The 56908-nt window shown below is 63.6% G+C and carries 53 protein-coding genes (1 of these 53 only partly in view); 28 read left to right on the top strand and 25 right to left on the bottom strand.

The features are described from left to right. Window positions 1-323, bottom strand: the 5' portion of a protein-coding gene (gene pilV, locus AC13FW_RS15755) for a type IV pilus modification protein PilV (RefSeq protein WP_296251989.1). The gene continues 181 nt to the left of window position 1, outside the view; the window shows 323 of its 504 coding nt (coding positions 1-323); its start codon is at window positions 321-323; its stop codon lies beyond the left edge, outside the window. Continuing rightward, window positions 268-762 (bottom strand): GspH/FimT family pseudopilin, encoded by a 495-nt coding sequence (locus AC13FW_RS15750; RefSeq protein ID WP_482989698.1) that lies wholly within the window; start codon window positions 760-762, stop codon window positions 268-270. The genes pilV and AC13FW_RS15750 overlap by 56 nt, the downstream gene beginning before the upstream one ends. A gap of 145 nt (window positions 763-907) precedes the next feature. Here AC13FW_RS15750 and AC13FW_RS15745 point away from each other — a divergent pair, with 145 nt between their 5' ends. After that, on the top strand, window positions 908-1972 hold the full coding sequence (locus tag AC13FW_RS15745; protein ID WP_482989697.1) for a sensor histidine kinase: 1065 nt from the start codon (window positions 908-910) through the stop codon (window positions 1970-1972). Window positions 1973-1975: 3 nt separating this feature from the next. Here AC13FW_RS15745 and ppnN read toward each other — a convergent pair whose 3' ends face one another. The 5 genes from ppnN to grxD form a co-directional block, all read right to left on the bottom strand. Then, window positions 1976-3364 (bottom strand): nucleotide 5'-monophosphate nucleosidase PpnN, encoded by a 1389-nt coding sequence (ppnN, locus tag AC13FW_RS15740; protein WP_282267774.1) that lies wholly within the window; start codon window positions 3362-3364, stop codon window positions 1976-1978. Between the two features lie 111 nt (window positions 3365-3475). Beyond that, a complete protein-coding gene (locus AC13FW_RS15735; RefSeq protein WP_482989696.1) occupies window positions 3476-6661 on the bottom strand; it encodes a TonB-dependent receptor in 3186 nt (1061 codons plus the stop codon). 219 nt (window positions 6662-6880) lie between these two features. Then, a complete protein-coding gene (locus AC13FW_RS15730) occupies window positions 6881-7474 on the bottom strand; it encodes a YhgN family NAAT transporter (RefSeq protein ID WP_482989695.1) in 594 nt (197 codons plus the stop codon). Further along, window positions 7471-8214: an SDR family NAD(P)-dependent oxidoreductase gene (locus AC13FW_RS15725; RefSeq protein WP_482989694.1), complete on the bottom strand. Its 744-nt coding sequence runs from the start codon at window positions 8212-8214 to the stop codon at window positions 7471-7473. Before AC13FW_RS15725 ends, AC13FW_RS15730 begins: the two co-directional genes overlap by 4 nt. After that, complete coding sequence (grxD, locus tag AC13FW_RS15720) at window positions 8211-8531, bottom strand: Grx4 family monothiol glutaredoxin (RefSeq protein WP_282267786.1); 321 nt, start codon at window positions 8529-8531, stop codon at window positions 8211-8213. Before grxD ends, AC13FW_RS15725 begins: the two co-directional genes overlap by 4 nt. A 117-nt stretch (window positions 8532-8648) precedes the next feature. On the opposite strand from grxD, the gene AC13FW_RS15715 reads away from it, so the two are divergent. Beyond that, on the top strand, window positions 8649-9227 hold the full coding sequence (locus tag AC13FW_RS15715) for a superoxide dismutase (RefSeq protein WP_481534023.1): 579 nt from the start codon (window positions 8649-8651) through the stop codon (window positions 9225-9227). 243 nt (window positions 9228-9470) lie between these two features. Here the strand turns inward: AC13FW_RS15715 and AC13FW_RS15710 are convergent, their stop codons facing one another. Genes AC13FW_RS15710 through purE form a run of 3 tightly spaced genes read right to left on the bottom strand, consistent with a single transcriptional unit; the run spans window position 9471 to window position 11513 of the window. Next, window positions 9471-9806 (bottom strand): carboxymuconolactone decarboxylase family protein, encoded by a 336-nt coding sequence (locus AC13FW_RS15710; protein WP_282267792.1) that lies wholly within the window; start codon window positions 9804-9806, stop codon window positions 9471-9473. A gap of 46 nt (window positions 9807-9852) precedes the next feature. Then, window positions 9853-11013 carry a 5-(carboxyamino)imidazole ribonucleotide synthase gene (locus tag AC13FW_RS15705; RefSeq protein WP_482989693.1) on the bottom strand — a complete coding sequence of 387 codons (1161 nt, stop codon included), beginning with the start codon at window positions 11011-11013 and terminating at the stop codon, window positions 9853-9855. Then, the gene (gene purE / locus AC13FW_RS15700; RefSeq protein ID WP_282267797.1) at window positions 11010-11513 is read right to left on the bottom strand and encodes a 5-(carboxyamino)imidazole ribonucleotide mutase; all 504 of its coding nucleotides are present in this window, start codon (window positions 11511-11513) and stop codon (window positions 11010-11012) included. Before purE ends, AC13FW_RS15705 begins: the two co-directional genes overlap by 4 nt. 59 nt (window positions 11514-11572) lie before the next feature. Between purE and AC13FW_RS15695 the strand changes: the two genes are divergently transcribed. From AC13FW_RS15695 to AC13FW_RS15680, 4 genes are all read left to right on the top strand, one after another. Beyond that, window positions 11573-11842: a Trm112 family protein gene (locus tag AC13FW_RS15695; protein ID WP_296253935.1), complete on the top strand. Its 270-nt coding sequence runs from the start codon at window positions 11573-11575 to the stop codon at window positions 11840-11842. After that, window positions 11842-12699 (top strand): carboxylating nicotinate-nucleotide diphosphorylase, encoded by an 858-nt coding sequence (gene nadC, locus AC13FW_RS15690; protein ID WP_482989692.1) that lies wholly within the window; start codon window positions 11842-11844, stop codon window positions 12697-12699. The genes AC13FW_RS15695 and nadC overlap by 1 nt, the downstream gene beginning before the upstream one ends. A gap of 118 nt (window positions 12700-12817) precedes the next feature. Then, window positions 12818-13735, top strand: a complete 918-nt coding sequence (locus AC13FW_RS15685; RefSeq protein WP_482989716.1) for a DUF2272 domain-containing protein — start codon at window positions 12818-12820, stop codon at window positions 13733-13735. Window positions 13736-13809: 74 nt separating this feature from the next. After that, window positions 13810-14160: a DUF3301 domain-containing protein gene (locus AC13FW_RS15680; protein ID WP_282267803.1), complete on the top strand. Its 351-nt coding sequence runs from the start codon at window positions 13810-13812 to the stop codon at window positions 14158-14160. Between the two features lie 253 nt (window positions 14161-14413). Here AC13FW_RS15680 and AC13FW_RS15675 read toward each other — a convergent pair whose 3' ends face one another. The 6 genes from AC13FW_RS15675 to AC13FW_RS15650 all read right to left on the bottom strand — a co-directional run bounded on the left by AC13FW_RS15675 (window position 14414) and on the right by AC13FW_RS15650 (window position 19429). Then, window positions 14414-14848, bottom strand: a complete 435-nt coding sequence (locus AC13FW_RS15675; RefSeq protein WP_296253896.1) for a ClpXP protease specificity-enhancing factor — start codon at window positions 14846-14848, stop codon at window positions 14414-14416. Window positions 14849-14928: 80 nt separating this feature from the next. Next, window positions 14929-15564 carry a glutathione S-transferase N-terminal domain-containing protein gene (locus tag AC13FW_RS15670; RefSeq protein WP_282272170.1) on the bottom strand — a complete coding sequence of 212 codons (636 nt, stop codon included), beginning with the start codon at window positions 15562-15564 and terminating at the stop codon, window positions 14929-14931. A gap of 144 nt (window positions 15565-15708) precedes the next feature. Beyond that, entirely contained in the window at window positions 15709-16452 is a 744-nt protein-coding gene (locus AC13FW_RS15665; RefSeq protein WP_282272172.1) for a cytochrome c1, read from the bottom strand. After that, the gene (locus AC13FW_RS15660) at window positions 16445-17707 is read right to left on the bottom strand and encodes a cytochrome b (protein WP_481510762.1); all 1263 of its coding nucleotides are present in this window, start codon (window positions 17705-17707) and stop codon (window positions 16445-16447) included. Before AC13FW_RS15660 ends, AC13FW_RS15665 begins: the two co-directional genes overlap by 8 nt. Window positions 17708-17709: 2 nt before the next feature. Next, on the bottom strand, window positions 17710-18330 hold the full coding sequence (petA, locus tag AC13FW_RS15655; protein ID WP_057629370.1) for a ubiquinol-cytochrome c reductase iron-sulfur subunit: 621 nt from the start codon (window positions 18328-18330) through the stop codon (window positions 17710-17712). A gap of 178 nt (window positions 18331-18508) precedes the next feature. After that, complete coding sequence (locus AC13FW_RS15650; RefSeq protein ID WP_482989691.1) at window positions 18509-19429, bottom strand: lytic transglycosylase domain-containing protein; 921 nt, start codon at window positions 19427-19429, stop codon at window positions 18509-18511. Window positions 19430-19574: 145 nt separating this feature from the next. Between AC13FW_RS15650 and miaB the strand changes: the two genes are divergently transcribed. The 8 genes from miaB (at window position 19575) to AC13FW_RS15610 (ending at window position 28500) form a co-directional block, all read left to right on the top strand. After that, window positions 19575-21026: a tRNA (N6-isopentenyl adenosine(37)-C2)-methylthiotransferase MiaB gene (gene miaB / locus AC13FW_RS15645; protein WP_481510760.1), complete on the top strand. Its 1452-nt coding sequence runs from the start codon at window positions 19575-19577 to the stop codon at window positions 21024-21026. Between the two features lie 616 nt (window positions 21027-21642). Beyond that, window positions 21643-22629 (top strand): PhoH family protein, encoded by a 987-nt coding sequence (locus AC13FW_RS15640; RefSeq protein WP_482989715.1) that lies wholly within the window; start codon window positions 21643-21645, stop codon window positions 22627-22629. Next, the gene (gene ybeY / locus AC13FW_RS15635) at window positions 22626-23111 is read left to right on the top strand and encodes an rRNA maturation RNase YbeY (RefSeq protein ID WP_282272180.1); all 486 of its coding nucleotides are present in this window, start codon (window positions 22626-22628) and stop codon (window positions 23109-23111) included. The genes AC13FW_RS15640 and ybeY overlap by 4 nt, the downstream gene beginning before the upstream one ends. Before the next feature lie 232 nt (window positions 23112-23343). After that, window positions 23344-23964, top strand: coding sequence for a hypothetical protein (locus AC13FW_RS15630; RefSeq protein WP_296253167.1), 621 nt, complete (start codon window positions 23344-23346; stop codon window positions 23962-23964). 71 nt (window positions 23965-24035) lie between these two features. Then, a complete protein-coding gene (locus tag AC13FW_RS15625; RefSeq protein ID WP_282272562.1) occupies window positions 24036-24914 on the top strand; it encodes an HlyC/CorC family transporter in 879 nt (292 codons plus the stop codon). 5 nt (window positions 24915-24919) lie between these two features. Continuing rightward, window positions 24920-26149, top strand: a complete 1230-nt coding sequence (locus AC13FW_RS15620; RefSeq protein WP_482989714.1) for a lipoprotein N-acyltransferase Lnb domain-containing protein — start codon at window positions 24920-24922, stop codon at window positions 26147-26149. A 14-nt stretch (window positions 26150-26163) separates the two neighbouring features. Continuing rightward, window positions 26164-27177, top strand: coding sequence for a magnesium and cobalt transport protein CorA (locus AC13FW_RS15615; protein WP_282272560.1), 1014 nt, complete (start codon window positions 26164-26166; stop codon window positions 27175-27177). Window positions 27178-27207: 30 nt separating this feature from the next. Beyond that, window positions 27208-28500, top strand: a complete 1293-nt coding sequence (locus AC13FW_RS15610; RefSeq protein WP_482989690.1) for a M24 family metallopeptidase — start codon at window positions 27208-27210, stop codon at window positions 28498-28500. A 312-nt stretch (window positions 28501-28812) separates the two neighbouring features. Here the strand turns inward: AC13FW_RS15610 and AC13FW_RS15605 are convergent, their stop codons facing one another. The 7 genes from AC13FW_RS15605 to AC13FW_RS15575 all read right to left on the bottom strand — a co-directional run bounded on the left by AC13FW_RS15605 (window position 28813) and on the right by AC13FW_RS15575 (window position 37367). Then, entirely contained in the window at window positions 28813-30180 is a 1368-nt protein-coding gene (locus tag AC13FW_RS15605; RefSeq protein ID WP_482989689.1) for an NAD-dependent succinate-semialdehyde dehydrogenase, read from the bottom strand. 278 nt (window positions 30181-30458) lie between these two features. After that, the gene (locus AC13FW_RS15600) at window positions 30459-31304 is read right to left on the bottom strand and encodes an ABC transporter permease subunit (RefSeq protein WP_296253173.1); all 846 of its coding nucleotides are present in this window, start codon (window positions 31302-31304) and stop codon (window positions 30459-30461) included. Then, a complete protein-coding gene (locus AC13FW_RS15595; RefSeq protein ID WP_482989688.1) occupies window positions 31301-32227 on the bottom strand; it encodes an ABC transporter permease subunit in 927 nt (308 codons plus the stop codon). Before AC13FW_RS15595 ends, AC13FW_RS15600 begins: the two co-directional genes overlap by 4 nt. Further along, window positions 32224-33354, bottom strand: a complete 1131-nt coding sequence (locus AC13FW_RS15590) for an ABC transporter ATP-binding protein (RefSeq protein WP_481509004.1) — start codon at window positions 33352-33354, stop codon at window positions 32224-32226. The genes AC13FW_RS15595 and AC13FW_RS15590 overlap by 4 nt, the downstream gene beginning before the upstream one ends. A gap of 514 nt (window positions 33355-33868) precedes the next feature. Then, window positions 33869-34993 carry a polyamine ABC transporter substrate-binding protein gene (locus tag AC13FW_RS15585; protein ID WP_296253197.1) on the bottom strand — a complete coding sequence of 375 codons (1125 nt, stop codon included), beginning with the start codon at window positions 34991-34993 and terminating at the stop codon, window positions 33869-33871. A gap of 218 nt (window positions 34994-35211) precedes the next feature. Next, window positions 35212-36606, bottom strand: coding sequence for a glutamine synthetase family protein (locus tag AC13FW_RS15580; RefSeq protein ID WP_482985902.1), 1395 nt, complete (start codon window positions 36604-36606; stop codon window positions 35212-35214). Next, window positions 36603-37367, bottom strand: coding sequence for a gamma-glutamyl-gamma-aminobutyrate hydrolase family protein (locus AC13FW_RS15575; protein ID WP_482989687.1), 765 nt, complete (start codon window positions 37365-37367; stop codon window positions 36603-36605). Before AC13FW_RS15575 ends, AC13FW_RS15580 begins: the two co-directional genes overlap by 4 nt. Before the next feature lie 168 nt (window positions 37368-37535). Here AC13FW_RS15575 and AC13FW_RS15570 point away from each other — a divergent pair, with 168 nt between their 5' ends. The 3 genes from AC13FW_RS15570 to AC13FW_RS15560 all read left to right on the top strand — a co-directional run bounded on the left by AC13FW_RS15570 (window position 37536) and on the right by AC13FW_RS15560 (window position 40871). Then, window positions 37536-38828: an NAD(P)/FAD-dependent oxidoreductase gene (locus AC13FW_RS15570; protein WP_482989686.1), complete on the top strand. Its 1293-nt coding sequence runs from the start codon at window positions 37536-37538 to the stop codon at window positions 38826-38828. Between the two features lie 131 nt (window positions 38829-38959). Next, entirely contained in the window at window positions 38960-40288 is a 1329-nt protein-coding gene (locus AC13FW_RS15565; protein ID WP_482989685.1) for a GGDEF domain-containing response regulator, read from the top strand. A gap of 121 nt (window positions 40289-40409) precedes the next feature. Next, entirely contained in the window at window positions 40410-40871 is a 462-nt protein-coding gene (locus AC13FW_RS15560; RefSeq protein ID WP_282270400.1) for a bacteriohemerythrin, read from the top strand. 138 nt (window positions 40872-41009) lie between these two features. Here AC13FW_RS15560 and AC13FW_RS15555 read toward each other — a convergent pair whose 3' ends face one another. Then, the gene (locus AC13FW_RS15555; protein ID WP_482989684.1) at window positions 41010-42308 is read right to left on the bottom strand and encodes an MFS transporter; all 1299 of its coding nucleotides are present in this window, start codon (window positions 42306-42308) and stop codon (window positions 41010-41012) included. Between the two features lie 172 nt (window positions 42309-42480). On the opposite strand from AC13FW_RS15555, the gene AC13FW_RS15550 reads away from it, so the two are divergent. The 3 genes from AC13FW_RS15550 to AC13FW_RS15540 all read left to right on the top strand — a co-directional run bounded on the left by AC13FW_RS15550 (window position 42481) and on the right by AC13FW_RS15540 (window position 46065). After that, window positions 42481-43116 (top strand): hypothetical protein, encoded by a 636-nt coding sequence (locus AC13FW_RS15550; protein WP_482989683.1) that lies wholly within the window; start codon window positions 42481-42483, stop codon window positions 43114-43116. A 132-nt stretch (window positions 43117-43248) separates the two neighbouring features. Then, entirely contained in the window at window positions 43249-45216 is a 1968-nt protein-coding gene (locus AC13FW_RS15545) for an oleate hydratase (RefSeq protein ID WP_482989682.1), read from the top strand. Between the two features lie 414 nt (window positions 45217-45630). After that, window positions 45631-46065 carry a PepSY domain-containing protein gene (locus AC13FW_RS15540; protein ID WP_482989681.1) on the top strand — a complete coding sequence of 145 codons (435 nt, stop codon included), beginning with the start codon at window positions 45631-45633 and terminating at the stop codon, window positions 46063-46065. A gap of 309 nt (window positions 46066-46374) precedes the next feature. Here AC13FW_RS15540 and AC13FW_RS15535 read toward each other — a convergent pair whose 3' ends face one another. Beyond that, complete coding sequence (locus AC13FW_RS15535) at window positions 46375-47877, bottom strand: aldehyde dehydrogenase (protein WP_482989680.1); 1503 nt, start codon at window positions 47875-47877, stop codon at window positions 46375-46377. Between the two features lie 155 nt (window positions 47878-48032). Between AC13FW_RS15535 and AC13FW_RS15530 the strand changes: the two genes are divergently transcribed. From AC13FW_RS15530 to AC13FW_RS15495, 8 genes are all read left to right on the top strand, one after another. Further along, window positions 48033-48911 carry a ParB N-terminal domain-containing protein gene (locus AC13FW_RS15530; protein WP_481508993.1) on the top strand — a complete coding sequence of 293 codons (879 nt, stop codon included), beginning with the start codon at window positions 48033-48035 and terminating at the stop codon, window positions 48909-48911. A 51-nt stretch (window positions 48912-48962) separates the two neighbouring features. Continuing rightward, window positions 48963-49607 carry a DUF5671 domain-containing protein gene (locus tag AC13FW_RS15525; RefSeq protein WP_282270385.1) on the top strand — a complete coding sequence of 215 codons (645 nt, stop codon included), beginning with the start codon at window positions 48963-48965 and terminating at the stop codon, window positions 49605-49607. Then, window positions 49604-50026, top strand: a complete 423-nt coding sequence (locus tag AC13FW_RS15520) for a hypothetical protein (protein ID WP_482989679.1) — start codon at window positions 49604-49606, stop codon at window positions 50024-50026. The genes AC13FW_RS15525 and AC13FW_RS15520 overlap by 4 nt, the downstream gene beginning before the upstream one ends. 3 nt (window positions 50027-50029) lie before the next feature. Continuing rightward, entirely contained in the window at window positions 50030-51316 is a 1287-nt protein-coding gene (locus tag AC13FW_RS15515; protein ID WP_482989678.1) for a DUF445 domain-containing protein, read from the top strand. A 724-nt stretch (window positions 51317-52040) separates the two neighbouring features. Beyond that, on the top strand, window positions 52041-54275 hold the full coding sequence (locus tag AC13FW_RS15510; protein ID WP_482989677.1) for a TonB-dependent siderophore receptor: 2235 nt from the start codon (window positions 52041-52043) through the stop codon (window positions 54273-54275). 108 nt (window positions 54276-54383) lie between these two features. Then, window positions 54384-54710 carry a DUF3649 domain-containing protein gene (locus AC13FW_RS15505; RefSeq protein WP_482989676.1) on the top strand — a complete coding sequence of 109 codons (327 nt, stop codon included), beginning with the start codon at window positions 54384-54386 and terminating at the stop codon, window positions 54708-54710. After that, the gene (locus AC13FW_RS15500) at window positions 54707-56329 is read left to right on the top strand and encodes a PepSY-associated TM helix domain-containing protein (protein ID WP_482989675.1); all 1623 of its coding nucleotides are present in this window, start codon (window positions 54707-54709) and stop codon (window positions 56327-56329) included. Before AC13FW_RS15505 ends, AC13FW_RS15500 begins: the two co-directional genes overlap by 4 nt. Continuing rightward, window positions 56326-56658, top strand: coding sequence for a DUF3325 domain-containing protein (locus tag AC13FW_RS15495; protein WP_482989674.1), 333 nt, complete (start codon window positions 56326-56328; stop codon window positions 56656-56658). The genes AC13FW_RS15500 and AC13FW_RS15495 overlap by 4 nt, the downstream gene beginning before the upstream one ends. Window positions 56659-56908: the final 250 nt, after the last annotated feature.

Raw genomic sequence — 56908 nt, 5'->3', positions numbered from 1 at the left:
CCACCATCACCTGCGACATAGATATTGGTGTTGTAACTGCCAATATTCGCCCGATCCGCGCGAATGATGTCCATCATCGAATACGCCTGCAGCGCTGCCTGGGTACGTGCAGCCGAGCTACCACTGTTCTTCAGGGTGATGGCCTGCAAAGCAGCAATACCAAGCACACCGATTGCCAGGATCAATACCGCAACCATCACCTCGATCATGCTGATGCCGCGCTGCTGCGCCAAGCCGAACCTGCGCTTTCTGCCATAGCGAGTCATATCAGATATCTCCCGGAGCCGAACAGCCAGAACCAGCGGCACGGCGCGCAGATGCAATGCGCACTACCGCCGCTGAAATGTCCACGGCGTTGTCACCACCCAAGTCGGCAGCACACAGCGAAATGGTGCCACTGGTCGCGGCGCCCACCTGTACGAAACCACTGGACGAAAAGCCGATGCGCGCAGAACCTGCCAGGTTGGCGCTGGGCACCAGGCGCAACCCGGGATGCACCGTGATCGAACGTAGCACCGTGGGCACCCCACTCTTCGTCGACAGTACGATCCAGCGTGAGCCCACGCTACCGGAGCAGGTGCTGCCATCGTTGCTGGCACACAGTGCTGTGGTAGAACGACGTGCCAATGCCTCGGAACGTGCAAGCTGCAAGGCTGCAATCATTTCGTTGCTGCTGGAAACAACCCGGTTGTGCCTGATCATGTTGCTGAAAGCCGGCACTGCGATCGCACCCACGATCGCTATCACCGCGACAGTCACCATCATCTCAACCAGGGTGAAGCCCCTGGCGCGCGCGCGCCCCGCCCTGCAACCCCTTGCTGGCCGAAACCTGACCATGCGCAAGCTCCCCATATTGTCTAAGCTGACACGCTAAGCCAGCCTCCCACACCATAGCCAGCCCCTGCCGATGGACGGTAATTCATTCATGACCAATGGCGGCGCCCACCCCAAGCCAGCCACCGGGCAAGCGATCACCCCGCTTGACGCCCTGTGGAAGGCCCCCGCCATCATCTGGACCATCATTGCCGGCGAGGGCCTGGCGATCATCCTGGCACTGGCACCGGAGATCAGCGGCAGTCGCTGGGTGTTGTTCGGGGTGCTTTCCTTGATGGTGCAGTGGGTGTCCCTGTCCGCGCTGGGCGCCCTTTACCTGTTGCGCACCCCGCTGTCCCGCCTGCCACCCACCTGGGTAGCCAACATCACCTTGCTACTGCTGGTGGTATGCAATCTGCTGGTCTGCACCGCCTGCTGGTGGCTGCTCAGGGCGCTGTGGCCGATGTCGGCGGGCAACTGGCTGTCCGCGCTACTCCGTTTCACCGGCATCATCCTCACCTTCGGGCTGCTCGGCGTGGCCGCCTTCCAGAACCATTGGCGTGCCCGCCAGCTCGCTGTACGCACCAAGCAAGCCGAACTTGAAGCCCTGCAGGCACGGATCCGCCCACACTTCCTGTTCAATACGCTCAACACCGGCGCGGCATTGGTGCACCAGCGCCCGGAAGTCGTCGAACACCTTCTACTGGATCTGGCCGACCTGTTCCGCGCCGCGTTGGCCGGCCCACAGGAGATTGCCCTTGCAGACGAGATCGCCCTGACCCAACGCTACGTCGAGATTGAAAAACTGCGCTTTGGCGAGCGCATGCGTATCTACTGGGATACGCCAGCCCCCCTGCCCACCATCAAGGTGCCAACGCTGTCCCTGCAACCATTGGTTGAGAACGCGATCCGCTATGGCATTGAACCCTACGCCGAAGGCGGCGACGTCAACGTCACCGTCCGCCAGGAAGTGAACCAGGTAAGGGTAACGATTGAGAACGCACTGCCGCCAACGGGCTACGCACCGATGCGCGGCGGTCACAAGGTCGGCCTGGAATCATCCAAAGCCCGCATCCAAGCCCTCACTGCAGGCCTTGGCGATGTGGCAACACATTCGACGAATGGCCGCCACATCACCACAATCACCTTACCCGGCTGATACTCAGGCAACCACCTGATAACACGGTCGGTACTCACCGGAGATCTTCATCCGGCGCTGCTCTACAAACGCGCGCAACAGCTCGTCCAGCGCCTGCATCATCTCGGTATCGCCGTGGATCTTGAACGGGCCGAATTCCTCAATCCGGGCCATGCTCTCTTCCTTGACGTTGCCGGCGACGATGCCGGAGAACGCGCGGCGCAGGTCGGCGGCAAGGTCAGGGGCCGGACGCCCCTTGTGCAGGTCCAGCCCGGCCATGGCTTCGTGCGTAGGCACGAACGGCTGCTGGTAAGGCAGTGGGATCTCCACCTGCCAGTTGTAGAAGAACGAATCGCGCTGCGCCAGGCGGAACTCGCGCACACGCTTGATGCCCTGCGACATCTTGCGGGCCACGCCAACCGGGTCGCCGACGATGATCTCGTAGCGCTCGGCAGCCTTGTCACCCAGGGTCAGGCGGATGAAGCGGTCGATCTGCTGGAAGTAAGGCGCGGCAATGGCCGGGCCGCTGAGAATCAGCGGGAACGGCAGATCCTTGTTCTCCTCGCTCAACAGGATGCCGAGCAGGTACAGGATCTCTTCGGCGGTACCGACGCCGCCCGGGAACACGATGATGCCATGGCCAAGACGGACAAACGCCTCCAGGCGTTTCTCGATGTCCGGCATGATCACCAGATGGTTGACGATCGGGTTCGGCGACTCGGCAGCGATGATGCCCGGCTCGGTGATGCCGATGTAACGGGTATTGGTCTTGCGCTGCTTGGCATGGGCAATGGTGGCGCCCTTCATCGGCCCCTTCATCGCACCCGGGCCGCAGCCCGTGCAGATATCCAGGCCACGCAGGCCCAGCTCATAGCCGACCTGCTTGGTGTAGAGATATTCGTCACGCGAGATCGAGTGACCGCCCCAGCACACGACCAGGTTCGGGTCGCTGGGCTGCAGGATGCGCGCATTGCGCAACACGCCGAACACCGCATTGGTGATGCCGTCGGAGGTCTCCAGGTCGGAGGCGTACTCCGGCCCCAGCTCGATGGCCATGTAGGCAAGATCGCGTACCACCGAGAACAGCAGCTCGGCGATACCGCGGATGATTTCGCCATCCACGAAGGCCACCGCCGGCGCATTGCTCAGGTCGATGCGGACACCACGGTCCTGCTGGGTCACCTGTACATCGAAGTCCGGATACAGGTCGCGCGCAGCGCGCGGATCGTCCGAGGCGCTGCCACTGGTCAGCACCGCCAATGCACAGCGACGCAGCAGTTCATGCATGCCACCGCCAGAAGCATCGCGCAACCGCGCAACTTCAGCCCGTGACAGCACGTCCAACCCACCACGCGGATAAATCCGTGCGTCCTGCACCGGCAGCGCCCTCGCTGCCCCTTCGTTCTTGGTCATTTCCACTTCAACTCCATTCATTGGCGATCGACTTTAGCGCTACCCCCAATAAAAAGAAAACGGCCGGGTTGCCCCGGCCGTTCACCTGTTACTTCATTTCAGCCTGACCGATCAGAATTCGTAACGCAGGGTCAGCAGGGCCGACCAGCGCGAAACGACACGATGCGGGTAACCGGTGTTGGAGTCATACGTGGCCAGCTTCTCCGGGTACTGGTTGCCGAGCCTGTACTCGTAGGTACCATCCGTCTTGATACCGGCCAAGCCAGCCAGATAACGGGTGTCATAGCCCTGCGACTGCTGCTCCGTCACGCCCCAATCCTTGTTGAGCATGTTCAGGACATTGAAGATGTCCAAGCGAATGATCGACTTGTGTTCCTTGAAGAAGCCCGGCAACTCCTGCTGCAGACTCACGTCGAACTGGTTCACCCACGGGTAGCGGGCGCCATTGCGCTTGGCGATCTGGCCACGGTGCGAAGACAGGTACGGGTTGGCGTCGATGAACGCATGGAACGCTGCAATCTGCTCGGCGGTTGCATTGCCGTAGCTCACGTTCGGATCGTTGACCAACGGGATGTACGCCGGATCCTGGAAGATGCGGTCGCCGTTCGGATCTCCATCGATGATCCAGGTATACGGCAGGCCGTCACGACCGTTGTAGAACGCGGTGAAGCTGGTCTTGTAGTCACCGAAGAACGCGTGCTCCCAACCGAACGATGCCTTGATCGAGTTGCGCACTTCACGGCTGGCGGTCGAAGCGATTTCTTCGTTCGGATTCAGACGCGATACGAACTGGTAGCCCGACCACGCCTGCGACGAGTTGTCCGAACCTACTTCGGTCGCCTTCGTGTAGGTATAGCTCAGGTTGCCGTACCAGCCATTGGCCAGCGGCTTGTTCAACGAGAACGTCACCGCCGTCGAAGAACCCTTGTCGGTGTTGCCCAGCTTGGTGGAGTTGTATTCGAAAGCGGTATTGCGGCCGCAGTTCTTGTTGGAGCTGCTGGTCGAACCAAGCTTGCAGTAGTAGTAGTCACGGCCGTCAGCCAGCTGACCCTGCACTTCACCGATGTTGATCGCCTGGTAGAACACGCCATCCTTGTTCTTGATGTGCTGTGCTTCCACCGAGCCGATCAGGCCCATCCACGGCAGTTCCGCGTCATAACCCAGGCTTACCTTCCAAACGGTCGGCAGCTTGAAGTCAGGATCGATGGTATCGACCTGCTTGGCCACGCCATCGGCGGTCATGTTCGGCGGGAACGGCTGGTTGTTGGAGTCCGGGCTGAACGGGTACTGGCTCGGATCGTACGAGGTGAACGAAGCAGCGGTCACGCCGTTGTTCTGGTACGGGTTGGCCAGCCACACGAACGGCGGCACGCTCTGGAACAGGCCGATGCCACCGCGCAACTGCGAGTAGCGCTCGGTATCAAAGGTGTAGTTGAACGCAGCGCGCGGCAGGACGACCTTGTTGCTGGCGCCCAGGCGGTAGTCATTGCGATAACCGAATGCTTCTTCAAAGCCAGGCGTGGTCGGCGGAGCCTTGTTGGCCTTCGGGATATTGACGCGCACGCCGTAGGTCAGCGACAGGTTGTCATTGACCACCCAGGTGTCCTGGACGAACGGGCTGACCTGCGTATAGACCATCGCGGCAGCGGTGTCGTTGACGCCGTACTGGCCAATCGGCTGACGGACGTTGTACGAGTCGTACTGACCAGCTTCGAAGTCGGCAATGCTGGCGAAGGTGTACACACCGTGCAGGTCGCGACCATACAGGTTGAACACGTCGTTGCGCATGTAGTCCACACCGAACTTCAGCGTGTGGTCGTTCAAGTACCAGTTGGCAAACACCGTCGCGGTGAGCTTCTCGGTGTTGATCTGGTTCTCGTGACGGTTGCGATCCTCACCCAGACGGATACCGTTGCCCAGGGTGGTGTTGTTGGCCGTGGTGATGTTGATCGTCGGCAGATTCAGCGGGTTGCCGTTGATCTGATCGAAGGTCTGGTAGCTGACCTTGGCCTCGGTGGAGAAATTCGGGCTCCAGTCGCTGAACAGCTGCAACGAGGTGTTCTTGGTCAGGTTGTCCTTGTTGTACCAGCGGCTGCTCAGGATCACCGAGTTGCTGTTGGCATCGTAAGGCTGCGGCAGGAACTCTTCGGTACGCTGGTGGGTCAAGCTCAGACGGTGACTGTCATTGATGTTCCAGTCGATCTTTGCCAGGTAGCGCTTGCTGTCCAGGTTGACGCCAAAAGCACCATAGGTACCAGCGTCGAAGCCGTACTTGTTCTTGGCGATGTCGATGACCTGGTTGATCTCGTCCATCGAGACCACACCGTTCTCGTAGCCGTCCGCATTGGACGAACCACCGAAGTTGGTCACTTCCTGCTCTTCGTACGAGGCGAAGAAGAACAGCTTGTCCTTGACTATCGGGCCGCCCAGGGTCACGCCCTTGGTGGCATCCTTGTCAAAGCCGCCGTAATTCTGGCCATTGCGCGAACCGACCATGTCGTCGGCATTCTTGTACGCGTAGTACACCGAGCCGTGGAACTCATTGGTACCGGACTTGGTCACTGCATTGACGGTTGCGCCAACGGTGTCGGAACCGACGTCATAGTCGGACACCTTCAGGTCGTAGGCTGCAATGGTGTCGACCGAAATCGGCGAACCTGCATACGGCATGCCGTTGGCGTTCAGGCCGAACGGGTCGCCCTGGGACAGGCCATCGACCGAGATGTTGTTGTAACGGTTGTTGACGCCTGCAACCGAGATGGCGCCGGTGCCCTGGTCGGTTACCGTGATACGCGGATCAAGGCGCGCCACGTCATCCAGCGAACGGTTGCCCTTCGGGGTCAGGTCCAGCTGGCGGCCGCTGATCGAGGTGCCCACACCCTTGTTGTCCGGGTTGAAGGTATCCATCAGACGCGAAGCGGTGACTGCAACGCCAGCCATCGTGGTGACGTCGCCGCCGAGCTGGGCGTTGATCGCGCCGACCTGGTTCAGGTTGAGGTAAACACCCTCTTCGGTCTTGGTGCCTTCGCCCGGCTTGGTGATGGTGATCGTGTACGGGCCACCAACGCGCAGGCCGCGCGCGGAGTAACGACCCGAATCATCGGTGACTGCGCGGCTGACCGTGCCCGACTCGGTGTGGGTTATCGTGACTTCAGCACCAGCAACCGGCTGGCCGCCGACGTTGGTGACCTGACCGCCGACGCCGGCAGAGGTGCTCTGTGCGAAAGCCGGTGCAGCCGCAAGAGCGACGACAAGACCAAGTGCAAGCTTGGACATCTTGATACGCGGGTGATTCATAGGTGGGTAGCCTCGAAACGAGTTGGCGATTGAGAAAAAACGCGATCCATCAGCCCCGGGATCAACCGAGCGCCTGATCGTCTTGAATCTTGGGGGTCCCTTCCGAGGCGGTTTCAGCCGCAACGGTTAAGATAAGGTTAACACGGTAATGACAATTTATGACTGCAAGAAGACAGCGGTATTGCGCTGCAGCAGTTCCCCCTACGGCGGATCAAGCAGTTAGCGGATTGACGCCAGATAGGTCCCCAGACCATCCAGCAGCATCTGTACCGAAATTGCGACCAACAACATGCCCATCAGGCGCTCCAGCGCGGTCAGCGCGCGGGCACCCAGCAGCTTGTACAGCAGGGTTGCGGACATCAGGATCGCCGCCGTCCCACCCCAGGCCAGCAGCAAGGCCAGGCTCCAATCACCCAGGCGCGCCGGCTCGTTGCTCCCCATCAGCATCACCGCCGCCATGCCAGAGGGCCCGGCGACCAGCGGAATCGCCATTGGCACGATGAATGGCTCACCGTCCGGTACCGCCCCCATCAGACCCTCCGGGCGCGGAAAGATCATGCGGATGCCGATCAGGAACAGCACGATGCCGCCAGCGATGGCCACCGACTCCTGGCGCAGGTGCATCAGCTCCAGCGCGAATTTGCCGCCCCACAGAAAGGCCATCAGGACTGCCAGCGCGATCAGCAGCTCACGCACCAGCACCACCCGCTGACGCCGGGGCGTCAACGGCTTGAGCAGACTGAGGAATACCGGGATGTTGCCCAGCGGGTCCAGGATCAGAAACAGCAGCAAGGCCGCTGAAAGGATCGTCACGGGGCCAGGTCCAACACCTTTCCACGCCACTGCGCGCCGCTGGCCGCAAGCAGCTGCACGCTGGCGGCGGCATAGTTGGCGGGATCAACCGGCGCCGCGCCTTCTTCATGGGTGAACGCACGCGCCCGCAGCCCGGTGCGCATCGGCCCCGGCTGCATGCCACAGACCCGGACCGGGCCGTTGCGCAGCTCATGGTGCAGGCTCTCGATCAGCCCGCGCAGCCCGTACTGGGCTACCCCGTAACCGCCCCAATAGGCCTGCCCCACCCGTCGCGGATCATCCAGCGCGAACACCACCGCCGCGTCCTCGCGCTGCCGCAGCAAGGGCAGGCAGGCCTGGGTCAACCAGGCACGGGCAGTCAGGTTGACGTGGATCGCCCGTGCGAAGGCTGCCGGATCGCCGGAGGCAAACGGGGTCAGCCCGGCGAAATCGGCCGCGCAATGAAGAACGCCGTCCAGCCTACCGAGCTCGGACTCCAGCCGTTCGGCCAGGGCCGCGTAGTCATCGGGACTGGCCCCCTCCAGATCCAGCGGGTACAGCATCGGCTCCTGGCCGAGTTGTGCGGCGCTGTCGTAGACACGATTGAGCTTGGCGACCTTGCGACCCAGCATCACCACCGTCGCACCAGCCTCCGCGCAGGCCCGGGTCGCCGCTGCGCCCAGACCGCCCGCAGCACCTGCTATCAGAATTACCCGACCAGCCAGGTCGGCGCCCACGTCACCCCGGGGCTGGGCGCTCACGCTTGCCCGGCCTCGGCAACGATGCGCTTGAGCTCGCCGGACTCCAGCAGCTCCAGAATGATGTCGCAGCCGCCAATCAACTCGCCGTGCATGAAGAACTGCGGGAAGGTCGCCAGGTTCGAGTAGCGCGGCAGATTGGCTCGCACCTCCGGGAACTCAAGCAGGTTGACCGTGCGCAGATTGATTGCCCCGGCTGCCGTCAACGCCTGTACCGCGCGGCTGGAAAAGCCGCACATCGGGTACTGCGGCGTACCCTTCATGAACAGGACAAGGGGATGTTGCTCCACCTCAGCCTGGATTTGTTCCATCACCGGCATTCGAATTCTCCCTACTGCGAAAGAACGGCCCGTCCTGGTCGGATAGACTTTCCCGTGGTTGACCATTGTAAGCCGAGCCGGCCAACTCCCGGCGCCCTGCCCCGAAAAGAATCTCCGATGCCCGTCCAACTTCCTGAACTGCCCTACGCCCGTACCGCGCTGCAGCCGCACATCTCCGCCGAGACCCTGGACCTGCACCACGGCGGGCACCATCGCGGCTACGTGGATACGGTCAATGCGCGCATCGCCGGCACCGAGCTGGACGCGCTGCCGTTGGAGGAGATCGTACGCAACAGCCAGGGCAGCCTGTTCCAGGCGGCGGCGCAGGCATGGAACCACGACTTCTTCTGGCAATGCCTGCACCCGCGTGCAGGCGGCGACCCGCAGGGAGTGCTGGCCGAGCACATCAACCGTCAATTCGGCGATGCGCAGAAACTACGGGAAGAGTTCAACCGGGCCGCCCTGGGCGTGTTTGGCTCGGGCTGGACCTGGCTGGTGCAGCACCCGGACGGCAAGCTGGCCGTTGTCAGCACCCGCAACGCCAACACCCCATTGACCGGCGACAGCACGCCCCTGCTGGTCTGCGATGTCTGGGAGCACGCGTATTACAGCGATTACCAGAATGACCGTGCGCGCTTTCTGCAGGCGTTCTGGAAGCTGGTGAACTGGGATTTCGTTGAGGCGCAGCTGCGCTGAGGGCCAGCGACGGCAGGCATGCAGGGCTTTGGCTTTGCTCCTACGCCGTCATTCCCGCGCAGGCGGGAATCGCTCCTGCTCGTGCTCGTGCTCCTGCTCCTGCTCCTGCTTCAGCCTCGGAACCACTTGTGCACTTGAGCAACGCGCGCGGCTACGGCAGAAGCACAGAAGCCAGAGCGATTCCCGCCTGCGCGGGAATGACGATCTGAAAGTTCTCTGAGTGAGCCAGAAGCAAAACCCGCCTCACTCGTGCGCAGCCACCGCGTCCAGCACCCGTGCCGAATACACCAGTGCCGCGCCGGCATTGAGCGCGACCGCCACACCCAGCGCCTCGGCAATTTCCTCTCGGCTGGCGCCCTGCTTCAGGGCAGCGTCGACATGGGTGGTGATGCAACCATCGCAGCGGGTGGTCACCGCCACCGCCAACGCGATCAATTCGCGGGTCTTGCCGTCCAGGTGGTTGGTCTGCGCGCCTGCGCCGCTCAGGGTGATATAGCCCTTGAGCGTATCCGGCGAGAGCTTGCCGAGTTCGCCGATACGGCCCTTCAGCTCACGGCGGTAGTCATTCCAGTCGAGCATGGCAGGGTTCTCCAGTTGGGACTGGAGAACCTTACGCCGGCAAAGATTAGTTCGCCGTCATGCCGCCGCGACGCAGGACTTCAACCACCGGGGCGACCTGCTCCTGCCGTCCCAAGGCCTCACCCACACGCAGCAAGGCATCCGCCAGCGCCGCCGGCGCGTCATCACGCAGGTTGGCGTGACCGACCTTGCGGCCTTCGCGGGCCTGCTTGCCGTAGTCGTGCCAATGACCGGCAGCTTCGCCGAGCACGGCCTTGGCGTCGGGCATCTGCCCCAGCCAGTTCAGCATGCAGGCGTGGCCGAGCATGCGGGTATCGCCCAGGGGCAGGCCAAGCACGGCGCGGATATGGTTCTCGAACTGCGAGGTTTCCGCACCATCACTGGTCCAGTGACCCGAATTGTGCACGCGCGGCGCCATTTCGTTCGCCAGCAACGCATCACCTCGGCAGAACAGCTCCAGCGCGAATACGCCAACGTAGTCCAAGCGCTCGGCAACACGGCGCGCATAGGCAATCGCGGTCGCCTGCTGCTCGGCGGACAGCGCAGCCGGCGCCAGACTGGCCGACAGTACCCCATCCACATGCCAGTTGGCGGTCAGTGGCCAGGCGCGGAACTCGCCGTCGCGGCCGCGCACGGCCACCACGCTGACTTCCCGCTCGAATGCCACAAAGCCCTCGAGGATCAGCCCGGTCTTGTCGACCTGCGCACCCAACGTCTGCCAGGCCGCATCGATGTCCGCCGCGTCACGAATACGGAACTGGCCCTTGCCGTCGTAGCCCAACCGCCGCGTCTTGAGAATGCACGGCATGCCGAACTCGGCAGCCTTGGCGGCCAGTTCGTCGCGGCTGCGGATATCGGCAAAAGCCGGCAGCGCGATGCCCAGTTCCTGGAACAAGGTCTTTTCGCTGAGCCGATCCTGCGCCACCGCCAGGGCGGCCGGATTCGGGAACACCGGCTTGCGTTCGGCCAGCCAATGCGCACTGGCAGCAGGCACATTTTCGAAATCGAAGGTGATCACGTCGACCTTGGCCGCGAACTCAGCCAATGCCTCGGTGTCATCGAAGTTGCCCACCTGCAGCGGCGCCACCTGCCCCGCGCACGCATCGGCGGCCGGATCGAACACCACGAAACGCAGGCCCAGCGGAGCTCCCGCCAGCGCCATCATGCGAGCCAGCTGCCCGCCACCGAGAATACCAACCGTGATCATTGGCGCGGATCGTCCGCAGCCATCACATCTTCGGTCTGGCGCGCGCGGAAGGCGTCCAGCGCGGCACCGATCTGCGGCTGCTCGGCAGCCAGCATCGCCGCGGCGAACAGGGCCGCATTGGATGCCCCTGCATTTCCGATGGCAAAGGTCGCCACCGGGATACCCGCCGGCATCTGCACGATCGACAGCAACGAATCCATGCCATTGAGTGCCTTGGACTGCACCGGCACGCCCAGCACCGGCACGGCGGTCTTGGCGGCCAACATGCCCGGCAGGTGCGCCGCACCACCAGCGCCACCGATGATCGCGCGCAGGCCACGCGGGCCCGCCTGCTCGGCATAGCTGAACAGCACATCCGGGGTCCGGTGCGCTGAAACTACCTTCACTTCATACGGAACGCCCAAAGCATCAAGCTTCTGGGCGGCGTGCTGCATGGTTTCCCAGTCTGAGCGGGAACCCATCACGATGCCGACTAGCGGCGCGGGGTGGTTGGGGGTCATTGGCCGTCACCTGCTGCAAAGACGTATTCTAGCCGTCTTCCCCGCAAGACCACGAACTGATGGACCGCAAACTGCTCGACCTGCTTGTCTCCCCCGACACCCGCCAGCCGCTGTTCCTGCTGGAAAGCGCCGGCCTGGAAGCCCTCAACCGCGCCATCGGCAGCGGCAGCGTGACCCGCGCCGACGGCAGTCCGCAGACCCAGCCGCTGCGCGAGGCCCTGATCAGCGGCGACCGCAAGCAGGTCTTCCGCGTCGATGACGGCATCCCGGTGCTGCTGGCCGATGAAGCCATCGCCACCGCCCAGATCACCGACTTCCCGGCCAAATAATGCTGCCGCACCCGCCGCTGGCCCCGCCACAGGAACAGATTGACGCCGATGTCGCCCGCGCCCTGGCCGAGGACATCGGCAGCGGCGACGTCACCGCCGCGCTGTTGCCCGATACCGCCGACGTCGCCTACCTGCTGTGCAAGCAGGACGCGGTGATCGCCGGCCGCCCCTGGTTCGACGCCACCCATCGTGCGCTGGACCCGCAGGTCCGGATCGACTGGCGGGTGCTGGAGGGCGACCATGTCAGCGCCGGCACGGTGCTGGCCACCCTGAGCGGCCGCAGCCGCAGCCTGGTCAGCGCCGAGCGCACCTCGCTCAACTTCTTGCAGACCCTGTCTGGCACCGCCACCATCACCGCCCGCTACGTCGCGGCGGTGGCAGGCACCAAGGCACGCATCCTCGACACCCGTAAAACCCTGCCCGGCCTGCGGCTGGCGCAGAAGTACGCGGTGCGCTGCGGCGGCGGCGACAACCACCGCATCGGCCTGTTCGATACGGTGATGCTGAAAGAGAACCACATCCGCGCGGCCGGCTCGTTGACTGCCGCCGTGCACGCCGCACGCGCGCAACAACCCAAACTGCCCCTGGTAGTGGAAGTGGAAGACCTGCAGCAGCTGCAGGAGGCACTAACCGCCGGTTGCGAGCGCATCCTGATCGACGACTTCAGCGCGGCGATGCGCCGCGATGCCGTGCGCATCACCGCCGGCCGGATTCCGCTTGAAGTCTCCGGCAGCGTCGACATGAGCACGTTGCGCGCCATCGCCGAAGACGGCGTGGACTGCATTTCCATCGGCGGCCTGACCAAACATGTGCAAGCCATCGATCTGTCGCTGAAACTGGGCCCGCCACCGCGCTGACTCACGGCATGCACACGGCCCCGGCTGCGACACTCCCCCAATATCCCCCGCGGAGCCCGCTGTGGCATACCGACTCCTGTTGTGCGGCCTGACCCTGCTGTTACCCACCCTGCCGGCGATGGCAGCCGAAGCCTGTGACGTGCCGCCGCGCTATGGCCTGAGCGAAACCGCCAAGGCCGTGGTTGCAGCGGCCTGCGGTGAACACCGCCTCTGGTATCGCCCCTTCATCGACCGCGACGGCCGCATCGCCAGCCTCGGCGTTACCGAGGCCGAGAACGAGCATCTGGCTGACAACGGCCTGATCGCCTGGCAGCGCGTCGTCGGCTATTGGCGCGATAGCGGCACGCTTGGCCCGATGGGCGCCATTGCCGGCGCCAGCAGCTGCGCACAGCCGGCCGGCAACCGCTATACCGATACCGATTGCCGCGCATTCCTGATCGACAACCCGTGGTCGGCCGCCTTCATCTCCTGGGTGATGACGCGCGCCGCCGTGCCCGGCTTTACCCGATCACCACGCCATATCGACTACATCCGGGCCGCCTACCAGGGCGGCAGCAACGGCATGCCGTATCGCCTGGCCGACCCGGCCAGCGAGAAGCCGGCTCCTGGCGACATGCTGTGCTTCCTGCGCGATCGCAGCAGCACCTTGAACTACGCCGGATTAATCCAGGCGCTGGGCAGCGGCCGTGCCGGCAACTGGAAATCGCACTGCGAAATCGTGGTCAGCGCCAACATGGGCGGCGACCGCACGCTCTATCTGGTCGGCGGCAACGTCGCCAACTCAGTAGTGATGCGCAAGCTCATGCTTGATCGCACTGGCCTGCTCGAGTTGCCAAAAGCCAACGCTGCGCAGGTACCGAGCTCGCCGATTGAACAACGCTGCTCACCCGGCCAGGAGGAAGAGTGCAACCTCAATCGACAGGATTGGGCCGCACTCTTGAAGTTGACCGCGACCAACCCGGCGCCGGCATTCAATTCGACCGCGCCGTTGCCACCGCCACCGGACGAGCCGATTCCAACGCCGGTCACCCACTGAGGCTTGCTGGCGCGCCGCCATCAACCGCAAACAGAGGGCTGCGCATGGATGAGCAGATCGCCTAAAGTGCTCGCATGCCTACCCTTCTTATCCTGATGATTGTCGGCGCGATTGGTTTTGCGTTCTGGGACCGCTCCCGCGCCGCTGCCGACCGCGCCACCGAACTGGGCCGCAACGCCTGCCGTGCTGCCGACGTGCAGTGGCTGGACCAGAGCGTGCACAGCACCGGCCTGCGCCTGTGCCGCCTGCCCAACGGCTGGCTGGGCTTCGAACGCAGCTTCCGTTTCGACTACTCCTATGACGGCCAGGATCGCCACACCGGCCGCATGGTGTTGCGCGGCCGCGAACTGGTCTCCTTCAGCGGCCCGGCCGCCGCACAGATCGGCCGCCTGCGCAAAAGCACCGAAGAAGCCGAAGACATCTGATCCAACCGGTAGTGCCGAGCCATGCTCGGCAGGGGCGTCACCAACACTTCTGGCTGGCTGCATACCCCCTTGTAGGAGCGGCGTCAGCCGCGAAGCCGCAAATCCAGCAGATTGCAGGCAGCCGGAAATTTTCAGGAATATCGGCTTCGCGGCTGACGCCGCTCCTACAGAACCTCCTTGCAGCCCCAGCCGAACATGGCTCGATACCACACAAAGGCCCAAACAAAACCGCCGCCTTGCGGCGGCGGTGGAATTATTTGACTACCCGCAGGAACGGGCGCTTCGCGCCAGGCTGCGGACGCTCCGGCGGATCGGTCGGCGGCGTATCGTCGTCATCCGGCGTGGTCTCGGTGCCCGGAATGTCATCCGGCAAGGCCATGCCCTGGCCGGTCTCGCGCGCATAGACGGCCAGGATCGCCGAGATCGGCACGTATACCGGGAAACTGGTTCCGGAGAAACGCGCGGTGAAGCTCACCGCGTCATTGTCGATATGCAGGCCAACAACGGCGCGCTCGGCGATATTGAGCACTACCCGCTCTTCCTTGATCGCGCTGCTCGGCACCTGCACGCCGGGAACCCCGGCATCGACCATCACGTGCGGCGTCATGCCGTTGTCGTTGATCCACTCGACCAGCGCCCGCAACAGATATGGGCGATGGCTGCTCATCCGGAAAGTTTCTTCAGTCATTGCACAAGTGTACGCGGCATTGAAGCGCGATCACCGCCTGTCGGCGGTGATCGATAAGTTCGGATACAGCCGGCGGCTGCTCAGCCCGGCAGTTCGCGCAGCTTCTTTTCCTGATCGGTCAGGCTGCGGACGAAGGCCGGATGGCGGAAGAAGCGGTTGCCGTAGTCCTCGATCGCCTTGCCGTCCTTGGGCAGCGCCACGCCCAGGGACTCCAGCCGCCAGATGATCGGCGCCATCGCGCAGTCAGCCAGGCTCATTTCCGGATTGAGGAAGAACTTGGACGCCTTGAACAGCGGCACCGATTGCGCAACCAGTTCCTTCAAGCGCTTGCGCCCCGCTTCCGCCTGGGTCTTGTTGCCCATCTGAATGGCCTGCACCTGCGGCACCCAGTCATGTTCGATGCGCAGCATCGCCAGGCGCAGCCGCGCCCGCGACAAGGGGTCGACCGGCATCAATGGCGGGTGCGGATAGCGCTCGTCCAGGTACTCACTCACCACCGAAGCCGCGTACAGCACCAGCTCGCGCTCAACCAGGGTCGGCACGGAGTGATACGGATTCAGATCGATCAGATCTTCCGGTGGGTTCTGCGCATCGACCGGCACCAGATCGTAAGTCACGCCCTTGGCCGCCAACACCAACCGCACCCGATGACACAGGGCATCGTCATTTGCAGAGAACAAGGTCAGGGTATTACGCATACGCACACTCGCCGCCATCAAAGGCTCTCCATCGGTTGGATTCCGCCAACCTTACGGCCCCGCCAGCACATTGCTGACGGTGACCACGGTTACCCGAGTGTGCCAAGCCACAGGCGCAGTTGCCAAGGCCCCCTGCGCACTGCCCCCCGGCCTGCACCCAGCTCAATGCACGTCTTTCCAGTACTCGGTCTTGACCAGATAGGCCAGGAAGGTCAGCAGGGCCAGGAACAGCACCACCCAGACGCCCAGGCTCTGCCGCTTGAGCGCGGCCGGCTCGCCGGCATATTCCAGGAAGTTGGTGATGTCGCGGACCGTCTGGTCATAGCCACGCGGATCGACCTTGCCCGGCGAAGCAAGCTTGAAGCCCACCACCGGCGGGTCGATGCCCTCCTGCTCGGCCTTGCCGTGAATGGCATGCTGCATGCCCTGCAGCTCCCACAGCGGGTTCGGCATCGACGCATTCGGGAACACGCTGTTGTTCCAGCCCAGCGGCCGCGACTCGTCCACATAGAACGATTTCAGGTAGCTGTAGATCCAGTCACTGCCGCGCACCCGCGAAATCAGGCTCAGGTCCGGCGGCATCTTGCCGAACCATTTGGTCGCCTCGTCATGCGGCATCGCCACCTGGATCTGCTCGCCATAGGCGGCACCGGTGAAGTTGAGGTTGTCCATCACCTGTTGTTCGGTCAGGCCGAGATCCTCACCCATGCGCGAATAACGCAGGTACTTCAGTGAGTGGCAACCCGAGCAGTAGCTCATGTAAGCCTGCGCGCCGCGCTGCAACGAGGCCTGGTCCCCCAGATCATTGCCCGCCTGCATCAACTTGCCACCGCCGGCAGCAAACGCCGGGACACACAGCAGCATCGCGGCAGCCATCGCCAACCGCACAATCCACTTGTCAGTCATGCGTCGTCACCCGGTCCGGTACCTGCTTGGTGCTGTCGATCTTCGTCCAAAGCGGCATGGTGATGAAGAAGGCGAAGTACAGGAAGGTCAGCACGCGGCCCACCCAGGTCTCCCAGATCGCCGTGCCCGGGCCGGAGCCAATCACGCCCAGCCACACGAAGCACACCACCAGGATACCCAGCATCACCTTCGAGATCGGGCCACGGTAACGGACCGACTTGACCTTGGCCTTGTCCAGCCACGGCACCAGGAACAGGATGGCGATGGCCGAGAACATCACCATCACGCCGCCGAGTTTGTTCGGCACCACCCGCAACATCGCGTAGTACGGCGTGTAGTACCAGACCGGTTTGATGTGTTCCGGCGTCACCAGCCGATTGGCCTCGGTGAAATTGTCGTGTTCAAGGAACAGACCGCCGAACACCGGCGCAAAGAAGATGATGAAAGCGGCGAGCGTGAGCAGGAAGCCGACACCGACCAGATCCTTGACCGTGTAATACGGATGGAACGGGATGCCATCGGCTGGCGCGGTCGCTGACCAGCGGTTGCCCTTCGGCCCCTTCTTGATCTCAACGCCATCCGGATTGTTGGAACCCACTTCGTGCAATGCGCCCAGATGCAGTACCACCAGCAACAGCAGCACCAGCGGCATCGCGATGACGTGCAGGGCGAAGAAGCGGTTGAGCGTGGCGTCGCCGGGCAGGTAGTCACCCATGATCCACTCGGTCAGGCCATTGCCGATCACCGGGATGGCACCGAACAGCGAGATGATGACCTTGGCACCCCAGAACGACATCTGGCCCCAGGGCAGCACGTAGCCCATGAAGGCTTCGGCCATCAGCACCAGGTAGATCAGCATGCCCAGTATCCACACCAGCTCGCGCGGCTTCTTGTAACTGCCGTACATCAAGCCGCGGAACATGTGCAGGTAAACCACGATGAAGAACAGCGAGGCACCGGTGCTGTGCATGTAGCGGATCAGCCAGCCCCACTCCACGTCGCGCATGATGTATTCAACCGAGGCGAACGCCTCGGCCGCGCTGGGCTTGAAGTGCATCGTCAGGAAGATGCCGGTGACGATCTGGTTGACCAGGATCACCATTGCCAACGAGCCGAAGTAGTACCAGAAGTTGAAGTTCTTCGGCGCGTAATACTCGCTGACATGCTTGCGGTACACCGGCATCAGGCCGGGCGCACGCTCGTTGACCCAATCGGCCACGCCGCTGACGGTGCGGGTAAGAATATTGTCGGCCATGATCAGGCTGCCCCCTGCGGATCAACGCCAATGACAAGGGTGTTGTCATCCACATAGTGATGCGGCGGCACCAGCAGGTTGATCGGCGCCGGCACGTCCTGGAACACGCGCCCGGACATGTCGAAACGCGACTTGTGGCAGGGGCAGAAATAACCGCCCTTCCACTGCGCGTCGTAGGGCTCGGGGCGGATCTCGGCAACCATCTCCGGCGAACAGCCCAGATGGGTACACAGACCTACCAGCACGGATATGTCCGGCTTGATCGAGCGGAACTCGGGATTGCCCTTGAGCACATAGTCCGGCTGCTGGTCCTTGTTGCCGGACTCCGGATCCTTGAGCCGTGCATCCAGGGTAGGCAATGCCTGCAGGATGGCCTTGGAACGTTTGACGATCCAGATTGGCTGGCCGCGCCATTCCAGGATCAGCCGTTGGCCTTCCTGCAGAGCGCTGATATCGGCGGTCACCGGGGCACCGGCCAACTTGGCTCTGGCGCTGGGATTCCACGACTTGATGAAAGGAACTGCGGCGAAACCAACACCGACTGCCCCGACCACGGCTGTGGTCGCTGTCAAAAACCGCCGACGTCCGGTGTTGACTGGATCATTTACCCCATCGTTTGCCATCCGGCACTCCGATAATGATTAGGTAGCTAGAGGCTGCCAACGGTCTGGTGGGGGCCATCCCGCTCTGAATCGAATCGTTCCGGAGTGTAGCGGAACGCTTAACGCTGACACAACGCGATCAAACACCAGTCCGCGATATTTGTCACGGCCTGCTGCAACAGAGACGCTGGAGGACGGCTTACTGGCGCGTGGCAAGCTCGCCACGGTAGCGGTCGGCCAACTGTGCAACGCGCTGCACGTAGTACTGGGTCTCCTTGTAGGGAGGCACACCACCATGCCGATCCACCGCACCTTCGCCGGCGTTGTAACCCGCCGCGGCCAAGGTCAGGTTGCCGTTGAAACGACGCAGCAACCACGACAGGTATTGCACGCCACCACGGATGTTCTGGCCGGCGTCGTAGGAATCGGACACACCGAAACGACGCGCCGTGGGCGGCATCAACTGCATCAGACCCTGTGCCCCGGCGCGACTGAGCGCGGTCGGGTTGAACGCCGATTCGGCATGGATGATGGCCCGCACCACTGCCTCCTCGACACCGAACTCGCGTGCGGCCGAGGCGATCTCGGTGCTGTAGGCCTGGGTGTTCAGGCGCACCGAGCCGAAGTTGACCCGGGAGTTCACGCCACAGGCAAAACAACGCTCGACATAACTGTATTGAATGGTGCGCACCGCGCCGATGTTGGCCACCTGGGCCGGCCGGCTGCTGGTGTAGTGGCGCACCCCATCCTTCATATAAGAGTAGACCTGCCCACTGACCACCCGTTGCGCCCGCCCTGCCGTTGCTGGCGCTGGCGTGGGTGGCACCGAGGTAGGGGCGGCCTGTGCAGCCACCGCCGTCGAACTGTCATTGGTTTGGCTTGCGGGAGCCACAGCAGCTACCGGGGCTGCAACGGGCGCCGGGGTCGGCGGTACATGGCGCGGCACGTCGCGGGTCGGCCGATAACTGCTGACCACGCTGCAGCTCGCGCCACTGACGCGTTTGCTGACGTAATTGGGCACCCCATCGCTGCCGACGCATTTGTACAGCGTGCCGGCACTGGCCGGCGAGGCGACCAATGCTGCTGCGAGAATGCCGGTGATCCCCAAAATCCCCTTCATGGGCGGGAGTCTCCCAGCTTCGCCGGGGCTTGCCAAGTATTTGACGCAGCGGCTTTCGTGCTCAGGCCCGCGGACCGATACAATAGGCGGCTACGAATGCAGCCCCAGCGGCTGCGTGCCCGCCCACCCGTCTGGAATAAGCGCCATGCCCGGGACGCCAGCAACTCCCCTGCCGATCACGGCCGGCTCCGCCGTGCCTACTGTTGAAATGACCACACCCGAACTGATTCCCCTGCCCGGCCAGCGGCCGACGGTTGCCGGCGGCGCGCGCGGCAAGCTCTACATCAAGACCCACGGTTGCCAGATGAACGAGTACGACTCGACCAAGATGGCCGACGTACTCGCCGCCGCCGAGGGCCTGGAGCTCACCGACAACCCCGAAGAAGCCGACGTGGTGCTGGTCAACACCTGCTCCATCCGCGAAAAGGCACAGGAAAAGGTGTTCAGCCAGCTCGGCCGCTGGAAGGCGCTCAAGGCCAATGGCCGCGACGTCATCATCGGCGTCGGCGGTTGCGTGGCCTCGCAGGAAGGCGAAGCCATCGTCAAGCGCGCGCCCTATGTGGACCTGGTGTTCGGCCCGCAGACCCTGCACCGCCTGCCGGAGCTGATCCGCGCCCGCCGCGAGCAGAACAAGCCGCAGGTGGACATCAGCTTCCCCGAGATCGAGAAGTTCGACCGCATGCCCGAGCCGCGCGCCGAGGGCCCGTCGGCCTTCGTCTCGATCATGGAAGGCTGCTCCAAGTACTGCTCGTTCTGCGTGGTGCCGTATACCCGTGGCACCGAAGTCAGCCGGCCGTTCGAGGACGTGCTGGTGGAATGCGCACAGCTGGCCGAACAGGGCGTGCGCGAGATCAACCTGCTCGGCCAGAACGTCAACGCCTACCGCGGCCCGTACGGCGATGGCGAGATTGCCGACCTCGGCCTGCTGATCCGCACCCTTGCCGAAATCGACGGCATCGGCCGCATCCGCTTCACCACCTCGCACCCGCTGGAGTTCAGTGATTCACTGGTGGACGCCTACCGCGACGTGCCGAAACTGGCCAACTACCTGCACCTGCCGGTACAGGCCGGCAGCGACCGCGTGCTCAGCGCGATGAAGCGCGGCTACACCGCGCTGGAGTTCAAGGCCAAGATCCGCAAGCTGCGCGCGGTCCGCCCGGACATCTCGATCAGCTCGGACTTCATCGTTGGCTTCCCCGGCGAAACCGATGCCGATTTCGAGAAGACCATGAAGCTGATCGAGGACGTGGGCTTCGACCAGAGCTTCTCCTTCATCTATTCGCGCCGCCCCGGCACCCCGGCTGCCGACCTGGAAGACACCACCAGCGATGCCGACAAGCACGCCCGGCTCTCGCGGCTGCAGGCACACATCAATGAGCATGCCGCCGGCATATCCGCGCGCATGGTTGGCACGGTGCAGAACGTGCTGGTCGAGGGTCCGTCGCGCAAGGACCCGAATGAGCTGACCGGCAAGACCGAGAACATGCGTTCGGTGAACTTTCCGGCCAGTTCGCGTCTGATCGGGCAGTTTGTCGATGTGTTGATCACCGAGGCCTTCAGCAATTCGCTGCGTGGGCGGGTGGTTACGCAGGATTGAGGCCAGGGCCGCGACGGCTGCTGCTGTGCTTTCTTACGGAAGGTTGGCTGCGCGGGTTAGAGGCGGGGTCCACTAGTCCGAAGCAGGAACGCCCCCTTCCCCCGCTCCGCGCCCCGGCCTTCGTGCTGGCGCAAGGGCGTTCGATCCGCAGCGAACCAGTGGTTCGCAAGCCGCCCCTCTCACCCCGCTGGCGGGAGGGGAACAGCCGTCGTTGCTCGTTTCTGCTTTGAAAAGCCGTCGCTGCTCGTTTCCGCTTCTTACCGCTCGCCTTTGCCTTTGCGCCAGCACTGCGGTCATTTATTCGCCACACCGACCCAGAGCCCACCGTTATTGGGCTGCGCAGGGTTATCCACATGTTCATCCCGAATCGATCCACAAAAATTGTGGACAACTTGTTACCCCTAAACCGTCAAATGTGGCGGTTTTTTAACCATCCCGCCAAGAGGCTTATGCCGCAAGGGCTGGACAGGGATATCCACAGCTTGGCCCACGCCGCATCCACATCGGCTGTGGAGAACCCCGAACCACTATCTGCCCCGCTGGTGGTCCGTCAGCCGCAGGGGTACCCTTCCAAGGTCCAAGGCACGGCTTCGCCGGCCAGCAACTGTCAGTGAAAATGACCACCACCACGCATCGCGACTTCACTCTCGACCCGATTGATAACGAACGGCTGGCCAATCTGGCTGGGCCGTTCGACGAACATCTGCGCCAGGTCGAACTCAAGCTGGGCGTTGAGATTGCCAACCGCGGCAATGTCTTCCGCGTCAGCGGCCCCGGCAAGACCGCACTGGAAGCTGAGAAGCTGCTCAAGGCACTTTATGTGGAAGCCGCCGAAGCTGTCTTCGACAGCCACGCCATCCACCTGCGCCTGAACCGCGCCAACGTCGATCACGTGACCGAGCAGGCCTATGAAGCGCAGGAAGTAGCGATCAAGGTCAAGCGCGGCACCGTGCGTGGCCGCGGCCTCAACCAGGCCAGCTACCTGCACCAGATCGCCACCCACGACATCAGCTTCGGCATCGGCCCGGCCGGTACCGGCAAGACCTTCCTGGCAGTGGCGATGGCCGTGGAGGCACTGAATGAATCGCGCGTGCAGCGCCTGATCCTGGTGCGCCCGGCAGTGGAAGCAGGCGAGAAGCTGGGCTTCCTGCCCGGCGACCTGACCCAGAAGGTCGACCCCTACCTGCGCCCACTCTACGACGCCCTGTACGAAATGCTGGGCGTGGAAAAAGTGGCCAAGCTGCTTGAGAAGAATGTCATCGAGATCGCTCCGCTGGCTTACATGCGCGGCCGCACGCTCAATGACGCCTTCGTGATCCTGGACGAAGCGCAGAACACCACCATCGAGCAGATGAAGATGTTCCTGACCCGCCTGGGTTTCGGCTCGACCGCGGTCGTCACCGGCGACCTGACCCAGACCGACCTGCCCAAGCACGTCAAGTCCGGCCTGCGCGACGCCATCGAGGTGCTGCGCGGCGTGGACGGGGTCAGCTTCACCTTCTTTGAATCGCGCGACGTGGTGCGCCATCCGCTGGTGGCCCGCATTGTCAGCGCCTATGACCGCCGCGACCTGCAGCAGGTCAAGCCCGGAGCAAGCGAATGACCAAGGGTCCCGTGCGTCTTGATGTCGCCGTCAGCTACGCCATGCCGCGCGCCGGTCTGCCGGCAGCGGTGAGCTTCCGCCGCTGGGTGGCTGCTGCCCTCAAAGGCCGCATCCGCGAGGCGGACCTGGCCATCCGCGTGGTCGACGCCAAGGAAGGTCAGTCACTGAACCGCCACTACCGGGGTAAGGACTACGCTACCAATGTGCTCAGCTTTCCGGCCGAGCTGCCCGAAGGCCTGCCCAAGGGAGTGAAGTTCCCGCTGCTGGGCGACCTGGTGATCTGCGCCCCGGTGGTCGCCCGCGAGGCCGAGGAACAGGACAAGGCGCTCAACGCCCATTACGCCCACCTCACCGTGCACGGCGTGCTACACCTGCTGGGCTGGGATCACGAGGACGACAAGGAAGCCGAAGCCATGGAACAGCTGGAGCGCGAGATCCTGGCCGACCTGGGCATCGCCGACCCCTACGCCAACGAGCAGTAGGCACAGGTAGTGCCGAGCCATGCTCGGCAGAAGCCTTCCCCGCAATGCCCAGTAGTGCCGAGCCATGCTCAGCAGAGGCATTTCCCGCAATGCCCGGTAGTGCCCGACCATGCTCGGCAGAAGCTCTACCGGTAAAACCCCTGCCGAGCATGGCTCGGCACTACCCCTGCTCGCTCCTGCTGCACAGCGCCGCACGGCGATGCCGCTACCATCGGCATCAGGACTTCACCGAATGACTGCCGTGCGCTCAAGCTACCTGCTACCGCTACTCATCTTCGCTGCCGGTTCGGCTCGCGCCCAGCCCACCATCGACCTGCCCGCGCTGATCGAATGCCGGCAGAGCGTCAGCGAGTTCGCCGCATTGGCACCGATCGTCAATGACCCACTGAAAGCGGTAGCGTTGGGCTGGCGGCCCTTGCCGCAGGGCAACCTGTTCATGGCCGAGTACATGTTGAACACCCCGATCACGGTGTTCGGGCACAGCGCCGACCACATCGCCATGGCCGGCGGCACCATCATCGCCATCCTCGACATGCCCGATCCGCGCCCGCTGGCCAAACAGCTGGAGCTGGAGACCGGCTATGACGCACCGGACAAGTTCATGGCCGGCCGCGAGCTGGTCAGCCGCGATGTCAACGACGCCAAAACCGGCGAAGCGCTGATCGAATCAGTGATCCTGGGCGTGTCCACGGTCAAATCCCACCCGGGCAAAACCCTGGCCGGCTGCACCTACAGCCTGGACCTGCCGGCCGAGGGAGAAGCCCCACCTGCGCCACCCAAACCGGCCGATACCCCGGCCGATGTACCGCAGGTAGCCCCCAGCGTGCAGACCCCCAACCCACCGGCGGCCTGAGCAGGCGACGGCAAACATCCTGCTAGACTTGTCGGCACCGCCCGGCCTGCCGGGTGCAGTCAAACCAAGAGATGTCTGAAGACGACAGTAGTACCTCGCCCGAGAACGGTGAGAAGAAACGCAGCTGGCTGGAGCGCCTGGGTTCGGCGTTCTCCAGTGAACCCCATACCCGCGACGAGCTGGTTGGCATCCTGCAGACGGCACAGCAGGACGGCCTGATCGCCGCAGACACCCTGCGGATGATGGAAGGCGCCATTTCGGTGGCCGAGCTGACCGTCGGCGACGTGATGATCCCGCGCTCGCACATGGTGTCCTTGCCGGTGGACCGGCCTTTCATCGAGCTGATGAAGCAGGTGGTCGATTCCGGCCACTCGCGCTTCCCGGTGCACGGTGAGAACAAGGACGACATCCTCGGCATCCTGCTGGCCAAGGACCTGCTGCGCGGCGTGGTCGCCGACAACAGCCACGCCAGCGTGCGCGAGCTGCTGCGTCCGGCGGTGCTGATCCCCGAATCGAAGAAGCTCAATGTGCTGCTCAAGGAGTTCCGACTCTCGCGCAACCACATGGCGATCGTGGTCGACGAGTACGGCGGTGTCGCCGGCCTGGTCACCATCGAGGACGTGCTGGAGCAGATCGTCGGCCAGATCGACGATGAGCATGACGAGACCGAAGACCACACTTCGCAGATCGCCATCCTCGCCGATGGCCGCTATGTGGTGGATGCGCTGACCACCATCGGCGATTTCAACGAGCGCTTCGGCGCCGAGTTCTCCGATGACGATTACGACACCATCGGCGGCCTGGTCACCGAGGCCGTCGGCCATCTGCCGGAAATCGGCGATGAGCTGACCCTGGAGCGCTTCGTGTTCCGGGTGGCCAAGGCCGATGCACGCCGCGTCCAGGCCTTCCACGTGACCATCCTGCCACCCGAAGACCAGGACGAAGCTTGATCACCCTGCGCCTGCCGCGGCTGCTGTCCGCGTTCGCGTCGTTGTTCCTGCTGCTGGCCGCGATGGCCAGCAGCGCACAACCGGTCGCCAACCAAGCCAGCGAAGCCAACACACAGCCGGCGCCGCGCATCGGCGTGGTGACCATGCTGCCCGGCGAAGTGTTCTTCGAACGCTTCGGCCATGACGCACTGGTGGTGTTGGACCCGGCAAGCGGGCAGGCAACGTCGTACAACTTTGGCTTCTTCGACCCGTCCGAACCGGATTTCATCGGCAACTTCGTGCGCGGCAAGATGATGTACTACCTGGTCGCCCTGCCGCTGGAGCAGGACCTGGCGCAGTACGAAAGTGTTGGGCGTGGGGCAAACATCCAGTGGCTGGACCTGCCGCCCGCACAGGCACGGGCGCTGGCTGATGCACTGGCCGAACGCGCCAAGCCAGAGAACGCGCGCTACCGCTACGACTACTTCACCGCCAACTGCGCCACCATGGTGCGCGACAGCCTGGACCAGGCCATGGGCGGCGCCCTGCAATCGCAGCTGGCCGGTCGCTCGCGTGGCAACAGCTACCGCAGCGAATCGGTGCGACTGGCCTCGCCTTCGCCGTGGATGTGGCTGGGCTTTGACATCGGGCTGGGCCCGAATGCCGACCAACCGCTGTCGCGCTGGCAGGAAGCCTTCGTACCCATGCGTCTGGCCGACAGCCTGCGCGAAGTACGCAACAGCGAAGGCCGCCCGCTGGTACAGGCCGAACAGGAATTGCTGCCGCAGCGTCTGCCACCCGAGCCAAAGGAAAAGCAGCGCTCCTGGTGGCCATGGCTGCTGGTTGGGCTGGCAGTTGCTGCTGCGCTGTACGCCGCACGCCGCAAGCCGCGCCTGATCGGCGGATTCGCGCTGCCGTTCTGGCTGTTCTGTGGCGTCGCCGGTGGCCTGCTGACCTTCCTGTGGGGCTTCAGTGAGCATCAGGCTGCATGGGCCAACCGCAACCTGTTGCTGCTTAGTCCGCTGGCATTGCTGTTGCTTCCCGGCGCATGGAGCCTGCTGCGCGGGCGTCAACCGCGCGCCTGGTTCCGGGTCGTTCTGTGGCTGATGACCAGCATTGCACTGCTGGCGCTGCCGCTGCATTGGCTGTCGCTGCAGGCGCAGTTCAACATGCAGTGGATCGTGCTGCTGCTGCCCATCCACATCACGCTGGCGCTGATCCTGGGGCGCCGCAGCTTGGCGTCAACGGCCAGCTGAGGCACGATGCCGGGATGACTACCGGCATCACTCCAACTCCCGTCCAGGCCAACCCAGCCTGCGTGATCAATTGCACCTGGTACGGTGCCGACGGCACACAGCGTCCGCTCGACCTGGACAGCATCAGCGACGTGCTCGCCGATGATGCCAAAGGCTTCGTCTGGGTCGGCCTGTACGAGCCCAGCGACGCGATCCTGGACAAGGTGCAGGAAGAGTTCGACCTGCATCCACTGGCGATCGAAGACACCCGCAAGGCGCACCAGCGGCCCAAGATCGAAACCTACGGCAATTCCTTGTTCGTGGTGGTGCACACCGCGCAGGTCGTGGATGAGCGTATCCGTTACGGCGAAACCCATGCCTTCCTCGGCCCGCGCTTCCTGGTGACGGTGCGCCACGGCGCCTCGCTGTCGTATGCGCCGGTGCGCGCGCGGCTGGAGCAGGAGCCCGAGCTGCTGGCGATGGGCCCCTCGTTCTGCCTGTACTCGGTGCTGGATGCGGTAGTCGACCACTACCTGCCGATCACCGACAGCTTCCGCGACACCCTGGACCTGCTGGAGAAAAACATCTTCGCCGACACCTATGAGCGGCGCACGGTGATCCGCCTGTACGAGCTCAAGCGCGAGCTCAACAAGATGCGGCTGGCGGTTGCGCCACTGCAGGATGCGCTGGCGCAGCTGCAACGCAACCAGGCGCAGTTGATCAACGAGGAAGTCCGGCTGTACCTGCGCGATGTGCAGGACCATGCCGCCCGCGTCAACGACGCCATCGACACCTTGCGCGAAATGCTGGGCACCGCGCTGAACGTCAACCTCTCACTGGTGACGTTGGCACAGGGCGAGACGGTCAAGCAGCTCGGTGCCTGGGCAGCGCTGTTGGCCGCACCAACCCTGGTCACCAGCTGGTACGGCATGAACTTCGCACACATGCCGGAGCTGGCCGGGCGCTTCGCCTATCCGCTGCTGATGCTCGGCGTCGGCGTGATCTGCGTGGTGCTGTACCGCCTGTTCAAACGTTCCGGCTGGCTTTGACCAGCTACCCAGTCTTTCCAGAGAGCAACCATGCAGCACGACCACGCCAATCCCGCCCGTCGCAGCTTCCTGCGCAACACGTTGATCGCCGGCGCCGCCGCACTCCCCCTGTCGCAGATCGCATCTGCACAGACTGCAGCCGACTCCGACAACGCCCAGCCCGAATCCATGCGCACCCTGAAATCGGTCGCTGCGCAGGTGGTACCGATCGGCAACGACGAGCGCATCGCACGCGTGGCCAAGGCCCGGCGACTGATGGCCGAACACGGCATCGACGCCGTGTTCATCGGCGCTGGCAGCTCGCTGACCTATTTCACCGGCATGCGCTGGTGGGACAGCGAGCGCCTCACCGGCGTGATCCTGCCGCGCAGGGGCGAACCGGTCTACGTGACGCCGGATTTCGAACGCGTGCGTACGCTGGAGCAGATCAAGCTCGGCAACGATGTACGTGGCTGGCAGGAAGATGAGGACCCCTACGCCCTGGTCGCCAAGGTGTTGCGTGACATGGGCCATGCCACCGGCACCTTGGGCATGGAAGAAGCCGTGCCCTACTTCCGCGCCAAAGGCATTGCCGACGCCCTGCCGCAGGCCAAGGTGGTACCGGCATGGCCGGTGGTATCGGGCTGCCGCCGGGTCAAGAGCGCGGCCGAGCTGGCATTGATGAAGCTGGCCAATGAAGCCACCCTGGCGGTGTATGAAGCTGTGTGGAAGGCCTTGAAGCCCGGCATGACCGAGCAGGACATCAGCGGCCTGCTGGCGATGGCGTACGCGCGCACCGGCTTGCAGGGCGATGCCAGCGTCAACGTCGGCAAGTACACCGCCTCCCCGCACGGCTCGGACAAGCCACAGCACCTCGTCGAAGGCACACCGATCATCTTCGATGGCGGTTGCCGTGCCGGTGGCTACACCAGCGACATCACCCGCACCGTGGTACTGGGCCAGCCCGATGACGAGATCCGCAAGGTGTTCGACATCGTGTTGAAGGCACAGACGGCGGCATTGAACACCGCACGTCCGGGCGTGGCGATGGGCGATGTGGATGCCGCGGCACGCAAGGTGATCAGCGATTCCGGCTACGGCCCGGACTACCGCTATTTCAGCCACCGCCTTGGCCACGGTATCGGCCTGGACATGCACGAATGGGATTACCTGGTGCGCGGCAACACCCACCTGCTGGAACCGGGCATGACCTTCAGCGACGAACCCGGCATCTACATCCCGGACCGCTTCGGCGTGCGCCTGGAAGACATCCTCTACGTTACCGAGGATGGTGCGGCACTGATGACCCCGCAGAGCAGGTCCATCGACCAGCCGTTTGGGTGATGAGAGTGGCGGCACCTTTTGTAGGAGCGGCGTAAGCCGCGAAGCCACCACCAAATCAGAAGCTGCAAAACATAACCCCTCCCCAACCCTCCCCTTGGCCTTCGGCCAAAGGGAGGGAGCTGCATCCGTAGTGCCGAGCCATGCTCGGCAGGGGCTTTACCAGCAGGCCATGTGGGAGCGGCATAAGCCGCGAAGCCACCAATGCTCAAAACATTTCAAGAGCCTGCAATCCGCTTCACTACAGTTGCTGGTTTTCGTGGGCGCGCATGGATTGCCAGCTTCGCGGCTCACGCCGCTCCTACAAGCTCGGCGTCAGGCCACATAGACCGTTTTGATGTTCATGAACTCATGAATACCCGGTCCCGCCAGCTCACGCCCAAAGCCCGAGCGTTTGGTCCCGCCAAATGGCAGCCGCGCATCACTTTTCACCACTGAATTGACGAAGGCCGCGCCGCATTGCAGTTGCACCGCGACGTTCTCGCCGCGCAGTACATCGCGGGTCCAGACACTGCCGCCCAGCCCGAAGCTGGTGTCATTGGCGACGCGCACGGCCTCGGCCTCGTCCTTGACCCGGATGATCGCCGCAACCGGCCCGAACAGCTCTTCTTCGTAGGCCGGCATGCCGGGCCCGACGTTATCCAGGATCGTGGCCTGGTAGCCTGCGTTGCTGCCAGCTACCGGCGCACCGCCCAGCAGCACTTTCGCGCCCTTGTCCACGCTGGCACGCACCTGCTTGTGAAGCTCGTCGCGCAGATCAGCGCGCGCCATTGGCGCGAGGGTGCTTTCCTCTTCCTGCGGATCGCCGTACACGCGCGCCTGCGCGCCCTCGATGTAGCGTTGCACGAAAGCATCAGCAATGGAGTCGACCAGGATGAAGCGCTTGGCAGCAATGCAGGTCTGGCCTGCATTGTCGAACCTCGAACGCACCGCCGCAGCCGCAGCAAGGTCCAGATCGGCGTCATCCAGCACCACGAAGGCATCACTTCCGCCCAGCTCCATCACACACTTCTTCAGCTGGTCGCCCGCGTTGGCCGCAATCGACCGCCCCGCACGCTCGCTGCCGGTCAGCGTGACCGCCTTGATACGACGATCACGCAGCACCTCGGCGGCCTGATCGTTGTCGATATGCAGCACATCGAACACACCCTCCGGAATACCGGCCTCGGCAACCACCTCGCGCAGCAGGTCCGCACATCCGGGCACATTGCTGGCGTGTTTGAGCAGGGCGACATTGCCGGCCATCAAGCCCGGCGCGAGAAAGCGGATCACCTGCCAGATCGGGAAATTCCAGGGCATCACCGCCATCACGCAACCGATGGGCTGGTAGATGACGTAGCTGCGCTGGGCTTCGGTGGGGATCGGCTGCGGCTTCAGGTAATCGGAGGCGTGGTCGGCGTAGTACTCGCAACCGGCGGCGCTCTTCTCGATCTCGGCCAAAGCTTCGCGGCGCAGCTTGCCCATCTCGGCGGTCATCGTGCGCTGGATCTCGTCGCGGCGCTCACGCAGGCCTGCAGCAACCTTGCGCAGATGGTCACCACGCTGCTCCAGTGACAATGCCGACCATTGTGGAAACGCCGATTCAGCTGCGGCCAGTCGCTGCTCGATGCCAGCGGCAGTCAGCAGCTCAACCGTGCGCACGATCTCGCCATTGAAGGGATTGATAGTCTGATACGACGCCATGGACTCACCTGCATTCAACGAATGCAGGGATGGTAGCGCCGCGAATGTTGCGCGCAGGTAAATCCCAAGCGGCCCTGTAGTGCCGAGCCATGCTCGGCAGGGGCTTTACCAGCAACCCTTTTGTAGGAGCGGCGTCAGCCGCGAAGCCGGCGATCCATCAAATCGCCGCCATGTCGTTTATTTCATTGCTACCAGCTTCGCGGCTGACGCCGCTCCCACAATGTTGATGGTTAGCCGGGAAAGCCTCTGCCGAGCATGGCTCGGCACTACCGGGCCTCTCAGCCGTTTTCCTGCAGCGCCAGCTGCATGTCGCGCTGGCGTCGCTTGTCGGCGCGGGCCGAAATCCACCAGCCCAGCACCGCCACCGTCGATACCGCCAGCACCATCAACGTGGCCAGGGCGTTGATCTTCGGGCTCACGCCCATCCGCACCGAGGCGAAGATCTTCATCGGCAGCGTGGTCGAGCTGGGCCCGGCGACGAAGCTGGCGATCACCACGTCGTCCAGCGACAAGGTGAAAGCCAGCAGCCAGCCGGACAGCAGCGCCGGGGCGATGATCGGCAAGGTGATCAGGAAGAACACCTTGAGCCGGTTCGCGCCCAAATCCATCGCCGCCTCTTCCAGCGAACGGTCCAGTTCCTGCAGGCGCGAAGACACCACCACCGTCACGAAGGAAATGGTGAAGGTCACATGCGCGATCCAGATCGCCACAACGCCCTTTGATGGCAGGCCGAACAGGCCGCCCATCGACACCAGCATCAACAGGATCGACAGGCCGATGATCACTTCCGGCATCACCAGTGGCGCGGTCACCAATGCACCAAAGATGGTCTTGCTGGGGAAGCGTTTGAAGCGGGTCATCGCCATCGCCGCCATGGTGCCGATCACCATCGATGCACTCGCCGTCCAGAACGCGATCTTGATGCTGATCCAAGCCGCCTGCAGCAGCTGTCGATCACGGAACAACTCGCCGTACCACTGCGTCGAGAAGCCTGCCCATACCGTCGCCAGCCGTGATGAGTTGAACGAGTACACCATCAACAACAGGATCGGCAGGTACAGGAAGGCGAAGCCGAGCAGCAGGATGCTCCACCCCAACCAGGAACTACGCCGGGTCATGCTCATGCCAGCTTCCCTTCCAGCTCACGCTGCTGCGAACGGTTGAAGATGATGATGGGGATCAGCAGCAGGATCAGCATCACGATCGCCACGGCGGACGCCAGCGGCCAGTCACGGTTGTTGAAGAACTCGCCCCACAGCACGCGGCCGATCATCAAGGTATCCGGGCCACCCAGCATTTCCGGGATCACGAATTCACCCACCGCTGGGATCATCACCAGCATGCAGCCAGCGATGATGCCGCTGCGCGACAGCGGCAAGGTAATGCGCAGGAAGGCCTGCCAGGGCTTGGCGCCGAGGTCATAGGCAGCTTCCAGCAGACGGTGGTCGAGCTTGACCAGGTTGGCGTACAGCGGCAGCACCATGAACGGCAGGTAGCAGTAGACGATGCCGATATAGGCCGCCACCGGGGTGTAGAGGATGCGCAGCGGCTCGTCGATCAAACCAATGCTCATCAGCGTGCGGTTGATCAGCCCATTGCTGTCGAGGATGCCGATCCAGGCATAGACGCGGATCAGAAACGAAGTCCACGACGGCAGCACTACCAGCATCATCGCGATGTTGCGCGCCGACGGCGACATGCGCGAGATCACGTAGGCCATCGGGTAACCGATCAGCAAGGTCAGCAGTGTGGAGATCACGGCGATCTTGATCGAGCTCAGGTAGGCCACCACGTACTGGCTGTCGGTGAACAGCGCGGTGTAGTTGCCCAGGTTGAGGTTGACCGTGAACGCGTTGTCCACGTATTCCACGATGGAGGTGTATGGCGGCATCGCCACCGCCATCTTGGCGAAGGAGATCTTCAACACGATCAGGAATGGGATCGCGAAGAACAGCAACAGCCACAGGTACGGCACGCCGATCACACCCGCGCGTGCACCCGGCAGCCAACGCCGCCAACCGCTGGTGAGTGGACTGGTCGCGCTCATGAGGTCAGCACCACGCCGTCGTTGTCGTCCCAGGACACCCAGACTTCGTCGTTCCAGGTGATGCCGTCGCTGTCCCAACGCTTCATGTTGGCAAAGTTGGACAGGATCTTGGCACCACTGGGCAGGCGCACGTGGTAGACCGAGTGACTGCCGAAATAGGCGATGTCCTCGACCACGCCGAAGGCCTTGTTGGTGTCGCCCTCGGGCTCTTCCTTGGCGATATGCACCTTCTCCGGGCGCAGCGCAAACGCCACCGGCTGGCCTTCGTAGCCGGTGATGCCGTGGCCGACGTAGATCGGCGCCGGGAAGTCGGCGGTACGCACGGTGACGTACTCGGGCAGATCCTCATCGATGACGCCTTCGAAGGAATTCACCGAGCCGATGAAGCTGGCGACGAAGCGGTTGGCCGGTTGCTCGTAGATGTCGTCCGGCTTACCGATCTGCTGGATCCAGCCCTGGTCCATCACCGCGATGCGGGTGGCCATGGTCATGGCTTCTTCCTGATCGTGGGTGACCATCACGCAGGTCACGCCGAGCTGCTCGATGATGTTGACCAGCTCCAGCTGCATCTTCGAGCGCAGCTTCTTGTCCAGCGCGCCCATCGGCTCGTCCAGCAACAGCAGCTTGGGGCTCTTGGCCAGCGAACGCGCCAGCGCTACACGCTGCTGCTGGCCGCCGGACAGCTGGTGCGGCTTGCGCTTGCCCAGCTTCTGCAGCTGCACCAGCTCCAGCATCTCGCCAACGCGGCGGGCGATGGCGTCCTTGGCCATGCCGTCCTGCTTGAGGCCGAAGGCGATGTTCTGCTCCACCGTCATGTGCGGGAACAGCGCATAGGACTGGAACATCATGTTGATCGGCCGCTCGTACGGCGGCAGCGCGGTAATCGGCTGGCCGTCGAGCAGGATCGAGCCCTTGGTCGGGGTTTCAAAGCCGGCCAGGCAGCGCAGCAGGGTGGACTTGCCGCTGCCCGAACCGCCCAGCAGGGCAAAGATCTCGCCCTTGCGCACGTCCAGGTTGACGTCGTCGACGGCGACGAAGCCATCGAATTCCTTGCGCAGATCACGGATGGACAGGTAGCCGGGCTCGCTGTTCAAAGCGATGGCCTCTGGCTTGGCGTCAACGGGCATGTAGGGCTCCGGAAGCAGGCAGATGAACAAACGCGCGTAGTGTAGCCCCCTGATTTTGCGGGCGACACCGCTGGCTGTGGCGGTTGGCGTGCCCCTCCCCTTTGGCGCAGCCAAGGGGGAGGTTGGGAGGGGGTGGCTTTTGCTCCGGCTCGTAGATCCGCAGCGGCAGGAGCCAGAGCTGCAAAGCACCCCTCCCCAACCCTCCCCTTGGCTGCGCCAAAGGGAGGGAGCCAAGCCGAAGCCCGCCGGCGCCACCGTAGTGCCGAGCCATGCTCGGCAGGGGCATTACACGCAGCACGTCCAGTACGGCGTCAGCCGCGAAGCTGGCAATGCCCGAAGACCCCAAAAAGCTTACCCCTCCCCAGCCCTCCCCTTGGCTACGCCAAAGGGAGGGGGCCAAGCGCCGGCTTCGCCATCTCCACTGGCAACTGGCAAGCCGCAAACGCCACAAACAACAACGCCTCCCTGCAGGAGGGAGGCGTTGTAAAGATTCACACGCTAAACCTGCCTGAAATCAACGGCCGGTCTTGATCTCGGTCCACAGACGGGTATACAGCTTGTCCGTCTCCGGGCTGTTGATCGCATAGGTGAACATCTTGGCGGCCACGTCTTCGGCCGGGTAGATGGTCTTGTCGTCGCGGATGGCCGGATCGACCAGCGAGGTCGCCGACTTCACCGGGTTGGCGTAGTGGGTCACATTGGTGTTCTTGGCCGCTACCTCGGGCTCCAGCAGGTAGTTGATGAAGGCATAGGCGTTGCCCGGATGCTTGGCATCCTTGGGGATGGCCAGCATGTCGAACCACTGCGGCGCGCCTTCCTTCGGGATGGAGTAGGCAACTTCCACGCCGTTCTTGGCCTCTTCGGCGCGGTCACGGGCCTGGATGATGTCGCCCGACCAGCCGACCACCAGGCAGGTGCTGCCATTGGCCAGCGAACCGACGTACTGCGAGGAGTGGAAGTTCTGCACGTACGGACGGATCGACTTGAGCAGGTCCGCTGCCTTCTGCAGCACGGCCGGGTCGGCGCTATGCGGGTCTTCGCCCAGGTAATGCAGGGCCACCGGGATCATGTCGGCCGGGGTGTCCAGCAGCGTTACGCCGCAGTCCTTCATCTTGGCGATGTTTTCCGGCTTGAACACCAGGTCCCAGCTGTTGGCGATGTCGGCGCTGCCACCGAAACGCTCTTTCAGCTTGGCCACGTTGTAGCCGATGCCGGTGCTGCCCATCATGTAGGGCACGCCGTACTGGTTGCCCGGGTCCTGGCCAGCAATACGCTGCATCACAGCCGGATCGAGGTTGGCCAGGTTCGGGATCTTGCTCTTGTCCAGCGGCAGGAACACGCCGGCCTGGATCTGGCGGCCGAAGAAGTTCAGCGTCGGCACCACGATGTCGTAGCCGCTGTCGCCGGTCAGCAACTTGGTCTCGACCATTTCATCGCTGTCGAACACATCGTAGGTGACCTTGATGCCGGTCGACTTCTCGAAGTTCGGGATGGTGTCTTCGGCGATGTAATCCGAATAGTTATAGACATTGAGGACCTTGGCCTCGCCGCCTTCAGCGGGCTTGCCGCCAGTTTCCTTGCCACCGCAGGCAGCAAGCAGGGAAATGGCGACACCAACGGTCAGAATGCGCAGATTCATGGGTTCTCCAGTGTGATCCGGGAGCGGTATGGGGGACCGGCCAAGCCGGGAAGTGGGCATATTGTCCCATCTGCGGCGGCTTCGTGTGTAGAAGATGGGTGTAAGGCTTGTGGGAGCGGCGTGAGCCGCGAAGCCACTGCAAGAACAGCCACAGCAGAGCTTACCCCTCCCCAACCCTCCCCTTCGCTGCGCGAAAGGGAGGGAGACAAGCCTCGCTGTCAAACATTCAGCAGCAGGAACTCGCGCTCCCAGGAGCTGATCACGCGGAAGAAGGTCTCGTATTCCTTGCGCTTGACGGAGACGTAGGCGCGGCAGAAACGTCGTCCCAAGAGCTCCTGCAGGGCTTCGCAACCCTCCAGCGCATCCAGCGACTCGCCCAGCGAGCGCGGCAGTTCGTAGCCCAGCTCCTTGGCGTTGCCACTGATCGGGGTGGTCGGCGTCAGCTTTTCACGGATGCCCAGCAGGCCACAGGCCAGCGTCGCCGCCATCGCCAGGTAGGGATTGGCGTCGGAGCCGGCAAAGCGGCTCTCCACGCGGTTGTTCTCCAGGCTGTCCATGGGCACACGCAGGCCGCAGGTGCGGTTGTCGAAGCCCCATTCCACATTGCTCGGCGATACCTCGCCAAATACCAGCCGGCGATAGGAGTTCACGTTCGGGGCGAAGAAGCCCATCGCCGCCGGCACGTACTTCTGCAGGCCAGCCAGGTAGTTGTCGAAGGTCTCGCTGTACTCCCCTTCGGCGTGGCCGGCAAACACATTGCGGCCATCGGCAATGCGCACCAGGCTCTGGTGGATGTGCATGGCGCTGCCGGGCTCGGTCTCCATCGGTTTGGCCAGGAAGGTCGCATAGATGCCGTGACGCAGCGCCGCCTCGCGCATGGTGCGCTTGAACAGGAATACCTGGTCGGCCAGCGACATCGCGTCGGAATGGGTGAAATTGACCTCCAGCTGCGCGGCGCCGGATTCGTGGATCAAGGTGTCCACGTCCAGCTTCATCGCATCGCAGTAGTCGTACATCAGGTCGAGGATGGGATCGAATTCATTGACCGCATCGATCGAGTACGACTGACGTGCTGTCTCCGGGCGACCGGAGCGGCCAGCAGGCGGCAGCAGCGGGAAATCCGGGTCGGTGTTCTTCTGCACCAGGAAGAACTCCACTTCCGGCGCCACCACCGGCTTCAGCCCAAGCGCTTCGTAGGCCGCCAGTACCCGCCGCAACACATTGCGCGGTGCCAGCTCGTGCGGCTGGCCATTCTTGGTGTAGCAGTCGTGGATGATCTGCGCGGTGGGATCGGTCGCCCACGGCACCATCCGCACGGTGTCCGGGTCCGGGCGCAGGATCATGTCCGCGTCGGCCGGCGAGGTCAGTTCGTAGTAGTCATCCGGGTAGTCGCCGGTCACCGTGGTGGCGAAAATGCCCTCGGGCAGACGCGTGCCGTAATCGTGCGAAAACTTGTCGGCCGGGATGATCTTGCCGCGCGCGTTGCCGGTGATATCCGGCACCAGGCATTCAACCTCGGTGATGTGCCGCTCCTTCAGCCAGCGCAGCAGCAGGCTTTCTTCCTGGACGGCGATGGCGGTTTTACGGCTGCGGGTGCGGGGGCGCGACGTCATGGGGAACCAACTTGTTTGTTTGACCGATAGCGGCGACAGGCCTCGCCGAAGGCTTTGAAAATACCCAGATAGAACGGATTCTCGGTAACCCGCCACTCCGGATGGAACTGCAGGCCGAGCAGGAACGATGGCCCGCTGCCACGAAACGCCTCGATCAGCCCGTCCGGCGCGCGGGCCTCGACCTGCAGCCCTTCGCCCAGCCTGGCTACACCCTGCCCGTGCACCGAGTTGACCATCACCTCGTTGCCGCCGGCAATGCCTGCCAGCAAACCACCCGGGCTCAGTTGCAGCGCATGCGCCGGCCCATATTGCACTTCCAATGATGACGCCGGGTTTTCACGATGATCCGCCAGCCCGGGCACCTCATGTACTTTCGGGTGCAAGCTGCCACCAAAGGCAACGTTGATCTCCTGGAAACCACGGCAGATCGCCAGTATCGGCATACCCAATGCCAGCGCCTGCGGAATCAGCCCGAACACATTGGCATCGCGCGCCGGATCATGCGGATTGCCTGGCCAACTGTCACAGCCACCGTAGTGGTGCGGCTCGATATTGCTGGTTGCGCCAGTCAACAGCAGGCCATCCAGCGCGGTCAACCACGCCTCGGCCGGCAGCGGCGGTTGCAGCAATGGCAGCAGCAATGGCGTGGCCTGCGCGCCGTCGACAACCGCGCGCACGTACTTTTCACCAGCGACAAGAAACGGATGGGACCCGATCGGTTTGCTGTCGGTAGGCAAGCCGACCAGCGGCAGGCTGGCCATGGGTAACGCTCATGAGACGTGCCAGCACGCTACCCCTGCCCCACTGATTAGGCAACCAAGTGCCATCCGGCATTCAAGTAATGCAAGGCACACTGCACGGAATCTTCACCGGCCTGTGCACGCCGCACACGCCGGGGTCGTTACACTTCCCGCCCCCGATTCGGCCTGATGTCCGTGGACGCTGCTGCATCCGTATACCCCCCGAGCTGGTATGCCGCCAGCCAACCCGAACTTCCGCTGCGCGCGCCCCTGCATGGGCAGGCGCGCGCCGACGTGGCCGTGCTCGGTGCCGGTTATACCGGCCTGACCGCCGCGCTGGCCTTGGCCGAGAAGGGCTACAAGGTCACCGTGCTGGAAGCCGAGCGTGTCGGCTGGGGCGCCTCCGGCCGCAACGGCGGCCAGGCCATCGTCGGCTACGGCTGCGAACAGGACACGCTGGAAGCCCTGGTCGGCGACGCCGATGCACGGCTGCTGTTCGACTTCTCGCGCGACGGCATGCACATGCTCAAGCAGCGCATCGCCAGGCACGGCATCGACTGCGACTGGCGCGACGGCCACGCCAGCGTCCCTATCCAGCCGCGTCAGGAACGTGCCCTGCGCAATGACATCGAACGCATGGCGCAGCGCTACGATTACCCGCTGGAATGGTGGGACCGCCCGCGCCTGCAGCAGGAACTGGCCAGCGAGCGCTATCTGGGCGCGGTCTATGACGCCGCCAGCGGCCACCTGCATCCGCTGGCCTATACGCAGGGCCTGGCCCAGGCCGCCGAAGCCGCCGGTGTCACCATCCATGAGCAATCCGCGGTCACCCGGCTTGAACGTGGCTCGCAAGCAGCACTGATCACCCGCCATGGCCGGGTCGATGCGGACTTCGTCGTATTGGCCGGCAATGCCTGGCTGCAGGACATCGCGCCCGAGCTGGAAACCCGGATGATGCCGGTCGGCACCTATATCGGCGCCACCCAGCCGCTGGGCGCCGAGCGCGCCAAGGCACTGATCCGCAATGACATGGCCGTGGCCGACGTGAACTGGGCGCTGGACTACTTCCGGCTCAGCCGCGACCACCGCCTGCTGTTCGGCGGCCAGGCCAATTACTCGGCATTGCCCCCGCCGGGCCTGCGCGCCAGCATGACCCGGCGCATGCGGCGGGTATTCCCGCAGCTGGCCGACGTGGAAATGGAGTATGTCTGGGGCGGCTATATCGACATCACCCGCAACCGTGCGCCGCATTGGGGCCGGATCACCCCGAACGTGTACTTCGCGCAGGGTTTTTCCGGCCACGGCGTCGCCAGCACCGGCCTGGCCGGCGAAGTCATCGCCGCTGCCATTGCCGGCCAGGCGCAGCGGCTGGACGTGTTCGAGCGCATCCCACACGGCGTATTCCCCGGCGGCAAGGCTTTGCGCATGCCGATGCTGGTGGCAGCGATGTCCTGGTACAAGCTGCGCGATCTGTTGTGGTGAGGCGGGTATTGGGGAGGAACCGCACGGACCAGCCGAGTACAGGGCTGACGCCTGCCAGACCCGAACCCCAATTCCGAATCCCGGCCACATGCGGCCTCAAGCTCCCACGCCCGCGGCCGCTATACCTTCCGATGCTCCCAACTCTTGCCACCACTGCCAGCACGCCACAGGCCGCCTTTGACAGTCCGTCGATCGCGCCCCTGCCCCAGCGCATCCTGCTGGTGGAGAACTCGCGCACCTTCACCACGATGCTGCGCGAGGCCATCGAGCAGCGGCTTGAACTGCCCGTCAGCGTCGCCTCCAGCCTGGCCGAGGCCGGTGAACTGCTGGATCGCGAGGATGGCTGGTTCCTGGTCCTGACCGGGCTTATCCTGGCCGACGGCGACCGCGACCAGGTGGTGCAGTACTTCGTCAATCGCGGCCTGCCGACCATCGTGGTCAGCAGTGTCTACGACGAGGATCTGCGCAAGCGCGTGCTGCAACAGCAGATCATCGACTATGTGTTGAAGAACACGCCCGGCAGCATCGACTACCTGGTCTGGCTGGTGCAGCGCATGGAGCGCAACCGGCGCATCGCCGCCCTGGTCGTGGATGACTCACCGTCGGCCCGCGCCTACGCCTCCGCCCTGCTGAGCATGTATGGCTACCACGTCATCGAGGCCGATGACGGTGCCTCCGCGCTGCGCGCCATCGAGGCCGATCCGGCGATCCGACTGGTCATCGTCGACGAGGAAATGCCGGGCATGCAGGGCGTGGAATTGACCCGGCGGCTGCGAGCATTGCGTGCACGCGACAAGGTGGCGGTGATCGGCATCTCCGGCAATTCGGACCCGTCACTGATCCCGCGCTTCCTCAAGAACGGCGCCAACGACTTCCTGCGCAAACCGTTCTCGCGCGAGGAGTTTTTCTGCCGTGTCTCGCAGAACGTGGACCAGCTGGAACTGATCGGCACGCTGCAGGATCTTGCCACGCGCGACTTCCTGACCGGCCTGCCGAACCGCCGCAGCTTCCTTGAGCAGAGCCAGCGCCAGCTCAGTGCCGTCGACAACGGCGACATGGTCGCCGTGGCCATGGTCGATATCGATCACTTCAAGCACATCAACGACAGCCTCGGCCACGAAGCCGGCGACCAGGCCATCCGCGCGGTCGCCTCGGTACTGCAGGCAAACACCCGCAGCCAGGACATCAGCTCGCGCTTTGGTGGCGAGGAATTCTGCCTGATGGTCTCCGGCCTGGATGCAGCCGCCAGTGCTGCGCACTTCGAGAAAGTGCGGCAATCGGTAGCGGCCTTGCGGCTGCCTTTCGGTGACAGCGTCCTGAGCATGACGGTGAGCATCGGCGTCTGCCGCATGCCCTTGCGCAGCGGCAACCTGCATTCACTGATCACCGAAGCCGACCGCCAGCTGTACCTGGCCAAGGCCGCTGGTCGCAACCGCGTCTGCAGCGCCGATACGCACTGAAAGCCCGCATTCCGACATCTGAATGAAATCATTGCCCCGCTGCAGGCATTGATCCAGATCAACGCGCCTGTCCGGCCTGCTCCCTACAGTGCAGCTCAAAGCACACGAGGGAGAAGTGGCGGTGGCACTACTGGTTTGGCAGGACGATCTCAATACGGGTGTCGAGGTCATCGACCATCAGCACATGCGCATCGTGGAGATGCTCAACCACCTCCACGTCGCCCAGAAAAGCCTGGAACGGGTCGCCGTGGCTGAAGTCATCGACGAACTGGTGGATTACACCATGTCGCACTTCGCCTTCGAAGAAGAGCTGATGGAAGAAGCCGGTTACCCCTTCTGCGCCGCGCACAAGCGTGTGCATGAAGTCTTCGGCAAGCGCGTCTCCGAGTACCGCATGCGCTTCCAGTCCGGCGAAGACGTTACCGACGAGCTGCGCAACATGTTGTCGCGCTGGCTGTTCAACCACATCCGCGGCGACGACAAGGCCTATGCCGAGCACGTCAAGCGCCACCTCAACCAGTTCGCCAGGGATCACCAGGAAGGCAGCTGGCTGGGACGCACGCTGAAGCGTTTGTTCCGCTGAATCGCTTTGCAGGAACGGCGAGGCTGCAGACATCCCCCCAGATATCCCCTCCCCGTCGTTCCTGCGTTTTTACCGCTGCAGGTACGCCGCAAGGCGCACACATCACCGGTCTTGTGTGGGACCGGCAGTAGTCGCGACTTACGGCGTCCCTGCGGCACCCTTGCGCTGCCAACGACTGATGGCCAGCAGGGCCAATGCCGTTGCCAAGGCGGTGATGCACAAATAGCCGCCAACCGCGGCGATGCCGAACTTCCCGGCCAGCCAGGTTGCGGCATACGGTGCGGGTGCTGCGCCAAGGATGCCGGCCAGGTTGAACGACAGCGATGCCCCGGTATAGCGCACCTGTACCGGATACAGGCTGGCCAGCATGGTGCCGCAGGGCCCGTAGGTCAGGCCCATCAGGAACAGGCCCAGCGACAGGAACAGCAACACCTGCAACGGATGCCCGGCCTGGAACAGGGGCTGGAACAGCAGGCCGAACACGAAGATGCCCAGGGTCGCCCACAACATCGCCTTGACCGTGCCATGACGATCGCCGTACAGCGCCGCCAACGGAATGCCGGCAGCGAAGAACAGGATGCCGACCATCTGCAGCAGCAGGAAGTCCTCGCGCGCATAACGCAGCACCGACGTGCCATGGCCCAACGTGAACACCGTCATCAGGTAGAACAGCACGAAGGTGGCGAATGCCGCCAAGGTGCCGACGACCACCGCAAAACCATGCCTGACCAGCACCTCACGCATTGGCAGGCGCACGCGCTGGCCCTGGTCCAGTGCCTTCTGGAAATCCGGCGTCTCGCGGATGTTCAAACGCACCCACAGCCCGACGATCACCAGCAGCGCACTGGCGACAAACGGCACGCGCCAGCCCCAGGACAGGAAACTGGCATCGTCCAGAACCCGCCCCAGCAGCAGGAAGGTGCCGGCCGACAGCAGGAAGCCCAGCGGCGCGCCCAACTGCGGAAACATGCCGTACCAGGCGCGCTTGCCCGGCGGCGCGTTCTCGGTCGCCAGCAACACCGCCCCACCCCACTCACCGCCCAGCCCGAGGCCCTGCCCGAAGCGGCACAAGGCCAGCAGCAACGGCGCGATCACACCGATGTCGTGGTACGTCGGCAGCAGGCCGATCGCCACCGTCGACAAGCCCATCGTCAGCAAGGCCGCCACCAGCGTGGCCTTGCGCCCTATCCGGTCGCCGTAGTGCCCGAACACCGCCGAACCCACCGGCCGCGCGATGAAGGCCACCGCGAAGGTCGCCAACGACTGCAGCAGCGCGGCGTCATTGCTGCTCTCAGGGAAGAACAGCTTGGGAAACACCAGCACCGCTGCGGTGGCGTAGATGTAGAAATCAAAGAACTCGATGGTGGTGCCGATCAGACTGGCCGCCAGTACGCGGCGCGGGGAGTTCAAGGGAGCGGAGCTGGCGGCGGTCGACATGGTCGTAACAGAGGAAATAATGGCCGCAGTCTGCCATGCAGCACTGCAGCGGCTGTCATTTGGTTGCAGCCGACACCGTTGCTTGACGATGCTGCCGTTGTTTCCCTGGGAACGGGAAACTATTGGCACGGATGGCGGTCACAGCATCGGCCCCCGCATGGATGCTTTGCCGATGGCGACCACTTCCGGACGTTTCCGACACCCGCTCGCCCACCTGAGCGCTGCCATTACCGTCGTCGCCGTCCATGCAGCCTTTGCGCTATGGCTGTTGCAAGCGCGTCAGCCGAGCTCGCCCGACAGCGGACCGCGCATCAGCCTGCGCTGGTTGCCGCCCCCTCCGGCCTCACCGCCGACCAGGCAATCCACGCACACGTCCACGCAGGTGGCCAGCACCGGATTGTCGGCAAGGGAGCGCTCCCGGCGCTCGCCCGGCCAACAACCGCCCCTGCCCTCGCCGCAAACGACGACCGCTGCGCCAGCCCCCTTGAATCTGAGCCTTGCCGAAAGCGCCGCCGGCGGCAACCCAATGACCGCCGACAGCTTCGCCCAGCAACCGTTTCGACGCCTCAACCAAGACCCTGCCTTCCAGCACGCTCCTCGCTACTTCCGGCTGAAGCCGCAGATGAGCCCGAAACAGATGATCCAGGGTGTGGCCAGCTACCTTGGGTTCTGGCCACCGGGCTACGAGGTCGATCCCTGCACACTGAGCCGGCGCGACGTCAGCTATTTCCAGAATGCAGTGAGTGCGCGCGACCGCGATGCATTGCACGCGGCGCTGCTGCAGGAAAGCGCGCGTTGCCGGCACTGAGCCCACAACCGTGCCTCACGCACGATCACAGCCTGCAGCTCCGCGATTCACGGATATGTAACCCGTCCAGCCCGAACGCTGTTTAGGCTGGGACGGTTCGTTGTGCACCTCCCCCCACGACCGGAGAACCTCATGACTGAATCCAGCCCACGCTTCGAGCACGAAGCCGACGCCACCGCCCGCTACTGGCACAACACGCCACTCAACACGTTGCCGCCGCCGGACATGGTCGGCAATTACCAGCGCTTCAAACCCTTGCCCACCGAGGGCATCCAGACGCGCAAGGCCTGGATCGTCGGCGGAGGAATCGCCGGCATGGCGGCGGCCTTCTACCTGATCCGCGACGGCCATATGCCGGGCGAGAACATCACCATCATCGAAGGCGCCGGCATCGAGGGTGGCTCGCTGGATGGAGCCGGTAATCCCGAGGACGGCTACATCGTGCGCGGCGGCCGTGAGATGAACTGGAACTACGACAACCTGTGGGACATGTTCCAGGATGTGCCTGCACTGGAGCTGCCAGAAGGCTTCAGCGTGCTCGACGAATACCGGCTGGCCAACGACGCCGACCCGAACTGGTCCAAGTCAAGATTGATGCACAAGCAGGGACAGGTGCTGCCCGACTTCACCCGCTTCGGACTGAACCGCAAGCAGCAATGGGAAGTGGTCAGCCTGCTGCTCAAGCGCAAGGACCAGCTCGATGATCTGACCATCGAGGATCATTTCAGCGAAGGCTTCCTGGCCAGCAATTTCTGGTTCCTGTTCCGTTCCATGTTCGCCTTCGAGAACTGGCACAGTCTGCTGGAGATGAAGCTCTACATGCATCGGTTCCTCGATGCCATCGACGGCTTCGGCGACATGTCCACGCTGGTGTTTCCCAAATTCAACCAGTACGACACCTTCGTCACGCCGCTGATCAAGCTGCTGCGCGAGAAGGGCGTGCAGGTGAAGCTCGGCACCCAGGTGCTGGACATGGACTTCGATGTGCAGGGCGAGCAGCGCACCGTCACTGCCCTGCATACACGCAGCAACGACGGCGATGGCCGCCTCACCGTCGCTCCGCGTGACCTGGTGATCGCGCTGACCGGCTCGATGACCGAGGACACCGCTTACGGCGATCTGGACACCGTGCCGGCACTGAAGAAGCGCCATGGCGGCCCGGCCGAAGGCAGCAGCTGGGGCCTGTGGCGCAACCTTGCCAGGCACTCGCCGGTATTCGGCAAGCCTGACAAATTCTGTGGTGACATCGACCGCTCCATGTGGGAGTCGGCCACCCTCACCTGCAAGCCATCGCCGCTGGTCGACAAGCTGCGCGAGCTCTCGGTCAACGACCCGACATCAGGCCGCACCGCCACCGGCGGCATCATCACCTTCACCGATTCGAACTGGGTGTTGAGCGTCACCATCAATCGCCAGCCGCATTTCCCTGGCCAGCCCAAGGACACGGTGGTGATGTGGGTGTACGCGCTGCTGATGGACCAGCCCGGCAACTTCGTCAAGAAAACCATGCCCGAGTGCAATGGGCGCGAGATCGTGGCCGAGCTATGCCACCACCTTGGCATTGCCGATCAGCTCGACGCCATCATCCCGCACACCAAGGTACGACTGGCGCTGATGCCGTACATCACCGCCCAGTTCATGCCGCGCGCGGCGGGTGATCGCCCGCACGTGGTCCCGGCCGGCAACACCAACCTGGCGCTGGTTGGCCAGTTCGTGGAGACCGCAAACGACGTGGTGTTCACCATGGAAAGCTCGGTACGCACCGCGCGCATCGCGGTCTACAGCCTGCTCGACCTGCCCAAGCAGGTGCCCGACCTCAGCCCCACGCAGTACGACATCCGCAACCTGCTCAAGGGCGCGCGTGCATTGAACAACGGCGAACCCTTCATCGGCGAACGCTTGCTGCACAAATTCCTTGGCGACACCTACTTCGCCCACATCCTGCCACCACTGCCCAGCAACGAGGGTGAATCCACCCGCCGCGAGCGCCTGGAAGCCGAGCTGGCCGGACTCAAGGACAAGGGTGGCGCGGTACTGCAGGGCTTCGCGCAGTGGCTGGATCGTTTTGCGGGCCAGTTGCGCAAGCGTGGCGATGACTGAAGCCTGATGGAGTGCAGGCAGGGCACCTGGCTACAACTCAGATGAAAGGTTGTGGGAGCGGCGTAAGCCGCGAAGCACGTATCACATCAGAGATAAACATCTCTGCGATCAGATGCTGCATCGGCTTCGCGACTGACGTCGCTCCCACAATCCTGCACGCGGCCAGCCCTTGGGCGAGGCCCCTTGCCGAGCATGGCTCGGCACTACCGCTGCCTGTTGTTGCGCACTGACCCAGGCATCCTCTGCCAAGGGAATGAACGTTCTGAAAACACTTTCTTGCGTTCCCGTGCACATCGATTAACCGCATCCGATTGCCGTGCATTGAATCCGCGACGATTCACGGATTGATACAGGTTGGCGAGGTTAGGGTTGATCCCGCGCCAGAAGCGCGATGACCCCCGAAGGAGCAGACCAATGAACAATCGACCGCTACGTACCGCTTTGATTGCAGCCGCACTGACATTGGCCGGCAGTGGCATCGCTCAGGCGCAGGACGCATTGACTGCGCCACAGGTGCGCGCGCACCTGGAGTCGCAGGGCTATACCGACATCAAGGACATCAAGTTCGAGGACGGTATGTGGGAAGCGGACGCGACCAGTGCCGATGGCAAGAAGGTCGACGTGAAGCTTGATCCACGCAACGGTACTGTTTACCCGGACAAGGCCGTGTCGCAGTTGGGCGAGGCGGATATCCGCGCGCAGCTTTCCAGTGCGGGTTACACCGGCGTCAGCGATGTGAAGCTGGATGACGGCATGTGGAAGGCCAAGGGCAGGACCGCCAGCGGCGAGAAAGTCGAGGTGCGTCTGGATCCGGCAACTGGCGCAGTGGTCGCACAGGAGAAGGAGTAGCAAACGCCCTCCCCCATGGCTTACGCCAAAGGGGAGGTTGGGAGGGGGTAGCTTTTGCTGTTGCCTGCAAGGCTTCAAACGCAACAACCGAAGCTCAACAGCCAACCCCTCCCCAGCCCTCCCCTTGGCTTACGCCAAAGGGAGGGAGCAAGGCTGCATGCAACGCCCCTCCCCTTTGGCGTAGCCAAGGGGGAGGTTGGGAGGGGGTAGCTCTTGCTGTTGCCTGCAAGGCTTCAAACGCAACAACCGAAGCTCAACAGCCAACCCCTCCCCAGCCCTCCCCTTGGCTTACGCCAAGGAGAAGCAGCATCAGCCCTCCAGATTGATCCAGGTCGCCTTCATCTCGGTGTATTTGTCGAAGGCGTGCAAGGACTTGTCTCGGCCATTGCCCGATTGCTTGTACCCACCAAACGGCGCGGTCATGTCGCCGCCGTCCCAATAGTTCACCCACACGCTTCCCGCTCGCAGGCTACGCGCAACACGATGCGCACGCGAAATATCGCGCGTCCATACGCCGGCCGCCAAACCGTACTCGGTGTCATTGGCCAACTGCAGGGCGTGCTGCTCACCATCGAACGCGATCACCGACAGCACCGGGCCGAATATCTCCTCGCGGGCGATGCTTTGTTGCGGACTGACTTCATCAAACACCGTCGGTTCGATGTAGCACCCGCCGGCAACGACATCCGCACGCTTGCCACCCAGCAATAGCCGCGCGCCTTCCGCGCAGCCTTTCTCCACGTAGCCAAGCACGCGCTGGGTCTGCGCTTCATCCACCATCGCTCCCATTGCCGCCTTCGGCTCGAACGGATGCGCAGGCTGCATATGCCGGCCATGCTCGATCACCTTGGCGACAAACGCGTCCTTGATCGAACGCTCCACCAGCAGACGCGAACCTGCCGTACACACTTCGCCCTGGTTGTAGAAGATCGCGCTCGCCGCCGCCTCAGCTGCCTTGTCCAGATCATGCGCATCGGCAAACACGATGTTCGGGCTCTTGCCACCGCATTCCATGTAGGCCCGCTTCATGTTCGACAGTCCTGCACATTGCAGCAGCCGCTTGCCCACCGCGGTGGAGCCGGTGAACACCAGCCCATCCACATCCATATGCAGCGCCAGTGGCTCGCCGGCGCCCTTGCCACTGCCGGGCACCACGTTGAACACACCATCCGGAACGCCGGCTTCGCTCACCAGCTCGGCGAAGCGCAGAGCACTCAAGGGCGACTTCTCCGAAGGCTTCAGCACCACGGAATTGCCTGCGGCCAGCGCCGGGGCGATCTTCCATGCCGCCATCAGCAGCGGGAAGTTCCACGGCACGATGGCGCCAATCACGCCCAGCGGCTCGCGGGTGATCAAGCCCAATTCGTTGCCACCGGTCGGGGCAACTTCGCCGTACAACTTGTCCACCGCCTCCGCCGTCCATTGGATGCAGCGGATCACTCCACCGATATCCACCTGCCGTGCCTGCGCCACCGGCTTGCCCATGTCCAGCGTTTCCAGCAGGGCGAGCTCATCGGCATGGGCCTCGACCAAGGCCACCAGCTTCAGCAATACCTGCTTGCGCTTGGCCGGCTTCAATCCTGCCCAATGACCGGCATTGAAACTGCGCCGCGCCGCCGCGACCGCATGGTCGATGTCGAGCTGGCCACCGTCGGCGATCCGCCCCAGCACGCGCCCATCGATAGGGCTGATGCAGTCGAAGCTGGCGCCCGATACTGCGTCCACGTATTGGCCATTTATGAACGCGCGGGTACGCAGCGACAGGCTGTCGGCCAACACCTGCCATTGTTCGCGGATATGGGGGCTGTTCATGGATGGTTTCCTGTGAGCAAGACCTTGTAACAGGCGTTCATGGTACGCCGGCCACCGTAGCTCACCGACACGGACCCGTTATTTTCCGCAAATACAAGGGTTGGCCGTGGCCCTCGCTGGCTTCACAATGCCGCTCCACGTTTCTGGCAGCGCTCATGGACATCATCGTCAACGAAGAACTCAAGGCCTATATCGATCCGCTCACGCAGGACGAGCACGACGCGCTGGAGCGCAGTCTGCTGGCCGAGGGTTGCCGCGACGCACTGGTGCTGTGGGGCGACGTGCTGATCGACGGCCACAACCGCTATGGCATCTGTTCCAGGCACGGCATTCCGTTCAACACTGTGCAGAACACCCGCTTCAAGTCGATGGACGACGTGCATCTGTGGATGATCGAGCAGCACCTTGGCCGCCGCAGCGTGTCCGACTACCAACGCGGCGTGCTCGCCCTGCGCAAGCGCGACATCCTGGAAGCCCGCCGCCGCAGCGAGCAGGAACAGCTGCGCCGCGAGAGCGAAGGTGAGGCTGCGCCCAGCACCGCCGACAACGACAGCCCGCCGTGGGACCCGGCACCCAAGCTGTCCAAGGCCGATCTGGCCCGCGAAGCCAAGCTCAGCCCCAGCCAGGTGACGATGATCGAGAAGATCCACGACCACGCCACCGCCGAGGTGATCGAGGCAATGCGTGTGGGCGCGATCTCGCTCAGCGCCGCGGCGACCGTGGCCAGCCTGCCTGAAGACGAGCAGCGCGCAGCGGCGCGTGGCGGCAAGGACGAACTGAAGCAGGCCGCCAAGCGCGTGCGCGATGCCAAGCGCAAGCCCAAGGCTGCACGCGATGACGCCGATGACGAAGCACAGCCGCTGAGCATGGCCGAAGCCGATGGCCTGGACGGCAACGTCGACAGCGCCGAAGTGCAGGCCCTGCGCCAGCGCGTGGCTTCGCTCACCGCCGAGAACCAGGCCCTGCGCATGGAGCTGGATGCCCTGCGCGCGCGCATGTTGGCCGCCCAGGCAGAAGAGCCCATCGACGCTTGATTGCACTGCGCCGGCCGCCTAGGCTGCGGTCATCCCTGCAAGGAGCATGTGATGGCCTCGGCCTCCCCCGAACTTGAAGTTTTTGTCCGCGACGCCTTGATGCGCGGGCATAGCCGCCAGCAGGTCAGCAGCGCATTGCTGGCCGCCGGCTGGAACGAACAGCAGATCAGCGGCGTGCTCGACGGCTGGGCCGATGTGGATTTCCCGCTGCCGGTGCCGCGCCCACGCGCCTCGCTGTCGGCACGCGAAGCCTTCGCCTATCTGGTGTTGTTCAGCACCTTGTACTTCTTTGCCTGGAACCTGGGCAGCCTGCTGTTCCAGCTGATCCAGTACGCCTTGCCCGACCCGGCCGATCCCGATTGGCAGCTGGTGCGGCTCAGCGGCGGCATCCGCTGGGCGATCTCGGCGCTGGTCATCGCCTTCCCGGTATTCGTGTTCGCCGCCCACCGCGTCAGTCGCGATGTGGACAAGCATCCGATCAAACGGCTGTCGCCAGTGCGCCGCTGGCTGACCTATTTGACCCTGTTCGTGGCGGCCACCGTGTTGATCGGCGACCTCACCGCTTTGGTATACAACCTGCTGAGTGGCGACCTGAGCCTACGCTTCGTGCTCAAGGTGCTGGTGGTGGGCGTCATCGCCGGCACCGTGTTCGGCTATTACCTGTGGGACCTGCGCCAAGAGGAGGTCGAAGCATGAGCCGCACGGCTTGGGGCACCCGCGTACTCTGGGCGACCGGCATCGTCACTGCAGCCGCGATCGCGGCCGGTGTCTGGGTCATCGATTCACCGTCGCAACAGCGGCTCAAGCGCCTGGACGATGCACGCATATCGCATCTGCGCACGCTGGAAATCGCAGCAACCAACTACTGGCGCGAGAACGATGCACTGCCGCCCAACATCCTCGCCCTGGCCGCGCAACCCGGCATGATCCTGACCTACAAGGATCCTGCCGGTGGGCCCGACTACCGTTACCGCACCTTGGACGCCACCCATTACGAGCTGTGCGCGCAGTTCGACAGCAGCACCGCGGACGGCCCCCAACGTGCCAGCGAATGGGCACACCCTGCCGGCAACCACTGCTTCCGCCGGGCGGTAAGCGCCAGGGACAACGAGTAAGCCATGAGCCTCCAGGACGATCCGCGCCGTGCGCAGCTGCGACGACTGAAGCTGTACGCCGTGGCGATGCTGCTGGCGATGCTGACCGGCTTCATCGTCAGCCACATCAACGGCGAGCGCGGCATCTGGGCCTGGGTTGGCGCGTTCTGTGAGGCGGCCACGGTGGGCGCTCTGGCGGACTGGTTTGCGGTAGTGGCGTTGTTCCGGCGGCCGTTGAACCTGCCGATCCCCCATACGGCCATCATTCCGCGCAACAAGGAACGCATCGCCGATAGCCTGGCGGTCTTCGTTCGCGATCACTTCCTGGAGCCGGAAGCGCTGCTGGCCAAGCTGAAGGTATTCGACCCCGCTACGCGCCTGGGCGAATGGCTGGCACAACCGGCGCAGGCCAGGATGCTGGCCGGCATGGCACGCGGCTGGGCGGTGCAGGCATTGGACCTGCTCGACGAAGCTGCCGTGCGCCGCTCCATCCAGGGCTTCGTGGTGGCACAGCTGCGGCAATGGAACGCTGCGGGAACCGCCGGCGAACTGCTTGGCCTGCTGACTGCCGACAACCGCCACCAGCGCGTGCTCGATGAAGGACTGACCCGCATCGCCCATTGGCTGGACAATGACAAGGTGCGGCAGCAAGCCTCGGCCTTGATCGTGCGTTACATCCGCAAGGAATGGCCAAAACTGGCCAGCACCGTGGACTGGGTCAAACCCATCGACGAGATTGGCGATTCACTGGCCGACAGGTTGGCACGCGCCGGTCTGGAGGAGCTGCAGGCGATCCTGTCGCAACCGGAGCATCCACTGCGGCAGGACTACGCTGCATGGATCGCCGATTACATCCGCCGCCTGCGCGACGATCCGGCCCTGGCTGCGAAAGTGGACGCACTGAAGCAGCAGGTGATCGATCACCCTGCGGTGCAGGAATATGTGCAGGGCTTGTGGCAGCGCGTGCATGACTACCTGCGCACCGACCTGTCACGCGAAGATTCGGTGCTGACCGGCCACCTGGAACGCAGCCTGGGCAAACTGGGCAGCAGCATCGGCAACGATCCGGCCCTGCGCGACGCGCTGAACCAGCACATGCTGGCCGGCGCGGAGAAGCTGACCAATCGACTGCGCAGCGGTGTCACCAGCCATATCGCCCAGACCGTGAAGGCATGGGATGAAAAGAAACTGGTGGAGCAGTTGGAACTGAGCGTCGGTCGCGACCTGCAGTACATCCGCTACAACGGCACCCTCGTTGGCGGCTTGATTGGCCTGCTGCTGCACGCCCTGACCGGCTGGCTGAAGTTCTGATCCAGCCACGATGGGGCGGGCAACGCTTGTAGGAGCGGCGTAAACCGCGAAGCTCGCACCCATGAGACCGATGTAGGTCCTGCAATCTGCACAAGCCAAGCGCTTTTGCGGATCGCAATCGAAGCGGTGATTTGACGGCTCGTGAGCTTCGCGGCTGACGCCGCTCCTACAAGAACCGCAGAATGCTTGTGGGAGCGGCATCAGCCGCGAAGCTGAGATCCCATCCGGACGATACATGTCCTGCAATCCGTGCATTCCAACCACATCTACGGATTGCAATCGAACCGGTGATTGGACGGTTCGTTAGCTTCGCGGCTTATGCCGCTCCCACAAGCAACCCAAGGCCGCTTTTTTTTGGCACTTGCCACGATGCATAACGCGATCCATGGAGGCGTCGAGAGATCACTTTCCTGCGCGGCAACATCGCGCTGCAGAAAGTTCAACAGTTTCAAAAGACAATTTAGCTTGCCCTCATAAATAAGAATGGTTATCGTTACGAACTAGGCCGTACGCCCAGCCTCTCGCGGCAGCGATGCACAGCATCCATCCGCCAAGCCCCGTGTACCCCCGATAGATACCAAGCCGCGCGACGCCAATGGGCGGACGCGCAGCGCATGCGGGCAGCACGCGGAAACCTTTTCCGGCACCTCACACGCCAGTCGTGTGGCGCAGCCGTGGGCACTCCCCTGTTGGCCGCACCACTTTCGCCACTCAGGAAACGCCGATGCATCGCCCCCGTGCAACCACTCCGCTTTCGCTTTCACTGCTATCGACCGCTTTGGCCGTGGCTCTCGCTGGCAATCCCGCTTCTGCGCGTGCAGAAGCACCGGCCGACAATGCAACCACACTGGATGCAGTGAAGGTTGTCGCCGAAGGCGAATTGGCGAACTCCTATACAGTCAAGCACGCAAAGACCGCGACCAAGCTGGACCTGTCGCTGCGCCAGACCCCTCAATCGGTCACCGTCATCACCCGCCAGCGCCTGGACGACATGGGCCTGTTCTCGCTGTCCGATGTGATGGGCCAGGTTACTGGCGTGCATGTCTCGGTCACCGACAGCGAGCGCATCAACTATGTCTCGCGCGGCTACAACATCACCAATTTCCAAGTCGATGGCATGCTCAACACCTTCGGTGGGTCGATCAAGACCAATACCGATAACGTGATCTATGAGCGCATCGAAGTAGTACGTGGCGCTACTGGCCTGACCACCGGCGCAGGCGATCCGTCCGGCACCATCAGCTTCGTGCGCAAGCGCCCCACCGACACCGTGCAGATGGGCGCCAACCTCACGATCGGTCGCTGGGGCAACCAGCGCATGGAGTTCGACATCGGCGGACCGGTGGCCTGGGATGGTCGCATCCGCGCACGCGCGGTTGCCGCCAAGCAGCAGAGCGACTCGTTCCGCGATGTCTACAAGCTCGACAAGAACGTCTTCTACGGCATCATCCAGGCCGACGTCACCGACAGCACCTTGCTTGAGCTCGGCTACGAATACCAGTCGCCAGAGACCTCCGGCGTGACCTGGGGCGTGGTGCCTTACTGGGGCGTGGATGGCAACCCGGCCAACCTGCCGCGCTCAACCAACATGTCAGCCTCGTGGAGCCAGTGGCCCATCGTCGAGAAGACCAGCTTTGCCCGCATCGAGCAGCAGCTCGGCGCCGGCTGGGCATTGAAGGGCAGCTTCACCCACGCCGATCGTGAGACCGATGGCAGCGTCTGGTACGGCGCCAATGGTTTCCCACGACCGGATGGCACCGGCGTCACCGCCTACCTGTCGCATTTCGCTGAACAGAGCACGATGGATGTGTTCGACGTGAACGTCGGCGGCAACTTCAAACTGTTCGGCCGCGAGCACGAACTGGTGTTCGGTCTGGGCGAGTCCCTGCGCAAGGGCGAGAACCCATCCATCACCATCCCCGCCTATCCCGGTGATTACGCGCAAGTGCCGGACTGGCGTAACTGGACCGGGAACATTCCCGAACTGCCGATCGTGCGCAACGGCTACCTGGGTTCGGAAAGCGAATTGAAGCAGCGTGCCGCCTATGTCGCCGCCCGCCTGCAGCTGGCCGATCCGCTGCTGGCCGTCGCCGGTGCCCGTTACAGCACCTGGGAAACCAAGAGCTGGCGCTACACCTACGACACCGCCGGCAACCGCACTGGCACCGCTCGCGGCGGCTACAAGCCGGAGAACACGTTTACCCCGTACTTCGGCCTGATCTACGACATCAACAAGTACTTCAGCGCCTACGCCAGCTATACCGACATCTTCCAGCCACAGGAATACCGCGACAAGAACAACAACTACCTGGAGCCTGTGGTCGGCGACATGTGGGAAGCCGGCGTCAAGGCGGAGTTCTTCGACGGCCTGCTCAACACCTCGGCTGCCGTGTTCAAGGGCGTCAAGGACAACGTCGCCGAGGAAGACGACAGCGTCCCGCCGAATTCGCTGCCGGGTGGCGCCACCGCTTACCGCTCCACCGGCAAGGGCAACAAGGTCAAGGGTTGGGAAGTGGAAGCACAGGGCAGCCTGGGCGAGCACTGGAACCTGTCGGCCGGCTTCGCCCATACCACCAGCTACAGCCAGGAAGGCGTACGCCAGAACACCACCACTCCGGTGGACACCTTCCGCCTCAACACCAGCTGGCGTCCGGGCGGTGCCGAAGGCCGCTTCTGGCTTGGCGGCGGTGCCACCTGGCAGAGCGAGATCTGGCGCAACAGCAGCAAGCCTGCGGCCGACTACCTGACCAGTGGCGCACTGGTAAGTGCGCGCATCACCCAGGACTCGTTCTACCTGCTGAACCTGTCGGCGGGCTACCGCTTCAACGAGAACTTCAGCGCCCAGCTCAACGTCAACAACCTGCTGGACAAGGAGTACTTCAGCAACGTGGGCTTCTACAACGGCGTGTACTGGGGTGAGCCGCGCAATGTGCTTCTGACCCTGCGCTGGAAGCTCTGATCCCTCCAGGGAACCACTGCCAGGCAGTGGCGGCCAGGGACGGCCGACTTATCCCTCGCCACCGGCTTTGCCGGTGGCGTCCGTATTGATCCGACTATGCAGGTTCCCGTGGACAGCACGCCTCTCGCCAGCCCCTGGTACACCCGTTTTGGCAGTTTCCTCGCGCGCCCCTGGTTGGGCGTGTTGTCGCGCTCGCTTGCCGCCATCGTCGGCGGCTACGCGCTGGCCGCCACTTCTTCGATGTTCTTCGCCGTGGCCTTGCCCATCGCCCGCAGCCAGGCCGTGCTGACCGGCATGCTGGTCGCCATCGTGCTGTGTGCGTGCGCCGCATTGTGGGCATTCGCGACCCGTAGCGCGCTGCGCGCGTGGGTCGGCATCCTGGTCCCGACCGCGCTGTTGTGGCTGGGTACGCAGTGGCTCGGAGGTGCAGCATGAAGAACGGATTCCGCCAATCGATGGCGTGGCTGCACACCTGGACCGGCTTGCTGGTCGGTTGGTTGCTGTTGCTGATCTTCATGGCTGGCACCGCCAGCTATTACCGCGAGGAGATCAGCCGTTGGATGCGGCCCGAGCTGCCGCGCAGCACGGTCAGTGCCGACGATGCCGCTGGCCGCGCGCTCGGCTTCCTGCAGCACAAGGCGCCGCAGGCCGAGAGCTGGAGTGTCACCCTCCCCGATGCCCGCAACCCGGCGATGCGCATGTTCTGGCGCAATCCGGAATCGATGGTCAAACCGCCAGTCGAGGGCGAGAAGCGCCGACGCCGTGGTGGTGGCCGCTTCGGTGATGCCACCGTCGACCCCAATACCGGCAACGAAGTCACCGCACGCGAAACCCGCGGTGGTGATTTCTTCTACCGCCTGCATTTCGACCTGCACTACATCCCGGTGATCTGGGCCCGCTATATCGTTGGCTTCTGCGCGATGTTCATGCTGGTGGCGATCATCACCGGTGTGATCACCCACAAGAAGATCTTCAAGGACTTCTTCACCTTCCGCCCGCAGAAAGGCCTGCGTTCGTGGTTGGATTTCCACAACGTCAGCGCGGTGATGGCGCTGCCGTATCACGCGATGATCACCTACACCGGCATCGTCACCTTGATGTTCCTGTACCTGCCGTGGGGGGTGAAATCGGCCTATCCGAACGACGAGGACGCGTTCTTCAGTGAAGCCTTCGCGCGCATGGCCGAAGTCGAATCACCTGGCCAAGGCACGGCGGTGCCGGTACCGATCCAGCAGCTGATGGACAGCGCGCGCAAGCAATGGAATGGCGCCGATATCGCCGGCTTCACCGTATACCGTCCCGGTGCTGCCAATGCGGTTGTCGACATCCAGCAGCGCGATGGGAAACGCCTGTCGATAGACACGCCGTCGCTGCGCTATGACGCAGTCAGCGGCCAGTTGCTGGAAGCCACCCCTGGCGCCGGTGGCGCGACGCAGACGCGTGGCGTGATGTACGGCCTGCACCTGGCACGCTTCGCGGACTGGGGACTGCGCGCCCTGTTCTTCCTGTCCGGATTGATCGGCTGCCTGATGGTGGCCAGCGGCGTCGTGCTATGGGCGGTGAAGGAGCGGCCCAAGCATGCCAAATCCGGCAAGACGGGCTTTGGCCTGCGCCTGGTCGATGCCTTGAACATTGGTGCCGTTGCCGGTTTGCCGATCGCCTTCGCCGCGTATTTCTGGGGGAATCGATTGTTGCCGGTGCAGCTGGCCGAGCGCAGCGACGCCGAGATCAAGGTGTTCTTCTATGCATGGGCAGCATCACTGCTGGCCGCCTTCATCTGGCCCAAGCGGATGATGTGGGCATGGCAGCTGTATGTCGGCGCGGCGTTGTTCGCGCTGCTTCCGGTGGTCAATGCCTTCACCACACAGGCGCATCTTGGCGCGACCATTGCATCGGGTGACTGGGTATTGGCCTGCTTCGACCTGTGCATGATCGCCTTCGGCGCAATGCTGGCCTACTGCGGCTGGCGCATGCAGCACTGGCAGCCACCGTTGAGCGCTGCAGAGAAGAAGCGCCGGCAACAGGCCGCAGTCGCTGCGGAGGCAAGCGCATGATGCTGCTTGCCCTGGGTTTGTCGTTCGCTGCGTTCGCCGCCTTGTCGTTGGCGATGGAGAAGCACCAGCTGGAGCTGCACGGCAAGGCCGGCGCGAGCACCGCGCGCATGCGGTTGTGGCGTTGGCTGGGTTGGAGCCTGCTGACGGTTGCGTTCGCGCTGTGCGTCTGGCGACATGGCTGGGCGTTGGGGCCGGTGTGGTGGCTGGGTGCAATGACGGTCGCCGGCCTGCTGCTGGCGTTTGGCCTGTATCCCTATCGCCCCCGCTGGATCGCGCCATTGGCGTGGGCGTTGCCGGTAGTGGGGCTTGCCGCAGCAAGCCTGCTGTAGGGCCGAGCCATGCTCGGCTGGGGCGTTACCGGGATCGCTTTTTGTAGTGCCGAGCCATGCTCGGCTGGGGACTTACCGGGGAGCGCAAAAAGCACCCCTCCCCAACCCTCCCCTTCGCTATGCGAAAGGGAGGGAGCAGAAGCGGGAGAGCCGAGCCATGCTCGGCTGGGATGTTACCTGTAGTGCCGAGCCATGCTCGGCATGGGCTTCACCGGTGAGGCCTCTGCCGAGCATGGCTCGGCACTACAGT

This window comes from Stenotrophomonas sp. 21LCFQ19 (genome assembly GCF_056861425.1).
This window is presented reverse-complemented; position numbering and strand designations above follow the sequence as displayed.

Coding starts and splice junctions, on each gene's coding strand:
- AC13FW_RS15750 (WP_482989698.1), bottom strand. CDS start 762: ATGGTGACTGTCGCGGTGATAGCGATCGTGGGTGCGATCGCAGTGCCG.
- AC13FW_RS15745 (WP_482989697.1), top strand. CDS start 908: ATGGACGGTAATTCATTCATGACCAATGGCGGCGCCCACCCCAAGCCA.
- ppnN (WP_282267774.1), bottom strand. CDS start 3,364: ATGACCAAGAACGAAGGGGCAGCGAGGGCGCTGCCGGTGCAGGACGCA.
- AC13FW_RS15735 (WP_482989696.1), bottom strand. CDS start 6,661: ATGAATCACCCGCGTATCAAGATGTCCAAGCTTGCACTTGGTCTTGTC.
- grxD (WP_282267786.1), bottom strand. CDS start 8,531: ATGCCGGTGATGGAACAAATCCAGGCTGAGGTGGAGCAACATCCCCTT.
- AC13FW_RS15715 (WP_481534023.1), top strand. CDS start 8,649: ATGCCCGTCCAACTTCCTGAACTGCCCTACGCCCGTACCGCGCTGCAG.
- AC13FW_RS15710 (WP_282267792.1), bottom strand. CDS start 9,806: ATGCTCGACTGGAATGACTACCGCCGTGAGCTGAAGGGCCGTATCGGC.
- AC13FW_RS15705 (WP_482989693.1), bottom strand. CDS start 11,013: ATGATCACGGTTGGTATTCTCGGTGGCGGGCAGCTGGCTCGCATGATG.
- purE (WP_282267797.1), bottom strand. CDS start 11,513: ATGACCCCCAACCACCCCGCGCCGCTAGTCGGCATCGTGATGGGTTCC.
- AC13FW_RS15695 (WP_296253935.1), top strand. CDS start 11,573: ATGGACCGCAAACTGCTCGACCTGCTTGTCTCCCCCGACACCCGCCAG.
- nadC (WP_482989692.1), top strand. CDS start 11,842: ATGCTGCCGCACCCGCCGCTGGCCCCGCCACAGGAACAGATTGACGCC.
- AC13FW_RS15685 (WP_482989716.1), top strand. CDS start 12,818: ATGGCAGCCGAAGCCTGTGACGTGCCGCCGCGCTATGGCCTGAGCGAA.
- AC13FW_RS15680 (WP_282267803.1), top strand. CDS start 13,810: ATGCCTACCCTTCTTATCCTGATGATTGTCGGCGCGATTGGTTTTGCG.
- AC13FW_RS15675 (WP_296253896.1), bottom strand. CDS start 14,848: ATGACTGAAGAAACTTTCCGGATGAGCAGCCATCGCCCATATCTGTTG.
- AC13FW_RS15670 (WP_282272170.1), bottom strand. CDS start 15,564: ATGGCGGCGAGTGTGCGTATGCGTAATACCCTGACCTTGTTCTCTGCA.
- AC13FW_RS15665 (WP_282272172.1), bottom strand. CDS start 16,452: ATGACTGACAAGTGGATTGTGCGGTTGGCGATGGCTGCCGCGATGCTG.
- AC13FW_RS15660 (WP_481510762.1), bottom strand. CDS start 17,707: ATGGCCGACAATATTCTTACCCGCACCGTCAGCGGCGTGGCCGATTGG.
- petA (WP_057629370.1), bottom strand. CDS start 18,330: ATGGCAAACGATGGGGTAAATGATCCAGTCAACACCGGACGTCGGCGG.
- AC13FW_RS15650 (WP_482989691.1), bottom strand. CDS start 19,429: ATGAAGGGGATTTTGGGGATCACCGGCATTCTCGCAGCAGCATTGGTC.
- miaB (WP_481510760.1), top strand. CDS start 19,575: ATGCCCGGGACGCCAGCAACTCCCCTGCCGATCACGGCCGGCTCCGCC.
- AC13FW_RS15640 (WP_482989715.1), top strand. CDS start 21,643: ATGACCACCACCACGCATCGCGACTTCACTCTCGACCCGATTGATAAC.
- ybeY (WP_282272180.1), top strand. CDS start 22,626: ATGACCAAGGGTCCCGTGCGTCTTGATGTCGCCGTCAGCTACGCCATG.
- AC13FW_RS15630 (WP_296253167.1), top strand. CDS start 23,344: ATGACTGCCGTGCGCTCAAGCTACCTGCTACCGCTACTCATCTTCGCT.
- AC13FW_RS15625 (WP_282272562.1), top strand. CDS start 24,036: ATGTCTGAAGACGACAGTAGTACCTCGCCCGAGAACGGTGAGAAGAAA.
- AC13FW_RS15615 (WP_282272560.1), top strand. CDS start 26,164: ATGACTACCGGCATCACTCCAACTCCCGTCCAGGCCAACCCAGCCTGC.
- AC13FW_RS15610 (WP_482989690.1), top strand. CDS start 27,208: ATGCAGCACGACCACGCCAATCCCGCCCGTCGCAGCTTCCTGCGCAAC.
- AC13FW_RS15605 (WP_482989689.1), bottom strand. CDS start 30,180: ATGGCGTCGTATCAGACTATCAATCCCTTCAATGGCGAGATCGTGCGC.
- AC13FW_RS15600 (WP_296253173.1), bottom strand. CDS start 31,304: ATGAGCATGACCCGGCGTAGTTCCTGGTTGGGGTGGAGCATCCTGCTG.
- AC13FW_RS15595 (WP_482989688.1), bottom strand. CDS start 32,227: ATGAGCGCGACCAGTCCACTCACCAGCGGTTGGCGGCGTTGGCTGCCG.
- AC13FW_RS15590 (WP_481509004.1), bottom strand. CDS start 33,354: ATGCCCGTTGACGCCAAGCCAGAGGCCATCGCTTTGAACAGCGAGCCC.
- AC13FW_RS15585 (WP_296253197.1), bottom strand. CDS start 34,993: ATGAATCTGCGCATTCTGACCGTTGGTGTCGCCATTTCCCTGCTTGCT.
- AC13FW_RS15580 (WP_482985902.1), bottom strand. CDS start 36,606: ATGACGTCGCGCCCCCGCACCCGCAGCCGTAAAACCGCCATCGCCGTC.
- AC13FW_RS15575 (WP_482989687.1), bottom strand. CDS start 37,367: ATGGCCAGCCTGCCGCTGGTCGGCTTGCCTACCGACAGCAAACCGATC.
- AC13FW_RS15570 (WP_482989686.1), top strand. CDS start 37,536: ATGTCCGTGGACGCTGCTGCATCCGTATACCCCCCGAGCTGGTATGCC.
- AC13FW_RS15565 (WP_482989685.1), top strand. CDS start 38,960: ATGCTCCCAACTCTTGCCACCACTGCCAGCACGCCACAGGCCGCCTTT.
- AC13FW_RS15555 (WP_482989684.1), bottom strand. CDS start 42,308: ATGTCGACCGCCGCCAGCTCCGCTCCCTTGAACTCCCCGCGCCGCGTA.
- AC13FW_RS15550 (WP_482989683.1), top strand. CDS start 42,481: ATGGCGACCACTTCCGGACGTTTCCGACACCCGCTCGCCCACCTGAGC.
- AC13FW_RS15545 (WP_482989682.1), top strand. CDS start 43,249: ATGACTGAATCCAGCCCACGCTTCGAGCACGAAGCCGACGCCACCGCC.
- AC13FW_RS15540 (WP_482989681.1), top strand. CDS start 45,631: ATGAACAATCGACCGCTACGTACCGCTTTGATTGCAGCCGCACTGACA.
- AC13FW_RS15535 (WP_482989680.1), bottom strand. CDS start 47,877: ATGAACAGCCCCCATATCCGCGAACAATGGCAGGTGTTGGCCGACAGC.
- AC13FW_RS15530 (WP_481508993.1), top strand. CDS start 48,033: ATGGACATCATCGTCAACGAAGAACTCAAGGCCTATATCGATCCGCTC.
- AC13FW_RS15525 (WP_282270385.1), top strand. CDS start 48,963: ATGGCCTCGGCCTCCCCCGAACTTGAAGTTTTTGTCCGCGACGCCTTG.
- AC13FW_RS15520 (WP_482989679.1), top strand. CDS start 49,604: ATGAGCCGCACGGCTTGGGGCACCCGCGTACTCTGGGCGACCGGCATC.
- AC13FW_RS15515 (WP_482989678.1), top strand. CDS start 50,030: ATGAGCCTCCAGGACGATCCGCGCCGTGCGCAGCTGCGACGACTGAAG.
- AC13FW_RS15510 (WP_482989677.1), top strand. CDS start 52,041: ATGCATCGCCCCCGTGCAACCACTCCGCTTTCGCTTTCACTGCTATCG.
- AC13FW_RS15500 (WP_482989675.1), top strand. CDS start 54,707: ATGAAGAACGGATTCCGCCAATCGATGGCGTGGCTGCACACCTGGACC.
- AC13FW_RS15495 (WP_482989674.1), top strand. CDS start 56,326: ATGATGCTGCTTGCCCTGGGTTTGTCGTTCGCTGCGTTCGCCGCCTTG.